General features: G+C 63.1%; 38 protein-coding genes and 4 pseudogenes. 20 read left to right on the top strand and 22 right to left on the bottom strand.

What is annotated here, in order from left to right; genetic code table 11:
* Nucleotides 1–1,257 (bottom strand): calcium-binding protein (locus tag BMW66_RS15835; protein ID WP_425441336.1); only part of this gene is annotated, 1,257 nt, incomplete at its 3' end.
* A 228-nt stretch (nt 1,258–1,485) separates the two neighbouring features.
* Here BMW66_RS15835 and BMW66_RS15840 point away from each other — a divergent pair.
* Nucleotides 1,486–2,520 (top strand): annotated as a pseudogene (locus BMW66_RS15840) (IS110 family RNA-guided transposase).
* 801 nt (nt 2,521–3,321) lie between these two features.
* Nucleotides 3,322–3,600, top strand: coding sequence for a hypothetical protein (locus BMW66_RS15845; RefSeq protein WP_093119904.1), 279 nt, complete (start codon nt 3,322–3,324; stop codon nt 3,598–3,600).
* Nucleotides 3,601–3,795: 195 nt separating this feature from the next.
* On the opposite strand, the pseudogene BMW66_RS20870 reads toward BMW66_RS15845, so the two are convergent.
* Nucleotides 3,796–3,981, bottom strand: a pseudogene (locus BMW66_RS20870) (BLUF domain-containing protein); the annotation flags it as partial.
* A 128-nt stretch (nt 3,982–4,109) separates the two neighbouring features.
* On the opposite strand from BMW66_RS20870, the gene BMW66_RS15855 reads away from it, so the two are divergent.
* Together BMW66_RS15855 and BMW66_RS15860 are read left to right on the top strand one after the other, a co-directional pair.
* Complete coding sequence (locus BMW66_RS15855) at nt 4,110–4,376, top strand: type II toxin-antitoxin system CcdA family antitoxin (protein ID WP_245729514.1); 267 nt, start codon at nt 4,110–4,112, stop codon at nt 4,374–4,376.
* The gene (locus BMW66_RS15860) at nt 4,376–4,672 is read left to right on the top strand and encodes a CcdB family protein (protein WP_093119907.1); all 297 of its coding nucleotides are present in this window, start codon (nt 4,376–4,378) and stop codon (nt 4,670–4,672) included. Before BMW66_RS15855 ends, BMW66_RS15860 begins: the two co-directional genes overlap by 1 nt.
* Nucleotides 4,673–4,767: 95 nt before the next feature.
* Here the strand turns inward: BMW66_RS15860 and BMW66_RS15865 are convergent, their stop codons facing one another.
* Entirely contained in the window at nt 4,768–5,943 is a 1,176-nt protein-coding gene (locus BMW66_RS15865) for a nucleotide sugar dehydrogenase (RefSeq protein WP_093119909.1), read from the bottom strand.
* 258 nt (nt 5,944–6,201) lie between these two features.
* Between BMW66_RS15865 and BMW66_RS15870 the strand changes: the two genes are divergently transcribed.
* The 5 genes from BMW66_RS15870 to galE all read left to right on the top strand — a co-directional run bounded on the left by BMW66_RS15870 (nt 6,202) and on the right by galE (nt 13,018).
* Nucleotides 6,202–7,134 carry a glycosyltransferase gene (locus tag BMW66_RS15870; RefSeq protein ID WP_093119911.1) on the top strand — a complete coding sequence of 311 codons (933 nt, stop codon included), beginning with the start codon at nt 6,202–6,204 and terminating at the stop codon, nt 7,132–7,134.
* Nucleotides 7,135–7,221: 87 nt separating this feature from the next.
* On the top strand, nt 7,222–8,574 hold the full coding sequence (gene glmU, locus BMW66_RS15875) for a bifunctional UDP-N-acetylglucosamine diphosphorylase/glucosamine-1-phosphate N-acetyltransferase GlmU (protein WP_093119913.1): 1,353 nt from the start codon (nt 7,222–7,224) through the stop codon (nt 8,572–8,574).
* A 22-nt stretch (nt 8,575–8,596) separates the two neighbouring features.
* Complete coding sequence (glmS, locus tag BMW66_RS15880) at nt 8,597–10,417, top strand: glutamine--fructose-6-phosphate transaminase (isomerizing) (protein ID WP_093119915.1); 1,821 nt, start codon at nt 8,597–8,599, stop codon at nt 10,415–10,417.
* Between the two features lie 105 nt (nt 10,418–10,522).
* Complete coding sequence (glmM, locus tag BMW66_RS15885; RefSeq protein ID WP_093119917.1) at nt 10,523–11,863, top strand: phosphoglucosamine mutase; 1,341 nt, start codon at nt 10,523–10,525, stop codon at nt 11,861–11,863.
* A gap of 171 nt (nt 11,864–12,034) precedes the next feature.
* The gene (gene galE / locus BMW66_RS15890; protein WP_093119919.1) at nt 12,035–13,018 is read left to right on the top strand and encodes a UDP-glucose 4-epimerase GalE; all 984 of its coding nucleotides are present in this window, start codon (nt 12,035–12,037) and stop codon (nt 13,016–13,018) included.
* Between the two features lie 7 nt (nt 13,019–13,025).
* Here galE and BMW66_RS15895 read toward each other — a convergent pair whose 3' ends face one another.
* The 4 genes from BMW66_RS15895 to BMW66_RS15910 form a co-directional block, all read right to left on the bottom strand.
* Entirely contained in the window at nt 13,026–13,628 is a 603-nt protein-coding gene (locus BMW66_RS15895) for a sugar transferase (RefSeq protein ID WP_093119921.1), read from the bottom strand.
* The gene (locus BMW66_RS15900) at nt 13,625–14,467 is read right to left on the bottom strand and encodes an NAD-dependent epimerase/dehydratase family protein (RefSeq protein ID WP_093119923.1); all 843 of its coding nucleotides are present in this window, start codon (nt 14,465–14,467) and stop codon (nt 13,625–13,627) included. The genes BMW66_RS15895 and BMW66_RS15900 overlap by 4 nt, the downstream gene beginning before the upstream one ends.
* A gap of 134 nt (nt 14,468–14,601) precedes the next feature.
* The gene (locus tag BMW66_RS15905) at nt 14,602–15,267 is read right to left on the bottom strand and encodes an ABC transporter ATP-binding protein (protein ID WP_093119925.1); all 666 of its coding nucleotides are present in this window, start codon (nt 15,265–15,267) and stop codon (nt 14,602–14,604) included.
* Nucleotides 15,264–16,391 carry a KpsE/RkpR family capsule polysaccharide export protein gene (locus tag BMW66_RS15910; RefSeq protein ID WP_093119957.1) on the bottom strand — a complete coding sequence of 376 codons (1,128 nt, stop codon included), beginning with the start codon at nt 16,389–16,391 and terminating at the stop codon, nt 15,264–15,266. Before BMW66_RS15910 ends, BMW66_RS15905 begins: the two co-directional genes overlap by 4 nt.
* A 384-nt stretch (nt 16,392–16,775) precedes the next feature.
* On the opposite strand from BMW66_RS15910, the gene BMW66_RS15915 reads away from it, so the two are divergent.
* Nucleotides 16,776–17,594, top strand: coding sequence for an ABC transporter permease (locus BMW66_RS15915; RefSeq protein ID WP_093119959.1), 819 nt, complete (start codon nt 16,776–16,778; stop codon nt 17,592–17,594).
* Nucleotides 17,595–17,614: 20 nt separating this feature from the next.
* On the opposite strand, the gene BMW66_RS15920 is transcribed toward BMW66_RS15915, so the two are convergent.
* The 4 genes from BMW66_RS15920 to BMW66_RS15935 form a co-directional block, all read right to left on the bottom strand.
* Complete coding sequence (locus BMW66_RS15920) at nt 17,615–18,829, bottom strand: hypothetical protein (protein WP_093119927.1); 1,215 nt, start codon at nt 18,827–18,829, stop codon at nt 17,615–17,617.
* A gap of 49 nt (nt 18,830–18,878) precedes the next feature.
* The gene (locus BMW66_RS15925; RefSeq protein WP_245729515.1) at nt 18,879–21,443 is read right to left on the bottom strand and encodes a glycosyltransferase family 2 protein; all 2,565 of its coding nucleotides are present in this window, start codon (nt 21,441–21,443) and stop codon (nt 18,879–18,881) included.
* Nucleotides 21,444–21,616: 173 nt separating this feature from the next.
* Nucleotides 21,617–22,669 (bottom strand): ParB/RepB/Spo0J family partition protein, encoded by a 1,053-nt coding sequence (locus BMW66_RS15930; protein WP_093119929.1) that lies wholly within the window; start codon nt 22,667–22,669, stop codon nt 21,617–21,619.
* Nucleotides 22,670–22,743: 74 nt separating this feature from the next.
* Nucleotides 22,744–24,135, bottom strand: a complete 1,392-nt coding sequence (locus BMW66_RS15935; RefSeq protein ID WP_093119930.1) for an AAA family ATPase — start codon at nt 24,133–24,135, stop codon at nt 22,744–22,746.
* Between the two features lie 415 nt (nt 24,136–24,550).
* On the opposite strand from BMW66_RS15935, the gene BMW66_RS15940 reads away from it, so the two are divergent.
* From BMW66_RS15940 to BMW66_RS15970, 7 genes are all read left to right on the top strand, one after another.
* Complete coding sequence (locus BMW66_RS15940) at nt 24,551–25,579, top strand: replication initiator protein A (protein ID WP_093119932.1); 1,029 nt, start codon at nt 24,551–24,553, stop codon at nt 25,577–25,579.
* The gene (gene rfbC / locus BMW66_RS15945) at nt 25,579–26,148 is read left to right on the top strand and encodes a dTDP-4-dehydrorhamnose 3,5-epimerase (RefSeq protein ID WP_093119933.1); all 570 of its coding nucleotides are present in this window, start codon (nt 25,579–25,581) and stop codon (nt 26,146–26,148) included. Before BMW66_RS15940 ends, rfbC begins: the two co-directional genes overlap by 1 nt.
* A complete protein-coding gene (gene rfbB, locus BMW66_RS15950; RefSeq protein WP_093119935.1) occupies nt 26,145–27,239 on the top strand; it encodes a dTDP-glucose 4,6-dehydratase in 1,095 nt (364 codons plus the stop codon). Before rfbC ends, rfbB begins: the two co-directional genes overlap by 4 nt.
* Before the next feature lie 219 nt (nt 27,240–27,458).
* Nucleotides 27,459–28,322, top strand: a complete 864-nt coding sequence (gene rfbD / locus BMW66_RS15955; RefSeq protein ID WP_093119937.1) for a dTDP-4-dehydrorhamnose reductase — start codon at nt 27,459–27,461, stop codon at nt 28,320–28,322.
* Complete coding sequence (gene rfbA, locus BMW66_RS15960) at nt 28,319–29,197, top strand: glucose-1-phosphate thymidylyltransferase RfbA (RefSeq protein WP_093119938.1); 879 nt, start codon at nt 28,319–28,321, stop codon at nt 29,195–29,197. The genes rfbD and rfbA overlap by 4 nt, the downstream gene beginning before the upstream one ends.
* A 79-nt stretch (nt 29,198–29,276) precedes the next feature.
* Nucleotides 29,277–30,617 carry a DUF2793 domain-containing protein gene (locus tag BMW66_RS15965; RefSeq protein ID WP_175483274.1) on the top strand — a complete coding sequence of 447 codons (1,341 nt, stop codon included), beginning with the start codon at nt 29,277–29,279 and terminating at the stop codon, nt 30,615–30,617.
* Nucleotides 30,618–30,629: 12 nt separating this feature from the next.
* Entirely contained in the window at nt 30,630–30,920 is a 291-nt protein-coding gene (locus BMW66_RS15970; protein WP_093119941.1) for a hypothetical protein, read from the top strand.
* 3 nt (nt 30,921–30,923) lie between these two features.
* On the opposite strand, the gene BMW66_RS15975 is transcribed toward BMW66_RS15970, so the two are convergent.
* From BMW66_RS15975 to BMW66_RS16015, 9 genes are all read right to left on the bottom strand, one after another.
* Nucleotides 30,924–31,658: a sulfotransferase family 2 domain-containing protein gene (locus BMW66_RS15975; RefSeq protein WP_093119942.1), complete on the bottom strand. Its 735-nt coding sequence runs from the start codon at nt 31,656–31,658 to the stop codon at nt 30,924–30,926.
* Nucleotides 31,659–31,686: 28 nt separating this feature from the next.
* Nucleotides 31,687–33,102 carry a mannose-1-phosphate guanylyltransferase/mannose-6-phosphate isomerase gene (locus BMW66_RS15980; RefSeq protein WP_093119943.1) on the bottom strand — a complete coding sequence of 472 codons (1,416 nt, stop codon included), beginning with the start codon at nt 33,100–33,102 and terminating at the stop codon, nt 31,687–31,689.
* A gap of 58 nt (nt 33,103–33,160) precedes the next feature.
* Entirely contained in the window at nt 33,161–33,973 is an 813-nt protein-coding gene (locus BMW66_RS15985; protein ID WP_217639326.1) for a hypothetical protein, read from the bottom strand.
* A gap of 32 nt (nt 33,974–34,005) precedes the next feature.
* A complete protein-coding gene (locus BMW66_RS15990; protein WP_175483275.1) occupies nt 34,006–35,202 on the bottom strand; it encodes a sulfotransferase family 2 domain-containing protein in 1,197 nt (398 codons plus the stop codon).
* A 141-nt stretch (nt 35,203–35,343) separates the two neighbouring features.
* Entirely contained in the window at nt 35,344–36,381 is a 1,038-nt protein-coding gene (locus BMW66_RS15995) for a sulfotransferase family 2 domain-containing protein (RefSeq protein WP_175483276.1), read from the bottom strand.
* A 20-nt stretch (nt 36,382–36,401) separates the two neighbouring features.
* Nucleotides 36,402–38,909, bottom strand: coding sequence for a glycosyltransferase (locus BMW66_RS16000; RefSeq protein WP_175483277.1), 2,508 nt, complete (start codon nt 38,907–38,909; stop codon nt 36,402–36,404).
* The gene (gene gmd, locus BMW66_RS16005; RefSeq protein WP_093119950.1) at nt 38,896–39,909 is read right to left on the bottom strand and encodes a GDP-mannose 4,6-dehydratase; all 1,014 of its coding nucleotides are present in this window, start codon (nt 39,907–39,909) and stop codon (nt 38,896–38,898) included. Before gmd ends, BMW66_RS16000 begins: the two co-directional genes overlap by 14 nt.
* A gap of 275 nt (nt 39,910–40,184) precedes the next feature.
* A complete protein-coding gene (locus tag BMW66_RS16010) occupies nt 40,185–45,443 on the bottom strand; it encodes a S8 family serine peptidase (RefSeq protein ID WP_093119951.1) in 5,259 nt (1,752 codons plus the stop codon).
* A gap of 170 nt (nt 45,444–45,613) precedes the next feature.
* Nucleotides 45,614–46,801, bottom strand: coding sequence for a nucleotide sugar dehydrogenase (locus BMW66_RS16015; RefSeq protein WP_093119962.1), 1,188 nt, complete (start codon nt 46,799–46,801; stop codon nt 45,614–45,616).
* A 260-nt stretch (nt 46,802–47,061) separates the two neighbouring features.
* On the opposite strand from BMW66_RS16015, the gene BMW66_RS16020 reads away from it, so the two are divergent.
* From BMW66_RS16020 to BMW66_RS16030, 3 genes and pseudogenes are all read left to right on the top strand, one after another.
* Complete coding sequence (locus BMW66_RS16020; RefSeq protein WP_139196195.1) at nt 47,062–47,361, top strand: hypothetical protein; 300 nt, start codon at nt 47,062–47,064, stop codon at nt 47,359–47,361.
* A 322-nt stretch (nt 47,362–47,683) separates the two neighbouring features.
* Nucleotides 47,684–48,854: pseudogene (locus BMW66_RS16025) on the top strand (IS5 family transposase).
* 39 nt (nt 48,855–48,893) lie between these two features.
* A pseudogene (locus BMW66_RS16030) lies at nt 48,894–49,144 on the top strand (integrase core domain-containing protein); the annotation flags it as partial.
* Here BMW66_RS16030 and BMW66_RS20095 read toward each other — a convergent pair.
* Together BMW66_RS20095 and BMW66_RS20400 are read right to left on the bottom strand one after the other, a co-directional pair.
* Nucleotides 49,136–49,675 (bottom strand): hypothetical protein, encoded by a 540-nt coding sequence (locus BMW66_RS20095; protein WP_139196196.1) that lies wholly within the window; start codon nt 49,673–49,675, stop codon nt 49,136–49,138. The pseudogene BMW66_RS16030 and the gene BMW66_RS20095 sit on opposite strands and share 9 nt — an antisense overlap.
* Nucleotides 49,676–49,942: 267 nt before the next feature.
* Nucleotides 49,943–50,319: calcium-binding protein (locus BMW66_RS20400; protein ID WP_483880073.1), on the bottom strand; the 377-nt coding region annotated here is incomplete at its 5' end.

Genomic DNA, 50,319 nt, shown 5'->3' on the forward strand with positions numbered 1-50,319 from the left:
GTAATAGGTGTCGTTCCCGGCACCACCGATCATGAGATCTTTCCCATGATTGTCACGGAATGTGTCGTCACCCTCTCCTCCGATCAGCGTATCGTTGCCCCACGCACCATTCAGCACGTTGTCGCCGGAATTACCCACGATCCGGTTGTCCTGTGAATTTCCGACGGCGAACGCATTGGCATTTCCGGTCAGCTTCAGCTCCTCCAGGTGCTGGCTGTGATTGCGAAGCGAAAAGCTGACGCTGGAAATGACCTGGTCATGGCCCTGATCGGGCCGTTCGCGAACGGTATCCCCCGCATGGTCAACGTAATAGGTGTCGTCCCCCACACCACCGATCATGAGATCGGCGCCTGCCCCGCCGTGCAGCGTATCATTGCCGGTGCCGCCGTGAAGCGTGTCCTCTCCGCTACCGCCCCAAAGCCTGTCGTAGCCAGATCTTCCCAGCAACAGATCATTATCGAGGCCTCCAGCTATAAGGTCGTCCCCAGCACCTCCGTCGACACTATCATTCCCTTGTCCAGCATTGATGACATCATTGCCACCCGCTCCAAAAATCTGGTTTCCATCGCCGGAGCCTAGCTTGTTGAAATAAATCATGTCATTGCCGTTCGAACCTGTGAAGGTTGACCTGCCGAGATCGTATACCTCATCGATATCCATTGGATCATACGCGCCCGAGGGTACGTAGTTGATCTGGTCTTTGAACTCGACAGCTTTCAAGTCATCCGGGTCCTCGGTCCAGTCGAAGAAATGTTTTTCTTCGCCGGTCGGACTCGTGGAGTCCAACCGGGCCCCCTCGATCGCATACATAATGTTGTCACCGATGAGTAGAAATTGCTGAGGGTCCAAGGGCGCGTTGCCAAGCGGATCTTGGATCTCATATTCGACGATGCGAACAGTGACCGCAGTACCATCATCAAGTTGTACCTTTTCGGGTAAGTTGTTCAGGTCGACCTTAGTGTCCTCAACCCATATGGTGTCCTCGGATACATTAAGATCATCAATTCTACCGACGACTCGAACCCCTTCGTTGATCACATTGGAGATGTTTTCAAAACGAAATTCATCTGCCCCTGCCCCGCCGTAAATGTGGTGACCATTCACCACATCACCCGGGTCGGCTCCGCTGAAATCACCGGAAAAATCCATCCGTATGATATCGTTCCCACCGTTAGCGAAGAGATGAATTTGCCCATTTGTGTCTGCGATCGCGTGTATGACATCATCGCCATCTGTTCCATGGATACCACGGCCCATCTAGATTTCTCCAATACTGAGTGCTTCTGTTTCAGTATCGAGAGTCAGGGAAAGGCGTGATTGCCGCTGGACATGAAACCGGCAAATCCATGGCAAGTAAGAACCATCTTATTAAACTGCCAAGAAATTCAGTTTTCGGAGAGCGTGAAGAGTGAGCTAATGGGATGAACTGCCTTCCCACCAAACCGCTGCTATTGTTGCGGGCATAAGTGGAGAGAGGAGCGTCTGATGGACATCAAGATTTTGGGAATTGATCTGGGCAAGACCGTTTGCAGTCTTGCCGGGCTGGATGAAGCAGGAGCGATTGTGTTTCGTAAGCGTATCCAGCGGCATCGTCTACTGGACTTCCTGGAAGGGCTTCCGCCCTGCATTGTTGCAATGGAAGCCTGCGGCGGCGCTCATCATATCGGGCGCTTTTGTCATCAGATCGGGCATGAGCCTCGGCTGATGTCGCCACCCTATGTCCGACCCTATGTGAAGGTTCACAAGAACGATGACCGTGATGCGGACGGAGGCAATGGCCGAAGCCGCGACGCGCCCGACGATGTCATTCGTTGCAATCAAATCGGAAGAACAGCTTGATCTTCAGGCCCTGCACCGTGCGCGGGAGCGTCTGGTGACGGATAGGACGCGGCTGATCAATCAGGGCCGCGGTTTCCTGATGAAACGCGGCATCCGTGTAGAAACAGGGCGCCACGTCTTCCAAAAGGAACTGACCAGATTGGCCGTGGAGGACACCGACGATCTTTCACGCCGAATGCTCATCCTTCTGTCCGACATGGCGTCAGAGCTGGACGTGATCAATGACCGGGTCGCGGTCATCGATGCCGAGATCAAGGCACTGGCCAAGACGGATGCCGATATGCAGCGGCTGATAGAGATCCCCGGCGTTGGCCCGACAATTGCGACGGCGCTTGTGGCCGCTGTCGGCACCGGCACCAGCTTTGAAAAGGACGCGATCTCGCCGCATGGCTCGGCCTGGTGCCGCGGCAGGTCACGACAGGTGGCAATGCCAAGCTGATCGGCATCTCGAAGCACGGCAATCGATACTTGCGCAAACTCTTCATTCACGGAGCCCGGACGGTGCTGCATCTCGTGCGTGACAGGACATCGCCGATAACGGCTAGGGCTGACGCACTGAAGGAGCGAGCGCATGTGAACGTCGCGGCCGTCGCCATGGCCACCAACAAGATGGCGCGTATCGCTTGGGCTGTGTTGACGAAGGGTGAGCGATATAGACCCAATGCACTGAGCGGCCTGTAGTCGAACCGAAGCACAACCGAGAAAAAGGAATCTGCGAGCGAGGAGGAGATGGACCAACGACCGACCGGCGTCTTGTCAGTCTGACGGGGAGCATGGCCCCTGAGTGCCGGTGAGCTAACGAGACACAGAACACGCGACTTCCCATCTTGGTCAGGGGTGAATCAAATGGCCCCGAAGAAAGACCGAATACATAGAAGCAGGGCCAGCGGCGCATCGACAAATCACTTGCAGGGGAAGGCAGTTCATACATACTCCCCCTCCCCATCTTGCTTGCCTTTCCAAACCGTAACGTTTTGCTCCCTACCGTTACGCAATCGTTACACTTTGAGTTTCACATCAGCCCTTTGTTTTAATTAATCTTTTTACAATAAATAGATTTATATAACGGCGTGACGCCTAGATCCGTATACCTTTCACGCGCGCACGCTATTGGGGTGTGCTCCTGAGAGCGTAACACCGTCACATTGCAAGGTTTTTTCCGGTTTCCTCTAATCACATCAAACACTTACCTCCGTTACACCAAACGTTACGGTCGCGTTACGCACCCCCCGCAAACGTCACACTTTTCCCTCCTGAGCGGTATCATGATTAGCTACGGTCTCTCTCCTGGGCAGAAGCCGCACGGGCACGACAAGGCCGTGTGCTACCTGCCCTGTGCCACACACGCCGTGGGCTGGGGTAGGGGTAGGGTGCCGCCCCCGCAATGGTCACCACAGAGCAGCGCTGATGACCATTGCGGGGGCGTGTGCTCGCCAGCACCCGATCCAGCAACGGATTATGCCCGTTTGCCATAGACATGTCATGTTGGCCAGCCTCTCCTTTGAGGACTTGCATCCTCAGCGCCCTCACGCTCTTTTCAAGATCGAACCGCCGCGCGTGGCCGGTGCCGGTGAAGCACCCGTCGAGCTTGCCCTCGGAGACATACTGGCTGATCCGCGCCTTCGTCTTTCCCAGGCGCTCGGCCAGTTGCGTCGTGTTCAGTTGCGTCATGACAGCTGCGCGCCGCGCGCTCCCCGCGCGGACGTCTCGTCCTTTCCATCGTTTCCGAATGACGGGCCGAACGATCCCGGGACCGTTTAGCCACGAAGATTTAGGCTTTGTGTTTCGTTTAGCGATCCGAAACACATGCGCCTTGCGCGCCCGTATACGCGGCAAGCCGCGGGAAGGACCCGCCGATTGGTTCGGTCGCGGATCGGGCGGCAGGTGGATGCGCCAAAGAAGGCGCCCGGAGCGAAGGCTCCGCTGCCGGGCGCTCTAGTGTTGCCTGCGTCTTGTCTAACCCCAATCCTGAGCAATACGTATGAAGCACGAGCCGACGGCAGACCGAGTTCCTTCAGGCAACTTCAGGAAATGCTGATCGCTGATCACCAGAGCTTCCACAATGCCATCGCGACATTGTTGGCGCGACTCCTGCAGTATCTGGTCAAGCGCCTCAATCGACGTTCCATCGTGGTTGCAGGTATAGGTGAGACGGCCCCTTTACACGGCAATACCCTTGCAAAGTTCGGATGTTGTCCCAAAGAATGTTGAACGACGAATGAGAATTCTATGCACTTGTAATACATATCTTTCATGTGTAAATGTTACACATGAAAGATATGTATTACATGATGCCTCAAACCACCCGCGAAAAACAACGCACGAATGTCACCCTGAGCGCAGCCAACCTGGCCGCCGCACGCAAGCTTGGCCTGAATGTGTCCGCCATCAGCGACCAGGCACTTGCCAAGGCCGTGAGGCAGGCTGAGGCGGCAGCCTGGGCCGAAGAGAACGCAATGGCGATTACCGAGCGCCGGGCCTGGATCGACGCCAACGGAACGCCGCTGGCAGACCTGCAGGCCCTTCGGCTCGACTGATGGCTCAGTTTCACGTCTACCGTGTTGCCGGTGATCGACTGCTGCTTGATCTTCAGACCGATCTTATCGACACCGGCACCCGCGTCGTTGCGCCCCTGCTGCCACGATCGACTGGGCCAACACCCCTCGGACGGCTCGAGCCCATCCTGAAGATCGGAGGCGTCGACCATGTCCTGCACACTGCGGAGTTGGCCGCCGTGCCATCCGACCTCCTGAGGGGCGCGAGCATTGCTGATCTCTCGGCGCAGGACTACGAGATCAAGGGCGCCCTCGACATGGTATTCTCGGGCTTCTGAGGCGCGTACCTTTCAGCCTTCGAGGCGAAGAGGCTACCCTCAAGGCTGGGATATTGCTAGAATGCATGATGTGATCCCAGCTGTTTCCCGCTGGATCAATCGAGCCCGGAAAGATCGCGGGTGAAGATCCGGTCGGCTACATCATCAAGTTCCGGGCTCAGGCGGTTGGCAACAATCAGGTCGCAATCGGCCTTAAAGGCAGCAAGATCGTGGGTCACTCGGCTTCCGTAGAACTGCGTCTCTTCCATCGTCGGCTCATAGACCAGCACTTCAATGCCCTTAGCCTTGATGCGCTTCATGATTCCCTGAACTGAGCTGTGCCGGTAATTGTCCGAACCGGCTTTCATCACGAGCCGGTAAATGCCAACCCGCTTCGGCTCGCGCTGGAGGATGCGCTCGGCGATGAAATCCTTGCGCGTCCGGTTGGCATCGACAACGGCGCGGACCAGATTTTGCGGTATATCCGTGTAATTGGCCAGCAACTGCTTGGTATCCTTGGGCAAGCAATAACCACCATATCCGAAGGAGGGGTTGTTGTAATGCGTTCCGATGCGCGGATCGAGTCCGACGCCCTCTATGATCTGGTGCGAGGTCAACCCGCGGGACAGGGCGTAGCTGTCAAGCTCGTTGAAAAAGGCCACCCGCATCGCGAGATACGTATTGGCGAAGAGCTTGATCGCCTCGGCTTCGGTGGATCGGGTGAACAGGGTCGGAATATCCTCTGCCTCCGCGCCATCCGTTAGCAGCGCGGCAAAGCGGTGCGCCCGGTCACTGTCCTCACCCACGACGATGCGCGACGGATACAAGTTGTCATAGAGTGCTCGCCCCTCACGGAGGAATTCCGGGCTGAAAATGACCCGGTCACTCCCCAGCCGCGCGTTCAGGTCTTCGGTGAACCCCACCGGCACCGTGGACTTGATCACCAGCGTCGCCTTCGAATTCAGCCGAAGTGCATCGTTCACCACGCTTTCAACCGTGGATGTGTCGAAGAAATTAGCCACCGGATCGTAATTGGTGGGGGTTGCGATGATCACGTAATCTGCTTCGGCCAGAGCCGTTTCCGGATCGGTTGTCGCGGTCAGGTCGAGGTCATGGGTGGCAAGATAAGTCTCAAGTTCTGGATCGGTCAAAGGGCATCGGCGCCGATTGATGTCATCAACCCTCTGAGAATCTATATCCAGAGCCCACACTTGGTTGTGCTGGGCGAGCAGGACCGCATTGGACAGACCGACATAGCCGATTCCCGCTACCGCGATTTTTAATCCGCCCATGTTTTCCCTATAAAACGCCCACGGTTTGCCTAATGTGGCGCATCGGTACACCAGAAAATATCTGGCTCAAACTGTAAAGTGCGCTGGAGCGGTGGCTCACATAATGAACCATGCCGGAAGCGTAGGACGGGCGTGATTAAGACCTCGGGAACCAATTGCAGTTTCAACAAGGCGTTTCGCTAAAATTAACGGAAGGGGCTGCCGAAGGGGCCGTCCCCGCTTGCGCGCGCCGGACGCTTGCGCCAGAACACGCAAGCAATGTCGCAGCCCCTGCCCCCTGTCACGATACTGCTCTGCACCGCGAATGGCGCGCGCTTCCTGCCTGCGCAGCTCGCCTCCCTTCTGGAACAGAGCCATGCGGACTGGTCGCTGTGGATCAGCGACGACGGCTCCACCGACGGCAGCCGCGCCATTGCCGAAGCCTTCCGCGATACCCATGCGACGACACGCGATATCCGCCTGATCGACGGGCCGCGGCAGGGGGCGGCGGCGAATTTCATGTCGCTTCTGTGCCACCCGGATCTGCCCGGCGGTCTTGTCGCGCTCTGCGATCAGGACGATGTCTGGCATCCCGACAAGCTCGAACGCGCGGCGCGGCGGCTGGCGGCGGCGCCGCGCGAGCGTCCGGCGCTTTACGGCGCGCAGAGCGTGCACGTGGATGAGGCGCTCCGCCCGATCGGGGCGTCGCGCCCGCCACGCCGCGCGCCGAGGTTCGCCAACGCGCTGACCCAGAATATCGTCAGCGGCCACAGCGCCGCGATGAACGGTGCCGCGCTGTCGCTGGTGCGCGCGGCCGGGCCGCCCGCCGGGATCGCCTATCACGACTGGTGGCTCTATCAGCTGATCAGCGGCGCGGGCGGGGCGGTGCTGATCGACGAGGCGCGGGTGCTGCTGTACCGGCAGCACGCGGTCAACGTTCTGGGCGCGCATCGCGGCGCGCGCACGCGCCTGAGGCGGCTGGCCATGGTGTTCGGGGGCGAATACGGGCGCTGGATCGACGCGCAGAGCGCCGCGCTCGGGCAGGCCGGGGCGCTGCTGACGGCGGAGAACCGGGCGATCCTTGCCAGCCTGCGCGCCGGTCTGGGCCGGGGGCCCCTCGGCCTGCCGCATCTGATGCGCGCCGGGGTGCATCGCCAGAGCCGCGCCGGAACCGCGCTGTTTTACCTGGCGGCCACGCTGGGGCGGATCTGAGGCCGGGGCGGCCGGCCAGAAACGAATTGCTTTTCCGGCGCGATTTTGACAAGTCTGGCGCCGCTCAACACAGGCAGATCGCGACCCATGTCTCTTGCGTTCATCATACTGGCGGCCGGCAAGGGCACGCGCATGGCGTCCGACCTGCCCAAGGTCCTGCATCCCGTGGCGCAGGCCCCTTTGCTTGCCCATGCGATGCGCACGGCGGCAGCGCTGAACCCCGAGGTCACGGTGGTGGTCGCCGGGCACGGGGCCGAGCAGGTGCGCGAGGCCGTGGACGGGGTCGATCCGGAGGCGCGTCTCGCCCTGCAACGCGCGCAACTGGGCACCGCCCACGCGGTCGACCAGGCGCAGGCCGCGATGGAGGGGTTTTCCGGCGATGTCATCGTGCTTTACGGCGATACCCCCTTCATCCGGCCCGGCACGCTGCGCGCCATGCTGGCCGCGCGGCGCGGCGGCGCCGATGTGGCGGTTCTGGGCTTCGAGGCGGCGGAGCCGGGCCGCTATGGCCGCCTGATCACCCGGGGCGACCGGCTGGAGCGGATCGTCGAGGCCCGGGACGCCACCGAGGCGGAGCTGGCCGTTCGCCTGTGCAATTCCGGCGTGATCTGCGCCGACCGGGCCCTTCTGTTCGAACTGATCGCACAGGTGGGCAACGACAACGCCGCGGAGGAATACTACCTCACCGATATCGTCGCGCTGGCGAACGGGGCCGGGCGGCGCTGTGTCGCCGTCACCTGCGACGAGGCCGAAACGCTGGGGATCAACTCGCGGGCCGAGCTGGCCACCGCCGAGGCCGTCTGGCAGGCGCGCCGCCGCGACGAGGCGATGCGGGAGGGGACCACGCTCATCGCGCCCGAGACGGTGCATTTCGCCTTCGACACGGTGCTGGGCCGCGACGTGGAGATCGAGCCCAACGTGGTCTTCGGCCCCGGCGTCACGGTGCAGGCGCGCGCGCGCCTGCGGGCCTTCAGCCACCTGGAAGGATGCCATGTCGGGCCGGGGGCCGTGATCGGCCCCTATGCGCGGCTGCGCCCCGGCACGCGCATCGGACAGCACGCGCGGATCGGCAATTTCGTCGAGATCAAGGCCGCCGACATCGCGGAGGGGGCCAAGGTCAACCACCTGTCCTATGTCGGCGATGCCGAGGTCGGCGCGGGCGCCAATATCGGCGCCGGGACGATCACCTGCAACTATGACGGGGTGATGAAGCACCGCACGCGGATCGGCGCGGGGGCCTTCATCGGCTCCAACGCGGCGCTGGTGGCCCCGGTGTCGGTGGGTGCGGAGGCGATGGTCGCGGCGGGATCGACCATTACCGGGGACGTGCCGGACGGGGCGCTGGCGCTGGCCCGGGGCAAGCAGAGCAACAAGCCGGGACTGGCCCGCCGCCTGCGGGCGCGGCTCATGGATCTCAAGGCGAAGGCCGCCGGCAACTGAGGAACAGGAAAGGACCGGCCCGATGTGCGGAATAGTGGGAGTTCTGGGGCGGCATCAGGCGGCCCCGATCCTTGTCGACGCGCTCCGGCGGCTGGAATACCGGGGCTATGACAGCGCCGGGATCGCCACGGTGGAAGGCGGACGGCTGGACCGGCGGCGCAGTCCTGGGAAACTGGTCAATCTCAACGATCTGCTGGTGCATGATCCGCTGTCCGGAACGGCGGGGATCGGCCACACCCGCTGGGCCACCCACGGCGCGCCGACCACGATGAACGCCCACCCCCATGCCCGCGGCCGCGTGGCCGTGGTGCATAACGGGATCATCGAGAATTACCGCGCGCTGCGGACCTTTCTGGAAAGCCGGCAGATCGTGCCGGAAACCGAGACCGACACCGAAACCGTGGCCATGCTGTGCAACTGGTATCTCGATCAGGGGCACGATCCGGTTGCCGCGGCCAAGGCGACGGTGGCCGATCTGACCGGGGCCTATGCGCTGTGCTTCCTGTTCGAGGGCGAGGAGGATCTGCTCGTCGCCGCCCGCAAGGGCAGCCCGCTGGCCATCGGCTGGGGCGAGGGGGAAATGTATGTCGGCTCCGATGCGCTGGCGCTGGCGCCGATGACCGATCAGATCACCTATCTCGAAGAGGGCGATATCGCCGTGGTCACCCGCGCCGGGGCGCATTTCTTCGACGCCGATCAGGCCCCGGTGGAGCGGCCGCGCAAGACGGTCACCCTTGATCCGGGCGCGATCGACAAGGCCGGGCACCGGCATTTCATGGCCAAGGAGATCGCCGAGCAGCCCGAGGTCCTGAGCCATGCGCTGACCTACTACCTCGATCCGTGCGACGGTCGCCGCCAGCTTGAGGCCGAACTGGATTTCTCGGGGATCGACCGGATCGTGATGGTGGCCTGCGGCACCGCCTCTCTGGCCTGTTTCGTGTCGAAATACTGGTTCGAACAGATCGCCGGCCTGCCCGTGGAGGTCGATATCGCCTCGGAGTTCCGCTACCGCGAGCCGCCGCTCAATGCGCGCACGCTGGCGCTTTTCGTCAGCCAGTCGGGCGAGACCGCCGACACGCTGGCCGCGCTGCGGTATTGCCGGGGGCGGGCGGGAAAGATCGTCTCCATCGTCAACGCCGCCGAAAGCTCCATCGCGCGCGAAAGCGATCTGGCCCTGCCGATTCTGGCCGGCCCGGAGATCGGCGTGGCCTCGACCAAGGCGTTCAGCTGTCAGCTCGTGGTGCTGGCGGCCATGGCCTTGCAGGCCGCGCGCCAGACCGGCACGATCGACGCCGGGGAGGACAGCCGCCTGTCCGGCCTGCTGCGCCAGGTGCCCGGACAGGTCAGCGCGGCGCTGGCACTGGCGCCGCGCGTGCAGGCCGTGAGCGCCCAGCTGGCCCGCCATGCCGACGTGCTGTTTCTGGGGCGCGGTCCGTTTTATCCCATCGCGCTGGAAGGGGCGCTCAAGCTCAAGGAAATCAGCTACATCCACGCCGAAGGCTATGCTGCCGGCGAGCTGAAACACGGGCCTATCGCGCTCATCGACGAAGAGATGCCGGTGGTGGTGCTCGCCCCGTCCGGGCCGCTTTTCGACAAGGTGCTGTCCAATATCCAGGAGGTTCTGGCGCGGGCGGGCAAGGTCGTTCTGGTCAGCGACGCCGAGGGGCTGGCGGCGGCCGGGGAAGGGCTGTGGCAGACCATCGAGATGCCGGCCATCGAGGGGCCGTTCGCGGCGATCGCCTATGTGGTGCCGATGCAGCAGCTGGCCTATCACACCGCGGTCGAGAAGGGGACGGATGTGGATCAGCCCCGCAATCTGGCCAAATCGGTGACCGTGGAATAGGCGCGCCGCGCGCGGCGTCGGCACAATCTGCGGAGGCGGAAGGCTTGCCTTGGCGGCGCCGTTGGCCCAGAACCGTCCGGAATCGCGTCAATTCGAAAGAAGATCATGACAAGACGGCTTTTTGGGACCGACGGGGTGCGCGGGCAGGCGAACAGCTGGCCGATGACGGCCGATGTGGCGCTGCGTCTTGCCGCCGCCGCGGGGCGGTATTTCCGCACCGACAAGCAGGATCACCGGGTGGTGATCGGCAAGGATACGCGGCGCTCCGGCTACATGATCGAGAACGCGCTCACCGCGGGGTTCACCTCCACCGGGATGAGCGTCTTTCTGCTCGGGCCGGTGCCGACCCCGGCGATCGGCTATCTGACCCACAGCCTGCGCGCCGATGTCGGGGTGATGATCTCGGCCAGCCACAACCCGGCGAAGGACAACGGGATCAAGCTGTTCGGCCCGGACGGATTCAAGCTGAACGATGACGCCGAGGGCGAGATCATGCGGCTTTTCGAAACCGACATCGCGCTTGCCGCGCCGGACAATATCGGCCGGGCCATGCGGCTGGAGGATGCGCGGGGCCGCTATGTGGAGTATGCCAAGACCACCTTTCCCAACCGGCGGCGCCTTGACGGGTTGCGGGTGGTGCTCGATTGCGCCAACGGGGCGGCCTATCGCACCGCGCCGACCGTGCTGTGGGAGCTGGGGGCCGAGGTCATCTCCATCGGCGTCAGCCCCAACGGGTTCAACATCAATGCCGAGTGCGGCTCCAACCACCCCGAGGTCGCCGCGCAGCGGGTGCGCGAGACCCGCGCCGATGTCGGGATCTGCCTCGATGGCGATGCCGACAGGGTCGTGATCATCGACGAAACGGGCCGGGTGGCCGACGGCGATCAGATCATGGGGCTGATCGCCTCCCGCTGGGCCGAGCAGGGGCGGCTGAAGGGCAATGCCCTTGTCGCCACGGTCATGTCCAACCTGGGGCTGGAGCGGTTCCTCGAAGGGCGGGGCATCGGGCTGGTGCGGACCGACGTGGGCGACCGCTATGTCGTGGAGCGGATGCGCGCGGACGGATTCAACCTGGGCGGAGAGCAGTCGGGGCATCTGATCCTGAGCGACTATGCCACGACCGGCGACGGGCTTATCGGCGCGCTTCAGTTCCTGTCGGCCATGGTAGAGACGAAACAGAAGGCCAGCGCGCTTGTCCATGTGTTCGAGCCGATTCCGCAAAAGCTCGTCAACATCCGCTATGCGCCCGGCACCGACCCGCTCGAGTCGGAGGCGGTGCAGGAGGCGATCGCGGCGGGCGAAAGGAAACTGGGCGGCACGGGCCGGCTATTGATCCGCAAATCGGGGACAGAGCCGATGATCCGGGTGATGGGCGAGGCCGAGAACCTGGGCCGGCTCGACAGCGTTCTGACCAATATCGTGGAGACCGTGCGGCAGGAATGCTGACGCCGGCGGCGGGGCCGGAACGTGATCTTCTGATTATCCTATAATAAAGATTATGTTAAATATGAAGGCGCCACCGCCCCGAAACCGGGAAACTTTCCTGTTGCAATGTCGTGCGCGCTGTAAAACCAAGGAGCCGGAGTGCAGACATGAAACCTGAAAGGGAGATCCCCCGTGCGAAGTGTTCTTGTCACCGGCGGGGCCGGCTATATCGGCTCGCATGCCTGCAAGGCGCTGAAGGCGGCGGGTTTCGAGCCTGTCACCTATGACAACCTGTGCACCGGCTGGCGCGATGCGGTGAAATTCGGCCCCTTCGAGGAGGGTGATCTGCTCGACCGGGCGCGGCTCGATGAGGTTTTTGCCCGGCATCGCCCGGTGGCGGTGATGCATTTCGCGGCCCTGTCGCTGGTTGGCGAAAGCATGCAGGACCCCGGCAAATACTGGCGCGGCAATGTCGCGGCCTCTCTGAACCTGATCGAGGCGGCGGTAGCGGCCGGCTGCCCGCATATCGTCTTTTCCTCCACCTGCGCCACCTATGGCGAGCATGACAATGTCGTGCTGGATGAACACACCCCGCAGGAGCCGATCAACGCCTATGGCGCCTCCAAGCGCGCGATCGAGGACATGCTGCGCGATTTCGAGGCCGCGCACGGGCTGCAATCGGTGATCTTCCGCTATTTCAACGTGGCCGGCGCCGATCCGGAGGCCGAGATCGGCGAGTTTCACCGCCCCGAAACCCATCTGGTGCCGCTGATGCTGGAGGCGACCGACGGCACGCGCCCGGCGCTGACCGTTTTCGGCACCGATTACGACACGCCCGACGGCACCTGCATCCGCGATTACGTCCATGTCTGCGATCTGGTGGAGGCGCATGTGCTGGGGCTGCGCTGGCTTCAGGCCGCGAAAGGCAGCCGCGTCTTCAACCTTGGCACCGGATCGGGCTTTTCCGTGCGCGAGGTCATGACCCATGCGCAGGCGGTCACGGGCCGCGAGGTGCCCCATGAGATCGGCCCGCGCCGCGCCGGCGACTGCACCCGACTGGTCTCCGGATCGACCCGCGCCGAGAAGGAGCTGGGCTGGCGCCCGGCCCGCTCCGATCTGGACACGATGATCGCCGATGCGTGGCGCTGGCACCGGGCCGGGCACTACACGCGCTGAACGGCCCTCAGCGGCGGCGCAGCACCCGCTTCAGGGTTTCCCACATGATCCACAGATCGAGACAGACAGACCAGTTGTCGCGGTAGATCAGGTCAAGCCGGGCCTTGCGCGGAATGCAGGCGCGGCGATAGACGGCGTCGGTCTCCTCGGGCGTGGCGCAGCGGGCCAGAAGCCGTTCCTCATGGCCGTGACAGATCAGCGTGGCCAGCCCGGTGATGCCCGGACGGCAGGCCAGCACCTCGGCATAGATGTCGGGGTACTGCTCGACATATTGCCGCAGCGGCGGGCGCGGGCCGACGAAGCTGATGTCGCCGCGCAGGACGTTGAGAAGCTGGGGCAGCTCATCAAGACGCGTGCGGCGCAGGAAACGCCCGGTCGGCGTGACCCGGGCCGCCTTGTCGCCGCCCGACACGCCGCTGTCGCGGGCGGCGACGCGCATGGTGCGGAATTTCCACAGGCGGAACGGATATCCCGGCGCGCGCATCCGTTCGGAGACATAAAAGACCGGCAGCCCGTCGCGGAGAAGAATGAGCGCCGTCAGCAGGAGAAAGAGCGGCGCCAGAAGCACGCACAGCAGGAGCGCGAGGATCAGATCGAACGCGCGTTTCATATCGCCTGCCCGCCGGTGAGGGTGTCCCAGTCGCGCACGATCGCCTCCGGGCTGCCGTCCCCGGGCGCAAGCGGGACCAGGCCGGCCAGGCGGGACACGTCAAGCTCCACGGCGGGGATCAGGCCGGCGGGTGCGGGCCGGGCGCGAACGGGCATTCCGGCGGCGCGCAGCAGATCGGCCATGCTCACCGCGCCGGGCGCCGAAAGATTGAGGCACTCCGGCAGCGGGCCGGGGTGATGCAGCAGATCCGACAGCACCCGCGCCAGCGTTCCCGGGCCGATATAGCTGCGCCGCGGCGCGGTGCCATCGGGAAAGATATCGAGCCTGACGTCGCGCCGGCCGGGGCCCAGAAGCTGATCGGCCCCGGCGACATTGCCGATGCGCAGGGCGATTACCCCGGCGGTCCGGGACGCCGCCTGCGCGGCATCCTCCATCTCCAGCTTGGCACGGCCGTAGTCGGACACCGGCTCTGCCGGACCGTCCTCGCGCAGCATGCCCCCCTGCCCCGGCGCGCCATAGACCGCCACCGACGAGGCCAGAAAGACCCGCGGCACGCCGGCACGCTCTGCCGCGGCGATGGCCGCAAGCGCCAGTTCGGTATTGGCACGGTAATCGCCCGGGTGCGCGGCGGTGGCCGGTGTCACCCCCGCCAGCACGAGAATCGCGCCCATGCCCCCGGCGGCGCGCACCAGCCCTTCGGGGTCGGCCAGCGGATCGAGAGCAAGCCGGTCCTGTCCGGGGCATGGGCGCCGCCCCTGCCAGAGCGGCGCGACCCCCTGCCCCGCGGCGCCGGCCCAGGCGCGCGACAGCAGCCGCCCGACCCGCCCCGTCGCCCCCATGACCAGCACCCGTGAAGGCGGACGTGGGGGCGGCGATGTGCTTGCGTTTCCTGTCACCCGCCCAAAACCGTGATATTTCCGCTTTGCGTAACACGCGTCATTTTCGACATCTTCCCGTTCAGCCCGGACTCTCCCTAGCCCGCTTTGCGCATGTTCCGTTCGTGATGCGCGATGGCCGCGTCGAGATCGTCATAATAAATCAGATTGCCATTCTCCAGCACCGCCCCCGCATCGCAAAGCTGGCTCACCTGCGGCATGGAATGGCTGACCATGACCGCCCCGGCCTGTTCCATCCGGGCGCGGAAGACCTCGGCGCTTTTGGCGCGGAACGCAGCATCCCCCACGGCGGTCACCTCGTCCACCAGATAGGTATCGAAACGAATTCCCATCGACACGCCAAAGGCCAGGCGCGATTTCATCCCGGACGAATAGGTGCGCAAGGGTTGACGAAAATGCTGCCCGAGGCCCGCGAACCCTTCGACGAATGTCACCAGCGCCTCGGTATCGGCGCCATAGATGCGCGCGATGAACAGCGTGTTCTGCAAGCCCGTCAGTTCGGGGTGAAATGAGCCGGCAAACCCGACAGGCCAGGAAATCGTGCCGGTCGAGACGATTTGCCCGCTGCTCGGCAATACGGTTCCGGCGATCATGCTCAGAAGGGTCGATTTCCCGGCCCCGTTGCGGCCCAGAAGCGCCACGACCCGGCCGGTGGGAAACACCACGTTGATATTGTCGGCCACGACCTTGGTTCCGCCGTGGCCCAGATGAAACACCTTGGTGAGATTCTCGAAGCGGATCATCGCCGGTCCCGGATGGAATAGACAACCAGCATGACGGTCACCCAGGTCAGGAACAGGAACAGCGACAGCAGGAGTATGATCTGCGGCCGGTCGGGATAGCGCGCCGTTTCGGCCATGGTGGGCTTCACATGCGCCGCCAGATAACGGCTTTTGCGCCGGGCCTCGGCCAGCGCCGCATCATAGGCCGCCATCGCCGACGTATAGGTGTTCTCGGCGAATTCACGGTCGACGGTCAGCCGTTCGTATTCCCCCACCAGATCGGCGAAGACCTCGCCGGTCACGCTCTGCTCCCCCTGCCCCAGTTTGCGCCGCTCGTCCGCGATCCGGGCCTGGATCACCTCGACCCTGCGCCGGGCCTGGGCCATACGTGGATCGTTGACCCCGGTAGACTCGCTCAGGATATCGACCTCGATCAGCGCCTCGGCCAACTGCGCCTGAAGATTGCCCAGAAGTCCGGCCTGGGTCTGCATATCGACCGATGGATCCACCAGCTGATGGGTGTTGCGGAACTGTGTGACCGCCTCGCGCGCCACCTTGAGGCGCTCCACCGCGCCTTCAAGCTCGTCGCGGGCGTATCTGATCGCGTCCTCGCGCGCGATGTCACTGAGTTCGTTGATCATCTCCGCGCTCTTGTCGAACAGCGTCTCGGCGATGAGGGTGGCATCCTCCGCCTCGAAGGCCTGCACACGGATCTCGAGCAGCCCCGCGCCGCTGTCGTAGTAGATCTTGACCATTCGACCCCAGTAGTCGACCAGATCCTCGATCGAGCCCGGCGAATCGAAGGTAAAGATCGGATCGCCCTCCGGTTTCGACCATTTGCCGCGCAGATCCACTTCCTCATCCATTTCCGCCACAAGCCGCTGGCTTTGCAGAAATTCATAAAGGATATCGGTATCCGTGGAACTCGATCCCGAGATGCCGGTGATTCCTATCAGTGTCTCGACCGCCGAGCTTGCCTCTTCGCGCCGCACCGAGAAGGCGACGGTCGACGCATATTGATCGACCGCGACCCGCCACAGGTACCAGCTCGCCCCTCCGGCCGGGGCCGCGACCATGAGAAAGAAGCTCACCAGCACCAGCCAGTGACGCGTCTTCGCGCGGGCGGCCGGGGCCGGGGGGGGCACCGCAGCCGGGGACGCCTGCGGCTTGGGCTGGGCCGGCTGGGGGGAGTCCGGCTGTGCCGGCGCGCCCTCCCCTGCTACCGCCTGCGGTCCCTTGGCCGGCCCCGGTCCCTTGGCCTGCGGCCCGCCGGGACCGGGTTTTCCCGGCTGTTGTTGTTGCTGCCGGGCCGGGCCGGGCCCTGGCCGCGCGTTGGCCGGCGCCGGTCCTTCCGTTTCGGAGGTCGACGTGACCGGAGGGGTCCGGGGCGTTTGAGATTTCTGCGTCACGCGGTCGCTCTCTTGTATTTGCATCATCATTATGGCGGTATATGACCCTGACTCCAATGGGCTGAATCGGCCCGAATGTCACTTTATTCACATGGCCTTTGCCGGTTGATCGGGAGTTTCATGACATCATCGCACGACATCCCCTCGGCCCAGATCCCACGCCCCCCGACCCGGCGTTTCGCGTCGGTCCGCACCATCGTCGCGCTGGTGCTGCGGGAGATGGCCACCACCTATGGCCGGTCTCCCGGCGGGTATATCTGGGCGGTGCTGGAGCCTGCGGGGGGCATCGCCCTGATGTCGCTGATCTTTTCGCTTGCCTTCCGAACTCCGGCCCTGGGGGTCAGCTTCCCGATCTTCTATGCCACCGGGCTGGTGCCATTCATGTTCTTCACCAACATAAGCCAGAAGGTTTCCAGTTCGCTTCTGTTCTCCAAACAGTTACTGGCCTATCCCACGGTGACCTTCATCGATGCCATCCTGGCGCGCTTCATACTGAATGTGATTACCCAGCTTCTGGTCGGTTACGTGATTTTCGTCGGCATCATCATGATCTTCGACACCCGTGTCATGCCGGATCTGGCGACGATCGCCCAGACCTATGCACTCGTAACGCTTATGACGCTGGGGATCGGCGTTCTGAACTGTTTCCTGATGTCCCGCTTCAGTGTGTGGAAGAGTGCCTGGTCGATCCTGACGCGGCCGCTGTTCATCATTTCTTGTATCTTCTTTCTCTTCGAAGGCGTGCCTCAGCCTTATCGTGACTGGTTATGGTATAACCCGCTGGTGCATATTGTGGGTCTGATGCGGCGCGGGTTCTATCCCAGCTACGATGCGACCTATGTCTCGGTCCCCTACGTGGCCGGGGTTGGGATGATCACGCTGGTGATCGGCCTGCTCCTGCTGCGCCGATACCACCGCGATCTTCTGAACTCCGTGTGAACCGGCCCTGAACGGCCTGTTCATGCCTTTTTTTGCAAACTGCGCGCGGACGGGCCGGACGACAGCTTTGCCGACAGCCAGCGGCCCAGCCGGGAGGTCGACAAGCGGCCCAGACGATAGGCCCGGTCAGCATCGAGGAGCGCCTCCAGGGTGCGGGCCACCACCGCGTCCCACTCTTCCAGCGATGCGGATGCGGCCGGCCAGGACGGCAGCGCGGGCAGGGCCGTCCCCGCGGCTGCCGCGCAGGCCTCCAGCCCGTCGCGCAGGGCCGCGTCAAGCTCGGCCAGAGCCTCGGGATCGTCGAGGGCCGGTGTCGGGGCAGTGATCCGGTCATGATAGGCCGCTTCCCGGTACCAGCGTGGATCGGTCAGCAACGCCTCCGCGTCGACCGGCGAGACCGCGGCAAGAAGCCGGTCCACATCGGCCCGCAAATCGGCCCGAATGCGCTGGACCTGACGGGGTTTGAAGCCCCAAAGACCGTGTGCGGTCGTCACCCGGCACCAGCGTTGGAACACGAACTCAACCGCCGAGTCGTGCGCGGTGGGACGAAAGCGGCGGTTGCGCAGAAGAAACCCGATCAGGGCCGGCGGCGCGGAGGCGTTTTTCGCCTGTCCGCTTTCCAGCGCAAGACCGAACTGCCCGGCGAAGGCCCCGGTCACGTCCTGCTTGGCCGTCTGCACACGGAGCCGCACCCCCGGCACCCGCGACCAGGCTTCGAGCTGCTCTCCCAGGCGGTAGCGGATGGCAGGCCGGGACAGCCAGACATCGAAGCTCAGCCCGCTCCACACGCCCCATTGCCAATAGGCCGCGTTGAGCCATTCCAGCGGCGGGCGCACGAAAGCGATCACCTCTATCCGTCTCTCCGAGGCATCCGGGAAATGCGCCGCGAAGGCCTCGGCATGGGCAATCCACCCTTCGTTCGACAGGATCGGCACATAGCCTCTCCGGTGGCCGTCCGCGACCGTCCGGCGCATTGCGGCCCAGAAAGCCCCCGGCGTCTCCTTACCGGGAATATTGGGCCAACTGGCATAGCCATAGGGCGATGTCCGGGCCGCCAGGCGCAGGGACCGGCCAGACAACACACGGCCTTGGCCCACATCCGCCCGGTAAACGGTATAACGATACTTTTGCCCGGTCTCATCGCTCAGGTCGGGCTGCGCCGAGAGCGCCGATTGCAAGGCCGAACTGCCGCATTTCGGGGCGCCGATATGCAGAATGCAGGTGATGTCCCTCATACCGATACCGGGTCCGTCTCTGGTCGGGATATATCCTCAACACCCCGGTTCATTTTCGCGCGCGACCTTCCCAGAAACGCAGCACATCTTCAAGCAGGCGCGCGGGATCGCCCTGCCCGTCCGTCAGTGGCACCACACCCCCCTGCCCGCCCGTCTCCAGCGCCGCGCGCACCGCCTCGGCCTGGGCCCCGAGATCGAAACACCAGACCGGCAGGCCGGTCGCCAGCGCCTCGCGGGTGGCAAAGGAAAAGGTCTCCGGCCAGACTGACGGAATCACCCAGCCGGTGATGCCATAGCGGGCCACCAGCGCGGGAATATCCGCGTGGCGATAGTTGCCATGCACGATGGCGGGTGGCGCCAGGCGATAGCCGGGATCGAGATTGCCGATGACCACCAGATCCGCGCGCCGGTCACCGGCCAGCAAACGACTGAGGCCGGACAGGACCGCGGCCCCCTTCTGATAGCCGACATTGCCCAGAACCCCGATGACCGGCCGCGCCCCCGGCTCCGGCGGCGCGACGCGGGAAATGTCGGACAGGGGCAGATGCGGGCGCACCCGCACCGCCGCCGCGCCGGGGCACGCCTGCGTGACGAGGGCGCGGCTGGCCTCTGAAAAGACGGTGACCTCATCGGCGGCGACCATCAGTCCGCACCAGGCCGCGCGCCATTCGGTCAGGCTCACCGTCGTGCCATCGGCCCGTTGAAAAACATGCGCCGGATCGCAGTTGCCGGTCTTTGGCAGACCGCGGTAGAGCCCGTCGGCGTCCAGAAGCGTATAAGACGGGCTGAGCGGCAGGTAATCGTGAATCAGCACCTCGATCCGGTCCTCATCCCCGCTTGCCAGCTTGCGCAGCATGCCCGGCAACGCCGCCGGATCGCGGTCGCCGGCCCCGCAGTTATACACCACGCGGCGCGCGTTCACCGGCTCCAGAATCCGTTCGATCAGGGTGAAATCGTCACACACACCCTGGGTGATGCCATCGGCGCCGTGCACCTCCAGCCGCCAGCGGTGCATCTGTCCGACCCGCAGAACCAGCGCCGCCCCCCCGGCCGCGATGTCCTTGGCAACGCGGCGTTCGAGATACTTCTCGGCGCCGCCCCCCATCGCATGGGCGAGATAGAGCGGCATGCGCCCGTCCTGCCGCGCCGCCGCCCAGGCGACCGCAAGCGCCAGCCGTGCGGTGGTCATCGGGTCACGGCGGATGAACTCCTGAACCTGCCGATCATAGTCCGGGTAGCGCCGTGCGATCACCGCGGCGCTGTCCACCATCCGCCGGCGCTTTTCCGCGGTTCCGAAAGACCCCGCCCCGCGGTGCTCCACGAAGAGCCCTGCCAGACCCAGATGGCGCCCCCCAAGGGCGCGGGTCTTCTGGCACCAATCCGTCTCTTCTCCATAGCCGCGCCCGAACGCGGTATCGAAGTGTGGCACCTGCGCAAGAAAAGCGCGGCTCATGGCCATGCAGAACCCCACCCCGGTCGGGGCCTCGGCCAGCGCGGCACCGGGATGAAAGCGCCGGGCGATGGCATCGAGCCGGTCCCCCTCGCCGGGATCGAGCCCGCTCGCCCGGCAGATGACCGGGGCCGAGAAAATCTCGGCGTCGTTGGACATCGGGGTGACGCTGGCCACCGTGCGATCCTCCAGAAGCGGTCCGATCAGGCGCGAGGCCCAGCCTTCCGGCACGAAGGCATCGGAATTGAGCACGATCACCGGGCCTTCCCCGCCACAGCCCTCCAGGGCCCGGGCAAACCCCGTGTTGACCGAGGCGATGAACCCGAGGTTCTGCGAGTTTTCGATCAACTCGATCTGCCCCCCCTGCCCGTTCCGCCCGGCCCAGTCGCGCAGGAAAGGTCGGACACGGGGATCGGTCGAGGCGTCTTCGATCAGGATCAGGCGCCACGGCAGATCGGTGTGGCGCGCCACACGACCCAACGCCTCTTCGAGCAACTCGAAGGCGTTGAAAACCGGCAGGATGATCGTCACCCCGTCGCCCCCGGCCTTGGGCGCAGGCGTCCCGGCAGGCTCGAAAAGGCGGGAGTCGAGAGGTTGGGCCGGGATCTGCGCGGACAGACCCAGTGCGGTCTTCACCGCCTCACGCGCACCGAAATCACCATGCCTGCGCCAGCGCCACAAATCCGGCAGGGTCCGGAACAGGGTCGCCCCGAAGCGCGGCCAAAGGGCGAAGGTGGCAAGTTGCACCCGCCAGCGGCGAAACCCGGGCAGATGCACCCCATAGCCCACACCGCCGCGTGTGAATTCCAGATGCAAGGGCGCCGGCGCAAAGGGCAGATCGAACCCGAACTGGCCCGCCCCGGTCTTTCCCGATGTCACCACGGGGCGGGTTTCATGGCGCGCGGGGCCGATCCTCACCGAGACCAGTTCTGCCTCGGCGCGCCCGGACAGGACCAACCGCCCCTGATCGAGCACCACCGGGTCCAGCACCCCCGGCACCGCCCCGCCCGTGGCCTCTGACAGGTCGCACCCGGCGCCGGACAAGGTCAGATGGCGCGCGGCATAGCGCCGGAACACCTGATGGAGCCGCCCGAACCGGGACAGGCTCCGGCGCCCCGGCATCGGCACCGATCCGACGTTCTGTCCAGATTTCAGTTGTTGCATGACCCCTGCCCCCCGGCGCATTCGTCTATATCGCGGATTCGTGGATTGCAATTGCCGCTCCGCCCCGGCCGCCTCAACCAGCGCAGGCTCAGGGCCATCCGGACTGCGGGCGGAAGACCGATACGGTGTTTCGCAGCGAAACAGGGCCGCTTCGCAACTCACGTCGGCCAGCCTCAGCCGCCGGTGCGATCGCGCAGCCACGCCATCAGATCGCGGCGCAGGGCATCATCCATCCGCGGACCGCTCAGCATGAGACTGCCGTCCCGGCGCTGTGTCACATTCAGGCCGGGCAGGGCTTCTACATTCGCCTCCTTCTGTGTGGAATGTGTCCCTGTTGCCGCTGATAGAGACTGTTTTTTCTCCTCCAGCACAGCCTTCAGGGTTGCCTGTTCTTCAGTGGCATCGGTCGGGGGACGCGCGGTAAGCGCCGCGCGCAGGCGACCTTGCAGGCCGGCATCCTCTTTCAGGGCGCGCGACAGGACGAGGCCAAGGCGTTCGGTCATCGCATCGGGAAAACGCAGCGCCCCATCAAGCGCGCGCACGATCGGCAGGAAAGAGCCGATCTTCGACCGACGCGGTCGGGTGGCGGAGCCAAAGAGATGCGACAGGGCCGCGCGATCCGTCTCGAACACGCCCTGATCGACGGATTCCACAACGATATGCGCCCGCTCATAATAGCTCAGATTGGCCCGGATCTCGTTTTCCTCGACCATGCTCAGATACGCCTGCGCTATGTCTTCAGGCTGGCGCAGAAGAACCAGTGCCTTTGCATACCGCGCGTCACCGGTCTCCGCGTGGAGCGCCCGCAACGCCTGGCAGCGGCGCCAGCCCGAGAGCAGCCCGTAGCCGCCGCTGTCGGGCAGGGAGACCACCTCGATCGGCGTCTGCTGGCCCCGCGCCCTGAGGCTGTCCATCAGCGCCGCCTGCTCCTCGGGGTCCAGCACCATCCGGTCGCGGGAGATATAATCATCCCGGATCTCGTCCAGCGGAATCTCGATCACCATCCGCCCGCTGTCCCTTGCCCGGATCAGGCTGGTGCTCATTTCATCCAGCGCTGCGCGGGCCGCGACGTCAGCGGCCACATCGGCGATGGGGGCCCGGCGCTGTGTGGGCCCGGGGAACTGAGAACCAGGCGCGTCATCTGCGTGAAGAGCGCTTGTCTCATCCTGCGGAGCGGCGGGCAGATGCCCCGGCCCGATCGGCGCCAAACGTTTGCGTTTTGCCATATCAAGACACCTTTTCTGTCAAACTCCGACGCTGCGAGACAGCCGCGCGGCGTTTCGCAGCGAAACATCCCCCCTCACTCTGCCGCCGCCTGCGCGGCAAGCTCATCGCGACGCCAGCTTCCCACGAGCAACTGCTTGAACGTGGTATAGGTGGCGTCGAACACCTCGCGCCCCCGCACATAGGTTTCGCGATTGAAATCGCGGTAGTCGGCCTCGTATATACCGCGCACCTGTTCGCCCGCCTGACCGATCAGGGCGGTGTAATCCTGCCGTTCAGGGCTGAGGGCCGACCCGAGATAGGCCTGCATCAGCGCGGCCAGTTCGGCCTGCTGGGTGCCGTCGTAGCGAGTGATGAGGGCGCGCACCGCGTCCCATTGAAATGCCAGCCGGTCCCGCCCTAGGGCGCGGGCCGCCATGTTCTCCGCATCCTCGATCGAACTGAAGGTCGAGTGCAGCATATCGAAGAACCGCCCCGTGGAATCGAACTCCAGAAAGGAGGCCCCGAGCGGCACCAGGAGAATATCCGCGGCCGCCAGCCCGTTGATCGTCAGGTAGCCGAGGGCAGGGGGGGTATCGAGAAAGATGACATCATAGGAGTCCAGCACCCCGTCGGCGGTAAAGATGTCGGTCAGGGCGTCCCAGAGTTTCCAGCCGCGCCCCTGCATGCGCCAGACCGGCACCTGAAACTCGGCCCAGTAGAGATTGAGCTGGGCCCCGATCAGGTCGATATTCGGCCAGTGGGTTTTCTGGATCATGTCCTGGCTTCGGCACTCCAGCGCTTCGCCAAGCGTGTCGTCGAGCGGTTGCGGCGCGTCGCCCCGATCCAGCCGGCGTTGATTCTCGGCCCGGAGATAGTTGGCGTAATGGCGCGCCAGAAGCGGAAAGACCGTCTGCCATTCATCGCTCACCCGGCCGCCGAAAATCGAGGTCATCGAGCCCTGGCTGTCGAGATCGACCACCAGCACCCGGTAGCCATCGAGCGCGGCCGCCATTGCCAGATGCGCCGCCGTTGAGGTCTTGCCCACGCCGCCCTTGAAATTGGCCACTGCCGTGATTTTGGCCGGTAGATCCTTGGGGCGGTAGGGGAGGTAATTCTTGGCCTTGGACCCTTCGGCGGCAAAATGGGCCCGGAGCCGCAACACCTCATCGAGGGAAAACCACTTGGCGCCGCCATCTGTCTCGCTGCGCCCTTGCGGAAGGTCCGGGTTCTGTTTCAACACCCGACGGAAATGGCCGGTGGCGACGGGGATCAGATACCGCGTAATTTCCCAGGTGGAGAACAGGCGCAATTGCCGGGTGCCGTGCTCCTCCATTCCGCGCGATGCCAGATCTGCCCGCCCACGGGCATAGGCATGGGCAATCGCCTGGAAGTCTTCGGTTGTCGCAGGCGCTCCGAGCGCGGAAGAGGCCGCGTCCGGATCAATCCGAAGATAGGGAGGAAGCCCGGATAAGCTGCTGGAGGTCATATGGATGCTCTCTATGTTCGTATATCGCGACAGTATAAGCAAAAAAGGCGAACATGAAAGGAAAGAGCGGACAAAACCTGTATTTCTTTGCTTTTTCTCAGGAAAATCCGGTGACGTTTGGCGGAGGGCAGTGAATTTTGGGGCAAGGGAATGTCGATGCCTGTTATATTTTTGTTAGCTTATTCGTTACGGTTTTCCTAGCAACGACGAGTTGGCTGTTTTCAAAGGCGTTTTGCGGGTTTTTGAGATCTGGTGCGACTCTGATCCCACGATTAAGCGACTCTGATCCCACGTCCAGGCGATTCCGGACCCACGATCCGGCACTGGTCAGAGCCTGTGGACAACTCTAGAGTAAGCGTCACTGAAACCCCGAAAGATTCGGGCCGTGAAAACGGAACCGGGCAGGCAGGTGAGAATGGCAGGTGGTGTAGCAGGCAGCGGCGGGCTTTTGCCGGATCGGCATCCGACGGGGGATTTCTTTGTTTGCGGAATTTTCGATGCCAGCCCCAAGGATGATCTGGCCAGCATGGAGCATCCGGTCTTCTCGCTCGCGACCCGGCCCGACCGGCGCATCCTGCGGTATGAACGGGGTGGAAAGACGGTGGAGGTCATCCCGAGCGTGAAGGGCAGGGCGACCATCCACGACAAGGACATCCTGATCTATTGCGTCAGCCAGCTCATGGCGGCGATGAACGCCGGCCAGGAGATTTCACGCAAGTTGCAGATCAAGGCCTATGACCTTCTGGTGGCGACCAACAGGGACACCTCCGGCGATGCCTATGCGCGGCTTCGCGAGGCCTTCGAGAGGCTGGCCGGTACGCGGATCACCACCAACCTGGAGACAGGCGGTCTGCAGACGACCAGCGGGTTCGGTCTGATCGAAAGCTGGGAGATCGTGCGGCGCTCGCGCGGGGGGCGGATGATCAGCGTGTCGGTAACCCTGTCGGAATGGCTTTTCCGCGCGGTCGTGTCGAAATCCGTGCTGACGCTCAGCCGCGATTATTTCCGCCTGCGCAAGCCCTTGGAGCGGCGCCTCTATGAGTTGGTCCGCAAGCATTGTGGCCGTCAGCGGCACTGGCGTGCCAGCGTGACCACCCTGCATGCCAAGTCCGGCTCCACCGCGCCGCTCAGGGTGTTTCGCGCCGCATTGCGACGGATGATTGCCGAGGCGAGCCTGCCCGATTACCACCTCGAAGAGGTGCCGGGCGACATCATCGCCTTTTCCCGGCGGGATCAGGTGGTGGACGGGGATGGCCCGCTGCTGGCGCCCGGCACCCTTGAGGCGGCGCGCGCCCTGTGCCCCGGGGTGGATGTCTATGCGCTCGAGGCCGAGTGGCGAAGCTGGTGGGCCGACACCGGCCGCAAACCCCTCAAGAGCGCGGATGCCGCTTTTCTGGGGTGGGTCAAACGGCGCCGGCCCGGTGCCGGCGGAAAGGCGGGCTGATGGAGGTGATCGAGACCGCGATCCCCGAGGTGAAGATCCTCATTCCCGTGCGTCACGGCGATGCGCGCGGCTTTTTCTGCGAGAGCTGGAATGCCCGGCGCATGGCCGAGCACGGGCTTGATCTGACCTTCGTTCAGGACAACCATTCCTTCAGCCGGGCCGAGGGTACGGTGCGCGGGCTGCATTACCAGACGCCGCCCCATGCGCAGGGCAAACTGGTGCGCTGCGGGCGGGGGGAACTGTTTGATGTGGCAGTGGATTTCCGCCGGGGCAGCCCGTCTTTCGGCCGCTGGGTCGGGGTCGAGTTGAGCTTTGAGAACGGCCGCCAGCTCTGGATTCCGCCGGGGTTCCTGCATGGATTCGTGACCCGCGCGCCCGATACCGAAATCCTTTATAAATGCACCGATTTCTATGCCCCCGAATGCGATGCCGCGGTGCGCTTCGACGATCCCGAAATCGGCGTGGACTGGGGCATCGCCCCGGAGCGGGCGCTGGTATCCGGCAAGGATGCCGCCGCGCCTCGCTTGTCCGAGGTGGCCTCGCCCTTCGTCTATGAGGGCGGGACATGAAGCTGCTGGTGACGGGCGGGGCGGGGTTCATCGGCTCTGCCGTGGTGCGTCTGGCGGTGGCGCGGGGGCATGAGGTGGTCAATCTCGATGCGCTGACCTATGCCGCCTGCCTAGCCAATGTGGCATCGGTGGCGGAGCATCCGGCCTATGCGTTCGAACAGGCCGATATCCGTGATTTCAAGGCGTTGGAGGAGATTTTCGCCCGCCACGCGCCGGATGCGGTGATGCATCTGGCCGCCGAGAGCCATGTGGATCGCTCCATCGACGGGCCGGGCGCCTTCATCGAGACCAATGTGACCGGCACCTATCACCTGCTTCAGGCGGCGCGGGGGTATTGGGAAGGGCAGGGGCGGCCCGGGGGCTTTCGCTTTCACCATATCTCCACCGATGAGGTCTACGGCAGCCTGGGCGAGACGGGGCGCTTTACCGAAGAGACGCCCTATGCCCCCAATTCCCCTTATTCGGCCTCCAAGGCCGCCTCTGACCACCTGGTGCGCGCCTGGGGGGAGACCTACGGGCTGCCGCAGGTCATCACCAACTGTTCGAACAACTACGGGCCCTATCATTTCCCCGAAAAACTCATCCCCGTGGTCATTCTCAACGCCTTGGCAGGCAAGGAGATTCCGGTTTACGGGCAGGGGCTGAACGTGCGCGACTGGCTCTATGTCGAGGATCACGCCGACGCGCTTTTATGCGTGCTGGAAAAGGGCAGGGTGGGGCGGTCCTACAATATCGGGGGCGACAACGAGCTGCGCAATATCGATCTGGTCAGGATGATCTGCGCGATCCTCGACCGGCTGCGGCCGGCAAAGCGTCCCTATTCCAGCCTGATCCGCTTTGTCGAGGATCGGCCCGGGCACGATCTGCGCTATGCCATCGACCCCACCCGGATCGAGACGGAGCTGGGCTGGCGGCCCTCGGTGACGCTGGAGCAGGGGCTGGAGAAGACGGTGCGCTGGTATCTCGACAACGAGGCGTGGTGGCGCGCGCTTCTGGAGCGGGAGGGCGTGGGCGAGCGGCTTGGCACCGCGGCGCGCGGTGGTCGCGGGCCAGCGCAACACCCATCCCCCGAATCGGGGTTAACAGGCTGAAACAGGGACGAAATCGCCATGCGGTATCACGTCGGTAAAACGTCGGTATAGCGTCGGTGCCGGACACCGCCCGGGGCCGGGATTAACAGGGCGCGCGGTCATCTTTCGTCAACCTTCGGCGGTTGGGTTCGCATATTGAACCGCGCCATTGCGGTTCCGCTTTGCCGGCCGATGGCCTAGGCTGCGGGCAAACACGATCAGGGGGCACAGGCGGCAGGCATGAAACTTCTTGTCTTTGGACACAGCGGGCAGGTGGCGACGGAGCTTCGGGCGCTGGCGGGGCCGGATCTGGAGGTGGAGGCCCTGAACCGGGAGGTGGCGGACCTGTGCGCGCCGGAGGCCTGCGCGGCCATCGTGGCGGGCACAAAGGCCGATGCGGTGATCGTTGCGGCCGCCTATACCGCGGTGGACCGCGCCGAGGAAGAGGAGCCGCTGGCCGCGGTGATCAACGGCGCGGCCCCCGGTGCGATGGCGCGGGCGGCGGCGGCGCGGGATCTGCCGTTCCTGCATGTCTCCACCGATTACGTGTTCGACGGGCGCGGCGCGGCGGCGCACCGTCCCGACGATCCGGCCGCGCCGATCAACGCCTATGGCCGGACCAAGCTGACCGGGGAGGAGGCCGTGCGCGCCGCCGGGGGGCGCCATGCGATCCTGCGCACGAGCTGGGTGTTTTCGGCGCATGGGTCCAATTTCGTGAAGACCATGCTGCGCCTGTCGGAAAGCCGCGACAGCCTTGCCATCGTGGCCGACCAGATCGGCGGGCCGACCCCGGCGCGCGATATTGCCGCCACGCTGGTGACGATGGCCCGCGCGATGGCAGCGGGGCAGGGGGGTGGCACCTATCACTACGCGGGCGCGCCGGTCACGAGCTGGGCGGGTTTCGCGCGCGAGATCTTCGAATTGGCTGAGAAAAAGGTCAAAATTTCTGACCTATCTACGCAAGACTACCCGACACCGGCGGCTCGCCCGCTCAATTCCCGGCTCGACTGCGCCACGCTGGCGGCCGATTTTGGCATACCCCCTGCCGACTGGCGGGGCGGGCTGGCCCGCGTCATCGCGGATCTGAAACAGGAAGGCACATGACACAGCGCAAGGGCATCATCCTGGCCGGGGGCACCGGCACGCGGCTTTACCCGATCACCATCGGCATCTCCAAGCAGCTTCTGCCGGTCTATGACAAGCCGATGATCTTCTATCCGCTGTCGGTGCTGATGCTGGCGGGCATCCGCGAGATCGCGGTGATCACCACCCCGCAGGACCGCGACCAGTTCATCCGCACCCTTGGCGACGGGGCGCAATGGGGGCTGAAGCTGAGCTATATCGAGCAGCCCTCGCCCGACGGGCTGGCGCAGGCCTATCTTCTGGCCGAGGATTTTCTGGCCGGCGCGCCCTCGGCGATGGTGCTGGGGGACAATATCTTTTTCGGTCACGGGCTGCCCGAACAACTGGCCGCCGCCGATCGGGAGGGGCCGGGGGGAACGGTCTTCGGCTACCGGGTGGCCGATCCCGAACGCTATGGCGTGGTGGATTTCGACATCTCCGGCGGTGTGCGCGGGATCGTCGAGAAGCCGGAACAGGCGCCCTCCCCCTATGCGGTCACGGGGCTCTATTTCCTTGATGGCAGCGCGCCGGAGCGGGCGCGGGCGGTGCGCCCCTCGGCGCGCGGCGAGCTTGAGATCACCTCCCTTCTGGAGATGTATCTGCGCGAGGGGCTGCTGCATGTGCAGCTCATGGGGCGCGGTTATGCCTGGCTCGATACCGGCACGCATGGCAGCCTTCTGGATGCGGGCAATTTCGTGCGCACCCTGTCCGAACGGCAGGGCCAGCAGGTCGGCTGCCCCGAGGAAATCGCCTGGAGCCGGGGCTGGATCGGCGATGCGCAGCTTCGGGCGCGGGCCGAGATCTTCGGCAAGAACGGCTATGGCGCCTATCTGCGCGGGCTTCTCGGCGAGGGCTGATCGGGGCGCACGGTGGTCTCAGGCTTTCTTCACGTTCGGCGCTTACCTCTGGGGGTTGCCGATTTCGCGAGGAAGTCCGATGTCCGAAAATTCTGCCGTTCTGGCGCTGCCCTATATTCAGCCGTCGCAGGCCCAGAAACACGTCACCCACAACGAGGCGCTCAAGGTGCTGGATGCGCTGGTGCAGATGGTGGTGAGCGCCCGCGACCAGAGCGATCCGCCCGCCGCCCCGCAGACGGGGGACCGCTTTCTCCTGCCCGCGGGAGCGACCGGCGCCTGGGCCGGGCAGCCGGCGGGCACGCTGGCCTGTTACGATGGTGTGGCCTGGATGTTCATGGCGCCGCAGCCGGGCTGGCGCGCGCATGTTCTGGCCGAGGCGCGGGCGGTGACCTATGACGCGGCTGAGGGCTGGTGCGACAGTTCGGCCGAGACGCTGGAGCTGGCCGGGCTGGGGGTGTCGGCAAGCCCCGACGCGGTCAACCGGCTGGCGATTTCCTCGCCCGCGACGCTGTTCAATCACGCAGGCGCGGGCCATCAGCTCAAGCTCAACAAGGCGGCGACGGCGGAGACCGCCAGCCTGTTGTATCAGACGGATTGGTCGGGGCGGGCCGAGATGGGGCTCAATGGCGGCGACGATTTCTCGGTCAAGGTATCGGCCGACGGCACCGCCTGGACAGAGGCGCTGCGGATCGCGGCGGCCAGCGGGCAGGTCACGGGCGCGGCGGTGCAGGCCGGCGGCCATGACAGCACCGCGGGGCGGCTGCTGACGGCGGGGGCCTTCGGCTGGGGGGAGACCGGCGATCTGCATGACCTGACCGATCTCGACGCGCTTGACACCGCGGCCGGGCTCTATCGGTACCGGCTGGGCGATACCGCCAATATCGCCTCGCGTCCGGCGGGGATCTCCAACTACGGGTTGATCCGGGTGGAACGCTATGATTCCGGGCGGTGCAGGCAGACGATCACCGATGCCCTGTCGCCCAGCCGGAGCTTTTACCGCATGTCGCACCCGTCGACCGGCTGGGAGGGCTGGCGCGAGCACTACACCTCTGCCTCGATTCTGGGCGGGGTGTCGCAATCGGGCGGGGTTCCGACCGGCGCGGTGATCGAGCGGGCGTCGAACGCCAATGGCGCGTACGTGCGCTTCGCCGATGGCACGCAGATCTGCATGTCGGGCCAGATGCTGGCGGATGTGACCGTCGCGGCCGGGGCGATCTTTCGCTCACCGCCGGTGACCTGGGCATTTCCGGCGGCCTTTTCCGCCGCGCCCGCGTTGATGCAGGGCCGGCAGAACCATTCCACCGCCTACTGGACAGTGCCCGGCGTGACCACCACCACCAGCGGCGAGGCCTGCGCGATGTCGTTCCAGTCGATCACCTCGCGGGCGGTCAGTCTCGTGGCCCTGGGCCGCTGGTTCTGAGGAGGACGCAGAATGCAGATCACCCTGACCCCGATTCGGATGGACGCCATTCTGGAGCTGGACCGCGCCGGCGACATGCTGATGGTGAACGGTGCGGCGCATGATTTCTCGGACATCCCCGAGGGCGGAGAACGCGCGGCCGAAGATGTGGGCTGCCCGTTCATCGCCGGGCCGGTGCGCCGCCTCGGCGGGACGCTGATCCTGACGATGCTGCGCCCCTACGGACCCGAGCACCGGGCCGATCCACCCGCCCCCGTCACGCTGGAGCCGCAGGACGGCGCCGTGCCCCTGCCCGAAGCCTGACGCTCAGGGCCGGGGAAACAGGCGGCGGGCGTATGCGTGCAGCGCCACATCCGAAGCGTTGAGCTCGGCCAGGCGCCCCAGCATCTCGGGGGTGAGCTGCGCGCACACGCCGTCATCGTCATCGGCGCTGTTGCGCTTGGGCAGTTCTTCGGGCCGGCCCCAGCCGAAGCGATCGACCAGAACCTGCACGTCGCTTTCGTAGGTTTCGGAAAAGACGATGTGGTCGAATTTATCGATGTTGCGGCAGGCAATCTTGAGCGCCACCGGGTCATACCCGGCCACCCGCCGCCCCGAGAGCTGGTAGGTGGCGAAGTTCAGCAGCCCGGGGTTCTTCTCCGGCGTCTCGATGAATTCCGACAGGTCCCCCGACACCTTGCCGCCTCGCAGAAAGTGCCGGTAATGGCTGATGAACCGGCCGAGGCCCTCGCGCAGGCAGAGAAGATAGAACATCCCCTCCATGCGCTCGAAATCCTTGGTGATACGGCCCTCGTTGGCAAAGAAGGTGCAATCCAGATCGTCGATGAAGCGTTTCTGCTCTGCCAGCGGCCATTCCCAGAACCTGATCCAGCGCGCATCGTTCTTGAGGCCGGTATCCTCTGGATGGAGGGGGATGGCATTGGCATTGGGTTCGGGCAGACGCACCCGATCGTTCTGTCGCCGCGCCAACCCCACGAGCGAGGTGCCGGCGCATTTCTTGACATGCATGAAGTAGATGCGCGGGTGGTCCGTAGCGGTCATGATTGGTCCTCTGGTTGGGGGCGAATCCTCAGTTCCGCGCGTAGACGTCTTCGTAGCGGATGATGTCGTCCTCGCCAAGATAGGTGCCGGTCTGCACCTCGATCAGCACCATCGGCACCTTGCCGGGGTTTTCCATCCGGTGCACCGCGCCGAGCGGGATATAGATCGACTGGTTCTCGCTGAGAAGCTGCACCTTGTCGTCCACGGTGACCCGGGCGGTGCCGGCCACGACGATCCAGTGCTCGGAGCGGTGGACGTGGCTTTGCAGGGACAGGGCGGCGCCGGGGTGGACGTGGATGCGCTTGACCTGGAAGCGGTCGGACAGGATCAGCGTCTCGAACCAGCCCCAGGGCCGGTGGTCGACGGGAAACTGCTGGGCCTGCTTGGCGCCGCGCTCCTTGAGCGTGGCGACCGCCTTCTTGACGTTCTGGCTGTCGGACATGTCCGCGACCATCACCGCGTCGCGCATCGCCACCGCCACCATGTTCTTCAGGCCGATGCCGACCAGCTCTATCTCGTCGGATTCAGAGCGCAGCAGGGAATGCTCGCAGTTGAAGGCCGTGGCATTGTCCGACAGCGCGTTGCCGTTGTCGTCCTTGCCGGTCTCCTGCCAGACCGCCTCCCAGCTTCCCAGATCCGACCAATGCCCGTCAAAGCGCACCACGCTGACGTTGTCGGCCTTCTCCATCACCGCGTAGTCGATCGAGATATCGGGCACCGCCGCCCAGGCCTCGGGGTCGATCCGGGTGAAGCCGAGATCCATCCGCGCGGCGGCGACGGCCTGTTCCACCGGCTCGAACACATCCGGGGCATGGGCGCGGAACGCCTCGATCATTGTGGCGGCGGTGGACAGGAAGACGCCGGCGTTCCACAGGTGCTTGTGGTCGGCCAGAAGCTCCTGCGCGGTCTGCTTGTCGGGCTTTTCGATGAAACGTTCGAGGACATGCACGCCGGGATGGGTTTCGGCCCCCGCCTCGAGCCAGCCAAATCCGGTTTCCGGGCGGGTGGGGGCGATGCCGAAGGTCACGATCCGGCCCTCGCTTGCCGCCGGGACCGCGGCGAGAACCGCCTCGCGGAACTTGTCGGGGTCGGTCACGGCGTGATCGGAGGGCACCAGCAACATCAGCCTGTCGGGATCGGTGGCGGCGACCGTCAGCGCCGCGGCGATGGCGGCGGGCGCGGTGTTGCGCCCGTCCGGCTCGATCATCACGCTCGCCGGGGCGATATCGCAGGCGTCAAGCTGTTCGGTGACGATGAAGCGGAAACTGTCGCCGGTGACGATCAGCGGCTCTGCGAACCCGTCGCCGGAAAACCGCTTGGCCGAGGCCTGAAACAGGCTGTCCTCTCCGAGGATGTCGGTAAACTGCTTGGGATAGCTCTTGCGGGACAGGGGCCACAGGCGCGTGCCGGACCCGCCGCAGAGAAGGATGGGGGTAATGGTCATGGCGATAACCTCTTTTCGGTCAATCAGGTGCTTTCGGGACAATTCCATTTCTCAAGCGTCAGGCAAGACCCTTCGACTTGAGCAGTCGATACTCTTTCGAGTCTTGCAAAAATACTTCGAAGGCTTCCTTGCTCTCATAACCTTGAAACCGCAATATATTCAATTCCGAGGGCGCTCTGCCAAGGTGCTTTCGGAAGGCTGCGATGACTGTCTGGCGGGGCAGGCGGAGGCGTTCGATTTCATCGAAAAGCGCGGGAGAATAATGCCGGAACTGGCGCAGGTCGCGGTCCCCGTGAACGCCGGATTTGTGCAAGGCCTTGACCGTTTTCTGCTCTATTTTTTGGCCATCCACTTCTGCGATGGCCTGCGCGATGCGGTCGGTATCTGGCTCCGCTTCGGGATCGAAATAGCGGATGGTGCGTTGCAGTTCTCCGTGGGGGTCATCAAGGAAGGTGCCGTAATTCAGCACGAGCTGATCCTGAGCGAAGGGTGAGTGCACCCATTTGTTGACGAAGTCCAGATAACGCGAGAATTGGTTGCTGACGAATTTTCGGAAGGAGAGCACGCTGTCCTCATTGCCATTGCGCACGAACAATTCGAAGTTGGATACGACGGAAGGGGCAAAATCGCGATACTGAATAAGGTACTTTTCCCCCTCCAGCTGCGGTACGGAAAGATCGAAATCATGGTTCTTGGTTAGCATGATGCGTCCCGCATGCTTGCAGGGGATCTGCTTGCAGCAGGTAGAGATGTCCTCGACCGAAGGCTTGCCGGAGTGGAAGTTACAATACCCGAAGCTTTTACCGAAATAGAGCTTCAGAAGCCCCACCAGCATGCGGTGACCGCTGCGGGGCCAACTGATTCCGATCACGGGAGTCATCATGGTTTACCGTTTCCTCAATACTATGTGTCGGTTTTGAAGGCGCTGTCGATATAGCTCTTGCACAGATCGTAAAGCCGCTGATCCCATTCCGAGTAGCGGGTCAGAATATCCTGCTGCTTCGGGGTTAGCGCGTCCAGAGCCTCGGATAGGGTATCGGAACTGTTGGTGGTGTTCAGGCGGTTGTCGTTGATCTCTGTCAGGATGCCCTTGTGCTTCAGGCGGTCCAGAAAGGCGGGAAACTCCTCCAGCAAACCGAATTCGGTGGTCGGGGCGAAACAATGCTGGCAGGCCGTGCGGAAGACTTCTGCGCGACTGGTGGATGCAATCCCGGCAATATGGGTTGTCTGCGCATTGTCGATTCCCTTGATGGGGTTGGACGGGAGGGCCGCTTCATCGAGAAACGCCCCGAAAGACATGTTTTTCTCTGTCACCAGCGTATGGAGCGGATGTTTCTCGGATTTATGGAGAAACTTATAGAAGCTGTATATCCGCGCCTTCGGGTCCCGCAGGACAAACAGGTAAATATAATTCCGCCGCAGCAACTCATGCACGCCATAGCTCATATGACCGTAGATCAAGTCGATCTTTGCTCGCAGGTCCGCCGGTATCTCTTTGAACGCGGCCATTTCCCTGAAAGCATACCCGAAGCGGCCCGCGTAATTGTCCGCCAAGAGCTTGTTGAAACTCGATCCCGCGGTTTTGGGAATATGCAGGTGAATCACGACGGGATCGGCGCTTTGCTCTGGGGAAGGGGGCACCAGCCGGGCGTATCTTCTCTGAAATTCGGGTGAGAGGATCAGCTTTTTGCCCAGGGTATCGAGATCGGGCAAATCCAGCTTGTTCTGGATCGCCTTCGGCTCTTCGGGCTTGCGGCCCAGGATAAGCTTATAGGCGCGGACGACATCGCCGCGCTTCACCCCCTCGCCGGAACTGGTGATCTGGCCTTTTTCGCCTGCCCGAGCATCCTGCGGCTTCGGTTGGGCCATCAGCCGGACGTACCTTTTCCGGAATTCGGGAGAGGTGATCAGCCTTTTCCCTAGGGCTTCGAGATCGGGTTGATCGAGTCCATTGCGCGCCTCCGGCCCTTCAGGCTTCCGGCCGAGGATAAGCTGATAGGCGCGGGTGACATCACCCTGTTTCACGCCGCCGCCGGAACTGGCATCCTGACTTTTCTTGTATGCCGGATCATTCTGCGGCTTCGGGGAGGTATTGCTCATCGACATCCCCCCATGGGGACGCTGATCGGTAAACTTTGCCGAAGTTGAAAACTCACGATGCGGGGCTCCTGCGAAACTCCAGAATACTATCGTTCTCTCGAAGAAATGCCTCGCGACTCGGGCGAAACAGATAAAGGGGTGTCATCGGAACAATTCGCGCGCACGAGTATAGAACAGCTGGTCGTAGTGGACCAGTTCCTCCATACCGGCACGGGTTTCCGGAGTGGGGCGCTGTTTCTCGATCTTTCGCATGCTCGGATTGGTTTCCATCAGATCGTCCAGCACCTGATGCTTGCGCAATTCGGCGGGTGGCGCGTAATTCAGCGTTTTGGCCAGCCGCTCGACATCCTCGTCATAGCGATCCATGAAGCCGATGAAGGTAAACTTCTCAAGGTTGCGCAGGGCTTGTTCCAGCATCTCGTCCAGCGTGATGTTCCGCCACACAGGATCGGATTGCGCGTGTGCGACCTGCGGGACATCCGAGAAATAGCGCACAATGGAATTGTCGATCGCGGGATGTGCCCGAATTGTGGGATGCGCAAAATAGGCATCGATGTCGTGCTCATTGGCCCACCGAGGCAGTTGCAGGTTATTTTTCTCGATGATTTCCGGCGCATGGGCGCGATGGAAATTGTACAATGAGATCAGCCGGTCCATCGGATCGCGCAGAAATGAGATCAGCCGCTTCGCTCCCGGGATCAGAGTGGTGGAATAATAGTCGAAATGCCCCGAGAACCCCAGTTTGGAGGCCAGTTGAGCCACTGGAGATTCGTAAAGCCTGTTGAAGCGTTCGGGGTGCATGTTCTCGGAGCCGAGCCATTGGCCCAGAAGATGGTGCAGCGTGGTGCCACCGCATTTGGGGACATGCAGGAACACCACCCGTTCCGTAGCGCAGGGCCAGAGCGGCGGCATGTTGAATGCGTCCGCTTTGCTCGTTAGCGCCACTGGCATGGTGGTGTTCCCGGCTGCTTTGAACTGGGCATACCTATGTGCAAATTCGGGAGATTTCAGAAAGTTATGCCGGATACGTCCAATTTTGGTTCCAGCCTCGCGCTTTCGCATCAATTCCGCCGCACTTGGTCGACGACCGAGAAAGAGCTCGTAAGCTAGTGTAACCTCGGAATCTGTGAGTTCTCTGGAATTCGATCCGGGCGACGCCTGATGGTTGCTGTCTTGCATAGTAATCGGTCCCCTGTCGCTCAGAGCGTCTTCATGATCTCGTCGAGCCGGGCCCGGTAGCGTTTCGCGATGGCGGCGGCGGAGAAATTCTCCTGCACATTGCGCCATGCGGCCTCGGCCTTTTGCGTGCGCGCCGTCTCATCGTCATGGACCGCGCGCATCTGGCGCACCGCGTCCGCGTGATCGGGCTCTGCCCATTTCTGCCCGGGCCGCACGAAGATATATTCGTCCGGCTCCAACGCCACCTCCTTGTAATCCACAAGCCAGGCCGTGTCGTCGGAGCAGAAATCCATGTTGCCGGAATAGGCGGTGGCCACCACCGGCACCTTGAGGTTCATCGCCTCGATCATGCCAAAGCCCCAGCCTTCGGATTTGTGCAGCGAGATATAGCAGTCGCTGCCCGCCTTGAGCCGCAACAGATCCTCGTATTTCAGGGTCTCGTCGAGAATGCTGAAGCGGTCGTCGCCCGCGATCACCGCGTCGACCTCCTCCCATATTTTCTCTTGCACCGGGTCGGTGACCTTGGTGCGGTTCTGGGTCTTGATCACAAGCCGCACGTCCTGCACCCCCTCGAAGGCATCGCGGAACGCCTTGAGCGTGCCCACCGGGTTCTTGCGCTGCACGAAGGAGAAGCTGTCGAAGGCCACGAGAAAGACAAACTCGTCCCCCTTGAAGCCGAAGCGGTCGCAGACGAAGCGGCGCGCGTCCTCGCGTTCGATCTCGGGCAGATGCTCGAAGCACATGCCGACATTGGTGACCGGGCGGCCCCCATTATGAGGATCATAGATCTGCACGCCATAGTCGGTCGAGACCCAGATTTCGTCCAACAGCTCCATACCGAGGAAGTGGCAGGCGGCGGGCGTGTCGAGTTCCCAGAAGAAATACCCGATATTGTAGGCGCCCGAGAAGACATCGGGGGCATAGGCATAGATGAGCGGGATCGACTCGGCGTTCAGATGGATGAGGTTGATTTTCGCGCGTTGCCAGTCCGACAGTTGTCCGGTGCTGGAAAACCCTTCCGGGGCGGGGTTGTCGAGCCCGAAATTCACCGGATTCACCCGGTAGCCCGCATGGTCGAGAACCGCCGCGGAAAGCCGTGTGGCCTGCCCGAGGCCCGAGGCCTTCTTGAAGGGGCCGATGAGCTGAATCTCGGCCTCATCTTCTGTTTCGACCGGCGGCAGCATCGCCGCCTCGAACCGATGGCCGTGGGTGTCGGTCGTCACAAAGGCGCCGGTTTCAAGGTCGAAACCGCGCAGCCGCAGCATATCGGAAAACAGAGCCCGGTCGAGAGGGGCCGAGTCCGGCGCCACGCCGAGGTCCGCGACAAAGCGCGCCATCGGGCTTTGCTCTGTCTCGTCGGGCTCCAGCAACTCCGATACCTGGTCTGAGGGCAGGTATCGCAGGTAGTCGGGCCGCTGTACGGCCATCACCAGAAGCGCCAGAAGCAACCTGCGCCGCCCGTCCTCCGTGTCCAGATTGAGGGTCGATAGCCCTTCGGTCTGAGCGTGCTTTCGAATCATGAACGCGGTTAGTGGCCAGGGCTGATCGGCGCGGGACGGAGGAATGGCAGACAGCAGGTCGATATAGGTCTGCGGGACGAGCACATCCTCGCAATGCAGCGCTTTGGCCTGGTCGATCGACCACCAATAGACCGCCCAGAGCACCCAGTCGGAATTGTTGAAATCCATCGAATGCAGGATGGGCGGCACGCCCATCAGGAAGGACCAGTGGATCTGGGTAAAGCTGTGCCGCACGCCGCCGATGACCACGGGCATGTTGAGCCAGTCAATCATCTCTCGTGACATCGGCACACGCAGCCCCTTGCGCAGCGGGCCATAGCCCGCGATATACCAGCTGAGGAAATGCGCCACGTTCTCCGGATCCTCCTGAATCGGGAAGGGCGTATCGAGCTTGTAACGGTAGCGAACATATTCCGCGTAGGCCGTCATCGGCGCGGGCAGGGCGCCGCCATGGATGTAGTCGGTTGCGGCGAACATCTCCGCATGCGGTGCGAAGGGCGGGGATCGGTGCGGTGGCGGGTGCTTGCGCACCACGTCCACCAGATCGGCGAGCGCCTCAAGATCCCCGTAAAGCAACTCCTGCAACCCGCGCGTGGCGGGCTTCCCCGATGGGCGCGACGTGCCGTTCACCTCGGGCAAGGTTTCCTTGGGGATGCGGAAACGGCCGAGGTTGAAGCCGTTGCCGCCCAAGGTGCGCAATCGCACCACGCCGCCCTGCTCAGCGATGGAGCGCAGCATGGAATCACTCAGCGGGATGCAGAAGCCGTGATTGCCATTGCCGATCCCGGCAGCCTTCAGGTCGCCACGATACATGTTGGCCGTGGCCTGTGTCACCAACCCCTTCGCGGTATAGACCCCGACGGTAAGATGCTGTCCGGGCTGGCCATCGCTACGGGCGACCCAACCCAGAATTTCGCCGTTCTGAAATCCATCGACATGCCCGCGGAAACCGCGGAAACCGTGAACGACACTCCCCAGTTTCCTGCGAAGCCCGTTATGCCAGTTCATCATAATCAGCCTGGGCCATCATCTCTGCCAGCTGACGAATATTGACCTTTGATTCCCAGCCGAGCTTTTCGCGCGCCTTGGTGGGATCGCCGATCAGAAGGTCGACCTCTGCGGGGCGGAAGAATTGCGGGTTCACCCGCATCACCAGCTTGCCGGACTTGCGGTCGGTCGCGGTCTCAGCCTCTCCCTCGCCTTCCCAGACCAGATCCATCCCGAGCGCCTCCGCGGCGAAGGTGAAGAAATCGCGGATCGTGGTGGTGGTGCCGGTGGCCAGAACGTAATCGTCGGCGTCATCCTGCTGGAGCATCCGCCACATGCCTTCGACATAGTCGCCGGCAAACCCCCAGTCGCGTTTGGCATCCATGTTGCCCAGCTCGACCGGCGCATCGCCCCCTCGGGCGATGCGGGCCAGTCCCATGGTGATCTTGCGGGTGACGAATTCCTTGCCGCGCAGCGGGCTTTCATGGTTAAACAGAATGCCGGAGCTGGCATGCATGCCAAAACTCTCGCGGTAGTTCATGGTGATGTAGTGGCCATAGACCTTGGCCACGCCATAGGGCGAGCGCGGGTAAAGCCGCGTGGTCTCGCTCTGCGGCACTTCCTGCACCAGACCGAACATCTCGGAAGTGGAGGCCTGATAGAAACGGGTCTCGGGCGTCAGCGTGCGCAGCGTGTCGAGGATGCGCACCACGGCCATCCCGTCCACATCCGCGGTATAGATCGGCAACTCCCATGAAGCGCCGACAAAGCTCTGCGCCGCGAGGTTGTAGAACTCGTCGGCCCGCACCTTGTCGATCGTGCGGTAGATATTGTTGCTCTCGGAGAGATCGAACTCGTGCAGCGTCACGTCATTGGCGACGCCGAGCTTATCGAGGCGGCTGAGCGTGGGGTGCGAAATGCGCCGGACGCCGCCGTGAACCTCATAGCCTTTCTCAAGCAGAAGCTGAGCGAGATAGGCGCCGTCCTGTCCGGTAATGCCGGTAATGAATGCTTTTTTCATGGTGCCGATAAATCCTGAAATTGTCGAGAAAGACACACGGTCGAGTTCGCCAGAGTGATACGCGAGGGTCGCCTGATCTTCAACGCCTTAATCGGCGCCGGGGGCAGCATTGCGGCACGGCACTGGCGCCGTTTTCGGGGCCTCGAAAGGGGTAGGGCGATACGATGCAATGCCCGGAACCGTGCCGCCGGTCGCTCTTTGGTCATGCCCGCCGGGATCAAGAAAAATGGCCGGGCGATGCCGGCCATCTTCATGCGGTTTTTCACGGGCTGTCTTCAGAAGAGGAAGTCGTCGGCCGAATAGTCCAGACCCACCCCGACCTGATTGAAGTTCACGCCGTTCAGCAGGATGCTGTTCACCCCGTCCACGATCTGGGCCGTACCACCGTTGTTGACCAGGTGGTTGTTGAGAAGATCGTTGAAATCCGTGATGTTCGTCACCCCGATCAGGTTGATGACCTCGGCATCGTTGCTCTGGAAGTCGGTCACGACATCCTGACCGAAGCCGTCCGCGAAGTCGAAACGGTCCGCGCCCGCGCTGCCGGTCAGCGTGTCGTTGCCGCCGACACCATTGAGCGTATCGTTGCCGGCGCCACCATGAAGCTTGTCATCGCCGGCATTCCCGAACAGCCGGTCATCGCCATCGTCACCGATCAGCGTGTCATTGCCCGTGCCGCCATGAAGCGTGTCATCGCCGACGCCGCCGCCCATCCAGTCCTTTCCGTCTCCTCCGACCATCCAGTCGTTGCCGGTCCCGCCATCGAGGTTGTCATTGCCCGCGCCACCATCGAGGGTGTCGTCGCCGCCCCGACCGCTCAGGACATTGGCGGTATTGTCGCCGGTCAGATTGTCCCCGTAGTTTATGGAGCCGAAGACCCGCTCGATCGAGATCAGCGTGTCGTTGCCATCGGCGCCGCTCGCGGTGCCGGCGGCGAGATCGACCGTCACGGCGCCCGAGGCGTTGGAATAGTTCGCGGTGTCGAAGCCGGCGCCGCCATCGAGCTGGTCATCGCCGGCCCCGCCGATCAGCCAGTCGTCGCCGCCACGCCCGCTCAGGACATTGTCGGCGGCGTTGCCGATCAACGTGTCCCCGTAGTCCTTGGAGCCGAAGACCCGCTCGATCGAGATGAGCGTGTCATTGCCATCGGCGCCACTCGCGGTGCCGGCGGCAAGGTTCACCGTCACGGAACCCGAGGCGTTGGAATAGTTCGCGGTGTCAAAGCCCGTGCTGCCATTCAGCCTGTCATCACCGGCGCCGCCGATCAGCCAGTCGTTGCCCGCCTGGCCATTGATCGAATCGTTGCCATCGCCCCCCTCGAGAAGGTTGCCGTCGCTTGAGCCGAAGATGATGTCGTTTCCGCCGCCACCCAGGGCGTTCTCGATCGAGATCAGATGGGCATAGATCGTGCCGCCGATCCTGGCCGTGCCGCCCCCAAGGTCGATTTTCCAATCGTCAGAGGCATTGTAGGTCCAGTCGGCGGTATCGTTTCCGGCCCCGCCGTCGAGCGTTTCGTTCGGACCGCCAAAGCCCTGCGACAACAGGTCGTCGCCGTCGCCGCCGATAAGGTGATCGGTGCCGCCACCGCCCAGAAGCGTGTCGTTGCCTCCACGCCCGTACAGGACGTTGTCACCGCTATCCCCGGTCAACGTGTCCCCGTAGTCCTTGGAGCCGATGACCCGCTCGATCGAGATCAGCGTGTCGTTGCCATCGGCGCCGCTCGCGGTGCCGGCGGCGAGATCGACCGTCACCGCGCCCGAGGCATAGGTATAGTTCGCGGTGTCAAAGCCCGCGCCGCCATCGAGCTTGTCATCGCCGGCCCCGCCGAGCAGCCAGTCGTCGCCGCCACGCCCGCTCAGGACATTGTCGGCGGCGTTGCCGATCAACGTGTCCCCGAAGCCGATGGAACCGAAGACCCGCTCGATCGAGATGAGCGTGTCATTGCCATCGGCGCCGCTCGCGGTGCCGGCGGCGAGGTTCACCGTCACGGAGCCCGAGGCGTTGGAGTAGTTCGCGGTGTCAAAGCCGGTGCTGCCATTCAGCCTGTCATCGCCGGCCCCGCCGACCAGCCAGTCGTTGCCCGCCTGGCCATTGATCGAATCGTTGCCATCGCCCCCCTCGAGAAGGTTGCCGTCGCTTGTGCCGAAGATGATGTCGTCTCCACCGCCACCCAGGGCGTTCTCGATCGAGATCAGATGGGCATAGATCGTGCCGCCGATCTTGGCCGTGCCGCCCCCAAGGTCAATTTTCCAATCATCGAAGGTATTGTAGGTCCAGTCGGCGGTATCGTTTCCGGCCCCGCCGTCGAGCGTTTCGTTCGGACCGCCAAAGCCCTGCGACAACAGGTCGTCGCCGTCGCCGCCGATAAGGTGATCGGTGCCGCCGCCGCCCAGAAGCGTGTCGTTGCCATCATTGCCGATCAGGGTGTTCGCCGAAGAGTTCCCGGTGATGCGGTCGTTTCCGGCGCTGCCATTGACGTTCTCGATACTGCTCAGGCTGATCGTTCCCGATCCACCCGGCGTATAGTTGAACGTACCGGTTGCCAGATCGATATCGGTCGTGCTTACCGAGATATTGGATACGTCGAGCGTATCCGACCCCGCATCGCCATTGATGCTGGCCCCGGGTCCGTCACCCCAGCCATTATTGAGAATGAAGGTGTCGTCGCCGTCGCCGCCGTGCTGCACGTCAACGCCACCCTGGCCTTCCAGGGTGTCATTGCCCGCGCCGCCGAACAGCGTGTCGTCGCCGCCGCCGCCGAAAATCTGATCGTCCTGGGATGTCCCGACAATGTTGTTGGCGTTGCCGTTCCCGTTGATGATGATCTCATCGGTGTTGCTGCTGCTGATGTTCCAGTCCTGGAAGGTCCAGCCCGAGATATCGAGATTATTGCCAAAGTCGACGTTGACGATGATCGTGTCATCCGACCCGGTATTGTTGTTGCCGTCGATCAGAAGATCGGTGGCGAACTCGGTCGATTGGTCGAGCTCCTTGTTGCCCAGTATGACGGTCTTGTCGATATCGGGGCCGTCGGCCGCAAACTCGATCTCCTGGATCGCGTTCACATTGAACATGCTCGAGCCGGATCCGAAATCATACGTCCCTGCGCCATCGAGCAGGATGCGGTTATGACCGCCGCCGCCCCAAAGAGTTTCTCCAATTTCCGCGCCCTGGCCGTTGCTGTAACGGAAGGTGTCGTTGCCGTCCTCGCCAAAGAGCGTGTCGTTGCCGCCGCCGCCTTCCAGCGTGTCATGGCCGGCGCCGCCGCGGATTTCCTCATCCGCAGCCCCACCAACGACCAAGTCATTGCCGCGGCCAGTGCTGAGGTAGACGCCGAAGCTGTCGCCGTAGATGGTGTCGTTGCCATCGCCGGTGAAGACCCGTTCGATATTCGAAACATTGGACATCGCCACACCGTCGATGACCGCGGTATTCCCGGCGAGATTGACCGTGCTGTTCGAGGTCACCGCCGCGGCGTTGAAGGTGTCGGTCCCGATGCCGCCGGCCGCCGTGGCCACATGGCCGAAGAGGCCCGCGTAATCCGAGAACTCATTGGTGAAGATGAACAGGTCGTCATTGGTTGCGGACCTGCCGCGGAAGGTCACGTCAAGGTCGTAGATCGTGATCGGCGAAACGCTGCCGTTGTCCTGATCGCGCAGGCGGACCGTCCAGTCGCCGGAGGCCAGCATACCGCGGAAGGACTGGCTGAAAAACTCCCACCGGCCAGAGCCGAACCCGCCCGCGGAGGTGCCGTCATTCTCGCCGACATTGTCGATCACGAAGGCGGTGGTGCCGTCCGGCGCGATCAGCTGAATCTCCAGATCGCCCAGATCGTCCCACGCGTTGAACCCGATGTCGATCTCTATGCTTTCGATGATGATGTCCGACGTGGCGGAAACGGTGAAATCGTTGTTGGCGTTGAACCCGCTCAACGTCATCGTGGTGTTCAGCTCATCGTGGAATTCGCTGGCCTCGTTGGCCGTGGTGTGGGTGGTTTCCCAGGTCTCCGCCAGCCGCACCGCGGCCAGACCGTCGATCAGGCCATAGCCGTAGTCGTTGGAGAAATGCAGCCCGCCACCGTTCCAGTTGTTGGCGCCGTTGAAGAACCAGGCGTATTCCTCCGAACCGCTGGTGCCGGAGCCGACATCCGTTCCGACATGGCGCGCCGAATAGGCGAGAATGTCCTGCACGTCACGCCAGCCCAGATTCGGGTTCGCCTCGAGCATGAGAGCGACCACGCCCGACACCATCGGCGCCGCCGCCGAGGTGCCGTTGAAGCCGAAGGTATAATCCCCTGACGAATAGCCGTCGCTGCCGGTGCGGTCGGTGGTCACCACCTGCCCCGGCGTGCCGAAGGCGGAGATCAGGACGTTGTTGCCGTGAGTGGAGTAGGACGAGACATCGCCATCCTGATCGACCGCCGCGACCGAGATGGTATGCGGGTTGGCGTTCCAGGAGGACGCGTTGGCATCATGTCCGGTATTGCCGGTGCCATCGGGGGTCGACGTGTTGCGCGAGTTGCCGGCCGATTTCACATAGATCGTGCCAAGCCCGCCGCGCCCCTGCGCCGCGCCATCGTCGAAGGCCTGGTTCAGGGCGTTCATGCCATCGGCGCCGCCAGTCGTCAGCGCCAGATCGAACCAGTTGTACTGATACATCGTCCCGTAGGACATGTTCATGATGTCGGCCTGATACCCACCGCCGCCACTCACGCCGGAGGCGTAGTTGGCCGCCCCGATCATCGTGTCCACAAGGGTATCGTTGATCAGATCGCCAACGCGGAACCCGAACTTGGTGGCGTCATAGGCCACCCCCACCGTGCCGTTGCCGTCCCGGTCCGAGGCGATGATCCCCATCACCGCGGTGCCGTGGTTGTCGCCCGGCCCCCCCGGGCTGGGGTCGGTGTCGTTGTCCCGGAAATCCCAGTCCTTGGCGATGGAATAATTATCGCCCAGATCGTGATGGCTGCGCTGGACGCTGTCATCCATCACTGCCACTTCGACACCGGCGCCGGTATATTGCCGGCCCGAACCGTCCCAGACCTGCGTCACGTTCAGATCGAACAGGCCCGCCGTGCCGTTGAGCAGGTGCCACTGGCTTGAGAACAGATCGTCCGAGGGCAGGGCCATTTTCGCCGAGTGCCCGGTGTCGGCGTCAGGCGCGTCATAGGTGACCGGCGCGCTGCCGTCATGGCGCCAGGCCATCGCGTCGCCGGCAAAGAGAGCGTTGAGCGAAGTCATCATGTCGGTGGCGCTTCGCTGGGTCAGGCCGCTCAGCTCTGCGGGCAAGGCATCGGCGCCGCCCATCTCCGCGCGGGCGGCCAGACCATCCTGAAGGGTGCCGCCGCGCGCATCCTCGCGCAGGCTGCCATCCATACGCTTGATGCTGCGCTCCTGTCGGGGGGCCTCGTCCCCCTCGCCCGTGCCATCCGCGAGAATGGCCTCCTCTGTCTCCCGAAGGGGCGTTCCGCTCTGATTGTCGGGCGCTTCTTTTGCAAGTTCAGCCGCGACTTTGGCAGAAAATGATGCATCCAGCATAATACTACACTCCACTAACCATGAGTTTCCCGCGCACGCACAGGACAAATGAAAATTGACCCACCTCGTTGAGGACGCCCAAACCGGCACGGGACGAAAATTAACGTAAGGTTAACGAGAAATGTGTGATTCTTTCAATATCTCATTTCACACTGAGTTCCACAGGCGGGTTATGGCCTGTCAGACATCTGCGCCCCCCCCGGCGGCGATCCGGTGTGTCGCGAGAGCCCGGCCACATCATCGAGGTCCGGGCTCTGGCGGTTGGCGACGATCAGGTCGCAATCGGCCTTGAAGGCGGCAAGATCGCGGATCACCCGGCTTCCGTAGAACTGCGGCTCTTCCATCGTCGGCTCGTAGACCACCACCTCGATCCCTTTGGCCTTGAGGCGTTTCATGATCCCCTGAACCGAGCTTTGACGGTAGTTGTCCGAGCCGGCCTTCATCACCAGCCGGTAGATGCCGACCCGCCGCGGCGCGCGGTCGAGAATGCGTTCGGCGATGAAATCCTTGCGGGTGCGGTTGGCATCGACAACCGCGCGGACAAGGTTTTGCGGCACATCGGCGTAATTGGCCAGGAGCTGCTTGGTGTCCTTGGGCAGGCAGTACCCGCCGTAACCGAAGGAGGGGTTGTTGTAATGGGTGCCGATACGCGGATCGAGCCCGACGCCTTCGATGATCTGGCGCGAGGCCAGCCCGCGCGACAGGGCATAGCTGTCGAGTTCGTTGAAGAAGGCCACTCGCATCGCAAGATAGGTGTTGGCGAAAAGCTTGATCGCCTCGGCCTCGGTGGATTGGGTGAACAGGGTCGGAATATCCTCCGCCTCCGCACCGTCCGTCAGCAGCGCGGCAAAACGATGCGCCCGCGCGCTGTCTTCGCCCACCACGATGCGGGACGGATAGAGGTTGTCATGCAGCGCGCGCCCCTCGCGCAGGAATTCCGGGCTGAAGATCACCCGGTCGGTGCCCAGACGTGCGTTCAGCTCGGCGGTGAAGCCCACCGGCACGGTGGATTTGATCACAAGGGTCGCCTCGGGGTTCAGCCGCAGCGCCTCGCCCACCACTGTCTCGACCGTGGACGTGTCGAAGAAATTCGCCACCGGATCGTAGTTGGTGGGCGTCGCGACGATCACGTAATCTGCCCCCTCCATGGCCGTTTCCGGGTCGGTCGTCGCGGTGAGATCGAGATCGCGGGTGGCGAGATAGGCCTCAAGCTCGGGGTCGATCAGCGGGCAGTGGCGCCGGTTGATCTCATCGACCCGTTGGGGATCTATATCCAGCGCCCGCACGCGATTGTGCCGGGCCAGAAGAACCGCATTGGACAGACCCACATAGCCGATCCCCGCCACCGCAATTGTCAGCCCTGCCATCGTGTTCCCCTGTGTTACGCCCGCCGCGACCCACCGTTACACCACAAGACACCCGGCTCAAACGGCAAAGCCGCGTGCCCGCAGGGAAATCCGGCGCGCCCCGTCCCCGCTTGTGATCGCGGCGGGCCGGTGGTAGCCTTGCCGGCGCGGGGATCGACGGGCGATACCCCGGAAAAGCGAGGCGTGTCATGGCCTTCATGGGATTTTCGGGCGGAATTGCACTGGCGTTATACTTGGGCGTTTCAGGGTGCATGATGACCGGGTCCGATGTGGGCACGGCGGACCCGGAACGCACCGACAGCATGGAAACCATCAGCATGAGCACAGATCAGAGCAGCGCGCAGGAGGGGTCGATCACCCTGACGGGCGAGGTGGTGCAGGGTGTCACCTGCCCGGCGATCCGGCTTGACGATGGCCGCACCGTCGCCCTGTCGCGGCTGCCGTCGGAGTTCCCCATCGGCACACGGGTGCGGGTGACGGGTTCGGGCTATGCCGGTTCGGCAAGCTGCATGCAGGAGGTGCTCGTCGTCACCGGCGCCGCGGCGGAATAGGCGGCGCGCGGGTGTCCTGGACCCTGCGCAACGCTCACCTACTCCCCCGAATCATCGTTAACAACTCATAAAGATTCAAAGCCGTCCGCCGCTCCCGAGGTGGCCGCTTGCCGCTGATAGTTTGATGGGCTGTCGTCCTTTAAAGCTTTTCGGGAGAAACTTGAATCTTAGGATTCCCAATGGGTTCTATTTGTGATTCATCGTGTTTAGCAGGCTGCTGAAAAACTCCTCCTCGACATGGATTTGAGTACATGATTCACCCTTTTCGGGTTACGAAGGGGGTGACGCTGCGTGGGACGGGACGGACGAGGCGAGCGGGGCGCTGTTCAGCTATGTGGACCTTGAAGCGCGAGTTCCAACGGGGCACCCGCTTCGCAAGATCAGGCAGATCGTGAATGACGCGCTGGTGAGCCTCGATGCCGGGTTCAACGCGCTCTACACGAAGGAAGGCCGCCCCTCGATCGCGCCGGAACGACTGATCCGGGCCAGCCTGCTCCAGATGCTGTTCTCGATCCGGCCGGAACGGCAACTCATTGAGCAGATGGACTACAACCTGCTGTTCCGATGGTTCGTCGGGCTCGGGATCGACGATACAGTCTGGGTCCCCACAGTGTTTACCAAGAACCGCGACCGGCTGCTGACAACCGACATGTCGCGCAAGGTGATGGCGGCGGATCCTGGCGCATCCCGAGGTTCGGCCGCTGCTATCGGACGAGCACTTCTCGGTGGACGGCACGCTGGTCAAGGCGTTCGCCATGGGTCTCCAACCGATGGCGACACCATGGCTCACCCTCGATGAAGAATTTCCAGCCCAAGGACAGCACGGCGCCGCCAGACGATGACAATCCCGGCGGGCCGCCGCCGCCAGTGACGAGACCTCCGCAGACACTAGCCAGCCCCAGCAGACAGAGACCCAGCCGATGCCCGACACGCCCCGCCAGAACCGCAACGCCGAAGTGAACTTCCGGGGGTGAGAAGCGCTCGAATGCAACTCATGCGTCCGTGACAGACCCGGATGCGCGCCTCTACAAGAAGTCGCCGGGTGCGGCGTCGATGCTGTGCTTCATGGGGCATACGCTGATGGAAAACCGGAACGGCCTGAGCTGACCCATGCCGACGGCCATGGCGAGCGCAAGGCGGCGCTGGAGATGATCAACCGCCACTCCCCGGGCTCGACCCGGCGCCTGACGCTTGGGGCAGACAAGGGATACGATAGCGCAGACTTTGTCGCCGAGCTAAGGCGGATGGTCGTGTCCCCGCATGTCGCACAGAAGGCCCGGCATTCCGCCATCGACGGACGGACCACCCAGCATCCCGGCTACGCCTTATCCCAGCGGCGGCGGAAGAAGATCGAGGAACCGTTCGGCTGGGCCAAGACCGTCGGCGGCATGGTGCAGACAGTTCACCGCAGCCTCGAAAGGGTCCGCGCGCAGTTCACAATGACCATGGCGGCCTGCAACCCCGCCAGGCTGCCGAAATTCCTGGCAGCCTGACAGCCGGAGCGGTGCCGGCGCGAGGTTTGCATCCGCAGATATCAGTGTGGGGTCACACTGGACTTCTCACGGCCCGGGAAACCCACCGATAACGGGTTCATCGAGGCCTTAACAGCAAGCTGAGGGCGGAGTGTCTCAACGCCCATTGGTTCATGAGCCTTGCAGATGCCCGCGAAAAGCCGGAGGACTGGCGCAGACACTACAACGAGGAAAGACCCCACAGCGCGATCGGATACAACGTCCCGATTGCAATGCACTATCCCGATGGCGTCACCAGCCCGTCATCGTGAAGCAGCCGGAAAAGTCCAGCTTCCGGCGGTCCAAAGATGGGGAGCAGCGCAAAACCCCAAGGACTCTCGAGGGACGACCGGGGGGTAGGTCAGAGCATGAAGCCAGATTACCCAAGCTTGTAAGACAAAATAGATGCGATTATTGGTACTCAAAAACTCACTAAGGCTGGAGGTAATATTGTTAACTTGGCGAGAAGGAGTGTGGCTCTCTTCAATATTAGTTTGAGGGTATCCGAATTCTGTATCAATAAAGTCTGCAATACTTAAAACAATTTTTTTTGATATCTCTCGAGCATCTTTGAACAAGAAATTTTCTTGAAGCAGAGCGCAAATAAGCAAATCCTCAAGAACATCAAAAACATTTGCCGAAAGATAGCCAACCTTCAGGAAATATTTTTTTCTCTCCATCTCAATATACCAGCTTACTTCAGGTTTTTTCTCCAGAATTATTGCGTGAACAAAATTATCAAAACTTGAAATATGAACTTGATCCATAATCAAATCCGCTGAATAATAATTATAACTATCCATAATTCCGTGAATCCTGCGTCCACGGGTAATATCCAATAATTCTAGTTAAGATTTTATAAACATAACGAACTCGCGTGTAGGGCCAACACTGATAGCATGACTGATCTCCCTTATGGATCGTTGCAATCCCACATCTGCCCATCAATGTCGGTGAGAGGTGATGATTCGCATCATCAGAGTGACAACAAGTCGTTCGTACGCGAGGGCATTGCAAGGCACTCCAGACCTACATCAAAACAGCCTTCGGCAACTTCAGCGCGGTTCAAGTCACCCGAAAAGAAAATCGTCTGCAGAAAGATTGGACGCATTGATACCGGTCAAGGTAACCGTATTCCCCGATCCGTCCTCGATCACTAAGTCGTGTCCTATCTGATTTGCGTGATCAGAGATTAGGTCGCTGAAATTCACGATATCGGAGAGCGCGCGGAGATCGATCACATCACCGTCACCTGAACCATCGAAGTCCGAAATCGTGTCCTGACCAAAGTTGCCGCGAAAAACAAAAGTATCGCTCCCGGCACCGCCAATCATGAGATCATCCCCATAGTCGTCACGGAATGTGTCGTCACCCTCTCCTCCGATCAGCGTATCGTCGCCCCACGCACCATTCAGCAGGTTGTCGCCGGAATTACCCACGATCCGGT

The sequence above is a fragment of the Salinihabitans flavidus genome, assembly GCF_900110425.1.
GTDB classification, from domain to species: Bacteria; Pseudomonadota; Alphaproteobacteria; order Rhodobacterales; family Rhodobacteraceae; genus Salinihabitans; species Salinihabitans flavidus.

What these genes read in the sequence shown, in the direction of transcription:
- BMW66_RS15870 (WP_093119911.1), top strand. Translation starts at nt 6,202, where the DNA reads ATGTCGCAGCCCCTGCCCCCTGTCACGATACTGCTCTGCACCGCGAAT.
- glmS (WP_093119915.1), top strand. Translation starts at nt 8,597, where the DNA reads ATGTGCGGAATAGTGGGAGTTCTGGGGCGGCATCAGGCGGCCCCGATC.
- BMW66_RS15965 (WP_175483274.1), top strand. Translation starts at nt 29,277, where the DNA reads ATGTCCGAAAATTCTGCCGTTCTGGCGCTGCCCTATATTCAGCCGTCG.
- BMW66_RS16010 (WP_093119951.1), bottom strand. Translation starts at nt 45,443, where the DNA reads ATGCTGGATGCATCATTTTCTGCCAAAGTCGCGGCTGAACTTGCAAAA.
- BMW66_RS15995 (WP_175483276.1), bottom strand. Translation starts at nt 36,381, where the DNA reads ATGCAAGACAGCAACCATCAGGCGTCGCCCGGATCGAATTCCAGAGAA.
- gmd (WP_093119950.1), bottom strand. Translation starts at nt 39,909, where the DNA reads ATGAAAAAAGCATTCATTACCGGCATTACCGGACAGGACGGCGCCTAT.
- BMW66_RS15845 (WP_093119904.1), top strand. Translation starts at nt 3,322, where the DNA reads ATGTTGGCCAGCCTCTCCTTTGAGGACTTGCATCCTCAGCGCCCTCAC.
- BMW66_RS15940 (WP_093119932.1), top strand. Translation starts at nt 24,551, where the DNA reads ATGGCAGGTGGTGTAGCAGGCAGCGGCGGGCTTTTGCCGGATCGGCAT.
- BMW66_RS15990 (WP_175483275.1), bottom strand. Translation starts at nt 35,202, where the DNA reads ATGAGCAATACCTCCCCGAAGCCGCAGAATGATCCGGCATACAAGAAA.
- BMW66_RS20095 (WP_139196196.1), bottom strand. Translation starts at nt 49,675, where the DNA reads ATGGATAGTTATAATTATTATTCAGCGGATTTGATTATGGATCAAGTT.
- BMW66_RS15900 (WP_093119923.1), bottom strand. Translation starts at nt 14,467, where the DNA reads ATGGGGGCGACGGGGCGGGTCGGGCGGCTGCTGTCGCGCGCCTGGGCC.
- BMW66_RS16000 (WP_175483277.1), bottom strand. Translation starts at nt 38,909, where the DNA reads ATGAACTGGCATAACGGGCTTCGCAGGAAACTGGGGAGTGTCGTTCAC.
- rfbB (WP_093119935.1), top strand. Translation starts at nt 26,145, where the DNA reads ATGAAGCTGCTGGTGACGGGCGGGGCGGGGTTCATCGGCTCTGCCGTG.
- BMW66_RS15895 (WP_093119921.1), bottom strand. Translation starts at nt 13,628, where the DNA reads ATGAAACGCGCGTTCGATCTGATCCTCGCGCTCCTGCTGTGCGTGCTT.
- BMW66_RS15865 (WP_093119909.1), bottom strand. Translation starts at nt 5,943, where the DNA reads ATGGGCGGATTAAAAATCGCGGTAGCGGGAATCGGCTATGTCGGTCTG.
- BMW66_RS15920 (WP_093119927.1), bottom strand. Translation starts at nt 18,829, where the DNA reads ATGAGGGACATCACCTGCATTCTGCATATCGGCGCCCCGAAATGCGGC.
- BMW66_RS16020 (WP_139196195.1), top strand. Translation starts at nt 47,062, where the DNA reads ATGATGACCGGGTCCGATGTGGGCACGGCGGACCCGGAACGCACCGAC.
- BMW66_RS15915 (WP_093119959.1), top strand. Translation starts at nt 16,776, where the DNA reads ATGACATCATCGCACGACATCCCCTCGGCCCAGATCCCACGCCCCCCG.
- rfbD (WP_093119937.1), top strand. Translation starts at nt 27,459, where the DNA reads ATGAAACTTCTTGTCTTTGGACACAGCGGGCAGGTGGCGACGGAGCTT.
- BMW66_RS15975 (WP_093119942.1), bottom strand. Translation starts at nt 31,658, where the DNA reads ATGACCGCTACGGACCACCCGCGCATCTACTTCATGCATGTCAAGAAA.
- BMW66_RS15925 (WP_245729515.1), bottom strand. Translation starts at nt 21,443, where the DNA reads ATGCAACAACTGAAATCTGGACAGAACGTCGGATCGGTGCCGATGCCG.
- glmM (WP_093119917.1), top strand. Translation starts at nt 10,523, where the DNA reads ATGACAAGACGGCTTTTTGGGACCGACGGGGTGCGCGGGCAGGCGAAC.
- BMW66_RS15855 (WP_245729514.1), top strand. Translation starts at nt 4,110, where the DNA reads ATGAAAGATATGTATTACATGATGCCTCAAACCACCCGCGAAAAACAA.
- BMW66_RS15860 (WP_093119907.1), top strand. Translation starts at nt 4,376, where the DNA reads ATGGCTCAGTTTCACGTCTACCGTGTTGCCGGTGATCGACTGCTGCTT.
- rfbA (WP_093119938.1), top strand. Translation starts at nt 28,319, where the DNA reads ATGACACAGCGCAAGGGCATCATCCTGGCCGGGGGCACCGGCACGCGG.
- BMW66_RS15935 (WP_093119930.1), bottom strand. Translation starts at nt 24,135, where the DNA reads ATGACCTCCAGCAGCTTATCCGGGCTTCCTCCCTATCTTCGGATTGAT.
- BMW66_RS15930 (WP_093119929.1), bottom strand. Translation starts at nt 22,669, where the DNA reads ATGGCAAAACGCAAACGTTTGGCGCCGATCGGGCCGGGGCATCTGCCC.
- BMW66_RS15980 (WP_093119943.1), bottom strand. Translation starts at nt 33,102, where the DNA reads ATGACCATTACCCCCATCCTTCTCTGCGGCGGGTCCGGCACGCGCCTG.
- glmU (WP_093119913.1), top strand. Translation starts at nt 7,222, where the DNA reads ATGTCTCTTGCGTTCATCATACTGGCGGCCGGCAAGGGCACGCGCATG.
- BMW66_RS15970 (WP_093119941.1), top strand. Translation starts at nt 30,630, where the DNA reads ATGCAGATCACCCTGACCCCGATTCGGATGGACGCCATTCTGGAGCTG.
- rfbC (WP_093119933.1), top strand. Translation starts at nt 25,579, where the DNA reads ATGGAGGTGATCGAGACCGCGATCCCCGAGGTGAAGATCCTCATTCCC.
- BMW66_RS15905 (WP_093119925.1), bottom strand. Translation starts at nt 15,267, where the DNA reads ATGATCCGCTTCGAGAATCTCACCAAGGTGTTTCATCTGGGCCACGGC.